Origin of the sequence: Streptomyces sp. NPDC052109, assembly GCF_040680195.1 — a bacterium.
GTDB lineage: Bacteria > Actinomycetota > Actinomycetes > Streptomycetales > Streptomycetaceae > Streptomyces.
On the sequence record NZ_JBFAWF010000024.1, the window covers coordinates 1 to 57,516 of the forward strand.

Here is a 57,516-nt window from a genome sequence, read left to right on the forward strand (position 1 = left end):
CGTCAACGTCGTCTACGCCATGCTCCGCGATCGCAAGCCCTACGAAGGACGTCCCCAACTCCGCCTCATCGCTTGACATCAGCATTAGGCAGCCTGTCCCTTCTGGGTGTCGGGGTCGGCGGCCCAGTAGGTGCCGCCGGGGTAGGTGTACCGCGCGATGGACTCCGGGCGCAGGGCGGCGGAGAAGCCGGGCGCGGCGGGTGCCGTGTAGTGGCCGTCGCGGATGACGACCGGGGTGACGAAGTGCTCGTGGAGGTGGTCGACGTACTCGATGACCCGGTCCTCGGTGGTGCCCGAGACGGCCAGGTAGTCGAACATCGACAGATGCTGGACGAGTTCGCACAGGCCGACTCCACCCGCGTGCGGGCAGACCGGGACGCCGAACTGCGCGGCGAGCAGCACGATGGCGAGGTTCTCGTTGACACCGGCGACGCGGGCCGCGTCGATCTGGACGATGTCGAGGGCGCCCGCCTGGAGCAGCTGCTTGAACATGATCCGGTTGTGCACGTGTTCGCCGGTGGCGACCTTCACCGGGGCCACCGCGCGGCGGATGGCGGCATGGCCGAGGACGTCGTCGGGGCTGGTGGGCTCCTCGATCCAGTACGGGGCGAACTCGGCCAGGGCCCTGGTCCAGCGGATCGCCTCGTCCACGTTCCAGCGCTGGTTGGCGTCGACGGCGAGCCGGATGTCAGGTCCGACGACCGCGCGGGCGACCCGGCAGCGCCGTACGTCGTCGTCGAGGTCGGCGCCCACCTTCAGCTTGATCTGCGTGAAACCGTCGGCGACGGCCTGTGCGGCGAGCCGGGTCAGCTTGTCGTCGTCGTAGCCGAGCCAGCCCGGTGACGTGGTGTAGGCGGGGTAGCCGCGCTCCAGCAGACGCGCCCGGCGCTCCGCGGCGCCCGCTCTGCCGCGCCGCAGCAGTTCGAGGGCCGCCTCCGGGGTGAGCGCGTCCGCGATGTACCGGAAGTCGATCTGGCCGACCAGCCACTCGGGTTCGGCGTCGGCGAGCAGCTGCCACAGCGGCTTGCCCGCCCGCCGGGCGGCGAGGTCCCAGACGGCGTTGACGACGGCCCCGATGGCCATGTGCATCACGCCCTTCTCGGGGCCGAGCCAGCGCAGCTGACTGTCCCCGATCATCTCCCGGAACAGGGACCCCGGGTCGGCGCAGAGGTCGGCCACGTCCCGGCCGAGCACATGGTCCCTGAGCGCGTCGATCGCGGCGACCTGGACGTCGTTGCCCCGCCCGATGGTGAACACGAAACCGTGTCCCTCGTGCCCGTCGGCGGCGTCGGTGCGCAGCACGACGTAGGCCGCCGAGTAGTCGGGGTCCGGGTTCATCGCGTCGGAACCGTCCAGCTCGCGCGAGGTGGGGAAACGGATGTCGTGGGTGTCGACCGCGGTGACGCGGGCGGGAGCCTGGGACACTTAAGTCCTTTCCGTCGGCGGGTGGTTGGGGGGACGTCAGTCCTGGGCACGGCCCGTCGTCACGCGCGCGATCACGAGGGCGACGAGGATGATCCCGCCGTAGATGGCCTGGATCCAGAAGGACGGGACCTGGGCGAGGGTGAGCAGGTTCTGTACGACGCCCAGGAGCAGGACGCCGGTCAGGGCGCCGAACATGGTGCCCTTGCCACCGTCCAGACTGATGCCTCCGATCACCGCTGCCGCGAACACGGTGAAGATCATGTTCTGGCCCTGGTTGGCACTGATCGCGCCGACGTACCCGGTCTGCAGCAGGCCGCCGACCGAGGCGAGGACGCCCGCGACGACGTACACGCCGAGCATGACCCGGTCCACGCGGACGCCCGCCGCGCGGGCGGCGTCCGCGTTGCCGCCGATGGCGTACAGGGCGCGGCCTGTGCGGTGGTACTTCAGGACGAACCCGGTGACCGCGAAGGCGACCGCGGCGAGCCACACCGACATGGGCACGTTGAGGAAGGTGGTGGTGGCCAGGGAGTAGAAGCTGTCGGGCATGCCGAACAGGGTCTTGCCCTTGGTGGCACCGACCAGCAGGCCGCGCAGCACGATCAGCATGGCGAGCGTGACGATGAAGGCGTTGAGCCGGAACTTCACGACGAGGACGCCGTTGAAGGCGCCGAGGACCGCGCCGACCACGGGAATGGCGAACAGGGCGAGCCCGGTCGGGAAGCCCGTGCCCCAGCCCGACTCGCCGGCGGGCAGCACCAGCAGGGCGCCGACGGCCGGTGCGATGCCGACCACCGACTCCAGGGACAGGTCGAACTTGCCGGTGATCAGCACGAGGGACTCGGCGAGAACCACCATCGCGAGCGCGGCGGAGGCGCCGAGGATCGAGATCAGGTTCCGCTCGGTGAGGAACGAGTCGTTGACCACCGCGCCGAGCACCATGAGCAGCAACAGGGCGGGGACCAGGGCGAGTTCGCGGGCCCGGCGGAGCAGGACGGTCCTGGAACCACCGGTGCCTTGCCGGTCCAGGGTGGGCGACGTGGCGGCGGGCGCCGAGGCCTTCATCTCAGTCACCCCGGCCCCCTGCGGGTCGGCCGGGGGTCCGGGGGCTGCCCCCGGGAGATGCTGGGGCCATGGTCAACTCCTTCGATGGAGGCGATCAGCTCGTGGTCGCGCCAGCCGGCCGGGTGCTCGGCGACGACACGGCCGTGGAAGAGGACGAGGACGCGGTCGCAGCGGCGCAGATCGTCGAGTTCGTCGGAGACGACGAGGACGGCGGTGCCGTCGTCCCGGGCGCTGTCCACGCGGGCGAGCAGCGACTCCTTGGACTTCACGTCGACACCGGCGGTGGGGTTGATCAGCACCAGCAGGCGGGGGTCCGAGGCGAGGGCGCGGGCCATGACGACCTTCTGCGCGTTGCCGCCGGACAGGTCCGACACGGGCTGGTCGGGGCCCTCGGCGTGGATGTCGAGGCGTGCGATCAGCTCGGCGGCGAAGCGGCGCCTGGCGTCGGTGGCGACGAAACCGGCCCGTCCGAGCCGGTCCAGCACGCTCAGCGTGGCGTTGTCGCCGATGCTCATGCCGGACACCAGCCCCTGCTCGTGCCGGTCGCGCGGGACACAGCCGATCCCGGCCCGCAGTGCGGCCCGTACGTCCCCGAACGGCAGCTGCGTGCCGTCGAGTCGGGCGGTCCCACCGGTCGGTGTGTGCAGTCCGGCGAAGGACTCGGCCAGCTCGGTCTTGCCGCTCCCGCTGGAGCCGGCCAGTCCGACGACCTCACCGCGGCGGACGGTGAGGTCGACGCCCTCGTACGCGGGCGAGGTGAGCCCCCGCGCCTCCAGCAGGACGGGTGCGCCGTCGCCGGCCTGCCTGGTGGGTACGGCCTGTTCGGCGATGGACTCCCCCGCCATGGCCTCCACCAGCGCCGCCTTCGGCAGGTCGGCGACGGGTGCGGTGGTGATCCAGCGGGCGTCGCGCAGCACGGTGACCGTCTGGCAGACCTCGTACACCTCCTGGAGGTGGTGGGAGATGAACAGGAAGGTGACACCGGAGTCCTGCAGCGCGCGCATGCGGGTGAAGAGCCGCTCGATCTCCCGGTTGTCGAGCTGGGCGGTGGGTTCGTCCAGCACGATGAACCGGGCGCCGAAGCTCAACGCCCTTGCGATCTCCACCATTTGGCGGTCCTCGACCCTGAGGTCGGCGGTGCGCGCCTCGGGGTCGACGCGCACGTCCCAGGTGTCGAGGAGGTCGCCGGCCTCGCGGCGCAGCCGGCGCCAGCTGATGACACCGCGGCCGGCCGGCTGCCGGTTGAGGAACAGGTTCTCGGCGACGGTCAGCTCCGGGACGACCGTCGGCTTCTGGTAGACGCAGGCGACCTTGCGGCGCCAGGCGTCCCGGTCGGCGAGCGCGGGCGCGGGCTCGCCGTCGAAGCGTACGGTGCCCGCGTCCGGGGCCTGCAGGCCGGTGAGGACGTTGACCAGGGTGGACTTGCCGGCGCCGTTGCGGCCGACCAGGGCGTGGGACTCGCCGGACAGCACGGTGAGCCGGCCGTCGGCGAGGGCGAGGGTGGGGCCGTACCGTTTGACGATGCCCTCGGCTTCAACAAGCGGGGTACTCATCCGACCGTGTTGCCCCACAGCTTGGGGTCGTCGACGTTGCTCTTGGTGACCAGCGGCGCGGGCAGCTGGTCCTCCAGGATGCCGTTGGGCAGCTTCACGATCGTGGAGCCGTGGTCCGTCGGGCCCGGCTTGAACGTCTTCCCGGCCATCGCCGCCTTGATGTAATACAGGCCGTACTTGGCGTAGGCGTCTGCCGGCTGGGAGACGGTGGCGTCGATCTGGCCCTTGCGGATGGCGTCGAACTCCTGCGGGATGCCGTCGTTGGAGACGATCGTGATGTGGCCCGTCTGCCCGGCCGGTTTCAGCATGTTCTTGGACTTCAGGGTCTGCAGGGTCGGCGCGAGGTAGACACCGCCGGCCTGCAGGTAGATGCCCTTGATGTCGGGGTTGGCGTTGAGGAGCGTGTCGAGCTTGGCGGCGGCCGTGTCGGACTCCCACTTGGCGGGGATCTCCAGCACCTTGAGCTTCGGGTACCTCTTCTTCACGCAGGACCGGAAGGCCTCGGAGCGGTCGCGGCCGTTGACCGAGGCCAGGTCCCCCATGATCTGCACGACTTTGCCGCTGCTGACGTGCCGGCCGAGGTAGTCGCAGGCCTTCTCCCCGTAGGCCACGTTGTCGGCGCGCACCACCATGGCGACCTTGCCCTTGTCGGGCGCGACGTCCACCGCGACCACCGGGACGCCCTTGCGCTCGGCCTGGTCGAGTCCGGCCTGGATGGCGGCGCTGTCCAGCGGTGCGACCACCAACCCCTTGACGCCCTGGGTGAGTTCGTTGTCGATGTCGGTGATCTGCTGCGAGGGGTCGCTGTTGGAGTTGACCGTCTTCAGCACCTCGACGCCCTCGGACTTGGCCATCCTGGGCACGTAGTCGTTGTACGACTGCCAGAACGGCGAGGTCAGCAGCGGCAGGATCACGCCGACCTTGCCGGTGCCGCCGCTGCCCGCACTCGCGGTGTCCTTGGTGCTGCCGCAGGCGGCGAGCATGAGCGAGGCACAGGCGGCCAGGGCCGCCGCGCCGATGATCCGGGACCTGCTGCGCTTCCTGACAGTGCTGGCGGGCATCTCGCGGCTCCTCGTCGAGGGTGTTCGAGCAGACGCCGCATACTTATCAGACCAATAAGCCGAGTCAACACCCTCGTGCAGGGAAAATTCCGAGACACTGGCCGTAGTGGTCGGACCACTTGGCCGGTTAGACTGCGGCGCACCGGGAGAGGGAGGAGTGGCGTGGACGAGGAGGAAGTGCCACAGAAAGGCACGGTGACCCAGCGCGCCATCGAGGAGATCAAGGCGATGATCGCCGGGGGCCGGCTGGAGCCCGGCGAACGGCTGCCCACCGAGCGCGACCTGGCGGCCCGGCTGGGCATCTCCCGCAGCTCGATGCGCGAGGCGATCCGCGCCCTGACCGTGATGGGCGTCCTGGAGGCCCGGCACGGCTCCGGGATCTATGTCACCGCGCTGGAGGCCGGCGACCTGCTGGAGACCTTCGGGGTGGTCGCGGACCTGTCCCGGGGCCCGCGGCTGGTCGAGCTGCTCGAGGTGCGCCGGATCCTGGAGTCGACGGCCACCGCGCTGGCCGCGGCGCGCATCACCCAGGAGCAACTCGCCGCGGTCGAGAAGCACCTGGCGGCGATGAATGCCACCGACGACCCCGAGGAGATCCTCGCCCACGACCTCGCCTTCCACCGCGAGATCGCCGCCGCCGCGGGCAACGAGACCATGGCCGCCATCCTGGAGGGGCTGTCCTCCCGCACCTTCCGCGCCCGTGTCTGGCGCGGCTACCAGGAGGAGGGCGCCTTCGCCCGCACCCGCCGCGAGCACGCCGCGATCCACCGGGCCCTCACCGCCCGCGACCCGGAGGCGGCACGGGCGGCGGCAGCGGCCCATGTGGGCGAGGTGGAGGAGTGGCTGCGGGCGCAGCTCGGCGGCTAGGTCCTGTCGTGGCCGGACGCAGGACGGGTGCGGCCCGCCAGGGTCACTCCCCGCGCGGTCGGCGGTCCGCCCAACAGGTCGACCGGTTGCGGGCGTTCGCCCAGCCGGAGATCCGTCGCCGCCCGTGCCACCCCGGCTCACCGGCGCGAGCCCGGCCGGTCAGCGCCGAAGTCGCAGCGTCGTCAGCTCGAACGGCCGCAGCCGTACGGTGATCCGGTCGCCGTCGCGTTCCGGGGCGCCCGCGTCGGACAGGGGGCGTTCCAGCAGATCCGTCGCGGTCACCTCCGTGACCTCGAAGCCGGCGGTGAGGGTGGCCCGGGCCCGGCCGCCGTGGGCCTCGTGGAAGCGGACCACCACGTCACCGCTGCCGTCGTCGGCGAGTTTGACGGCGGTGATCACGATCGCGTCGTTGTCCACCGTGACCAGCGGCGCGACCTCACGGGCGCCGGTCAGGCGCCGTTCCGGCAGGTTGATCCGCCAGCCCTCGCGGACCGCGTCGGCGATCGAGGCGCCCGGGACCAGCGCGTGCCGGAAGCGGTGGACGCCCTGGTCGGTCTCGGGGTCGGGGAAGCGCGGGGCGCGCAGGAGGGAGACGCGCACCGTGGTCGTCGTACCGCGGTCGCCGTGAGAGCGCACGGTACGGGTCACGTCGTGGCCGTACGTCGAGTCGTTGACGACCGCCACGCCCCAGCCGGGCTCCGCCAGGTGGACGAAGCGGTGGTTGCAGGCCTCGAACTTGGCCGCCTCCCAGGACGTGTTGGTGTGAGTCGGGCGGAAGGCGTGCCCGAACTGGGTCTCGGAGGCGTACCTCTCGGCGTGCAGGTCGAGCGGGAAGGCCAGCTTCAGGAACTTCTCCGTCTCGTGCCAGTCGACCTCGGTGTCGATGAGCAGCCGCCGCTCGCCGGACGGCAGCGACAGCACCTGGGTGACCCGGGAGGCACCGAAGCTCCGTACGATCCGCACCGAAGCGCCGTCCTCGCCGGCCTCCACCGACTCGGCGTCCGTGAGGTCGGTGACGGTGTTGCGGTAGAAGGAGTCGACGTCCCAGGCGTCCCACATGTTCGGGAAGTCCGGGTGGAGCTGCAGCAGGTTGGCGGCCCGGCCGGGGGCGATGGTCTCGCGGTCGGCGTCGAGGTCGTGGGCGGAGACGACGAGGCCTCGGGCGTCGATCTCGACGCGGAGCAGGCCGTTGTCCAGGACGTGCCCGCCCGCGGCGCGCGGCGCGAGCCGCGTCCCCTGAGGCCGGCGCGCCGCTCCGGCCCCGCCGGCGGGAACACCGTTACGGCCGTGCGGTGCCGAGTTGAAGACGAGGTGCCGGTGCCCCTCCCCCGCCAGGGCCCGCTGAGCGGCTGCGATGATCTCGTCCAGCTCCCCGGCGATCCGCTCGTACGTCGCCCTTGCCTCCCGGTGCACCCAGGCGATGGACGAGCCGGGCAGGATGTCGTGGAACTGGTGCAGCAGGACCGTCTTCCAGATCCGGTCCAACTCCTCGTAGGGGTAGGGGAATCCGGCGCGTACGGCCGCGGTGGCCGACCACAGCTCGGCCTCCCGCAGCAGGTGTTCGCTGCGGCGGTTGCCCTGCTTGGTCTTCGCCTGGCTGGTGAGGGTGGCGCGGTGCAGCTCCAGGTACAGCTCGCCGACCCACACGGGCGGCTCGGGGTACTCGGCCTCGGCCTTCTCGAAGAAGGCGCGGGGTGTCTCCCAGGCGACGGTGGCCGAGCCTTCGAGGTCGCGCAGCCGGGCCGCCTTGGCGACCATCTCGCGAGTGGTGCCGCCGCCTCCGTCGCCCCAGCCGGTGGGCGCGAGGGAGTGCCGGGCCCGGCCCTTGTCCTTGAAGTTCCGGGCCGCATGGGCGATCTCGCTGCCCTTCATGGAGCAGTTGTAGGTGTCGACGGGCGGGAAGTGGGTGAAGATCCGGGTGCCGTCGATGCCCTCCCAGTGGAAGGTGTGGTGCGGGAACTTGTTCGTCTGCGACCAGGAGATCTTCTGTGTGAGCAGCCACTTGGACCCGGCAGCCCTGATGATCTGCGGGAGCCCGGCGGCGAAGCCGAAGGTGTCGGGCAGCCAGGCCTCCTGGTTCTCGACGCCGAACTCGTCGAGGAAGAACCGCTTGCCGTGCACGAACTGCCGGGCCATGGCCTCCGAGCCGGGCATGTTGGTGTCCGACTCCACCCACATCCCGCCGGCCGGCACGAACCGTCCCTCCGCCACGGCCTTCTTCACCCGCGCCCACACCTCGGGCCGGTGCTCCTTCACCCAGGCCCACTGCTGTGCCTGGGACATGGCGAAGACGAACTCCGGCTCGTCCTCGATCAGCGCGGTCATGTTGGAGGTCGTACGGGCCACCTTGCGGACCGTCTCCCGCAGCGGCCACAGCCAGGCCGAGTCGATGTGCGCGTGCCCGACCGCGCTGATCCGGTGCGCGGACGGTACGGCCGGAGCCGCCAGCACACCGGTGAGCTCGGCGCGGGCCCGCTCGGCGGTGCCGTTCACGTCCTGGAGATCGACGGCGTCCAGGGCCCGCTCGACGGCGCGCAGGATGTCGTGCCGGCGCGCGGAGTCCACGGGCAGCTCCGCCATCAGCTCGCCCAGCACCTCCAGGTCCACGACCAGCTGCCACACCGGCTCGTCGAAGACGGCGAGGTCCATGCGGGTGAGGATGTACTGCGGCTCGTGCCCGGCGGTGTCCTTGTCGCCGAGTCGGGTGGGCTGGAAGGGGTGGTAGTCGAGGATGACCGGGTTGGAAGCGGCCTCGATGTGCAGGGCCACCTCGTCGCCGCCCGCCACCGGGGCGCCGATGCGCACCCACTGGTTGCGCGGGTTGAGGCCCTTCACCGGGGTGCCGTCGGGCCGGTAGACCAGGCCCTCGCACTGGAAGCCGGGCATGTTCTCGTCGAAGCCCAGGTCGAGCAGGGCCTCGACGGTCTTCCCGGCCCACGCCTCGGGCACGGTCCCGGTCACCCGGAACCAGCTCGTGCCCCAGGGAGCGCCCCAGCGTGCGCCGATCTCGATCGGCTGGGCCTCGGCCGCGAGTCCCTCCTCGACGGGCACGGGCTCGCCGGGCGCGTGCCACACCGCGACCTGCAGCGGCACGGACTCGGGGTACACGGCGGGGCGGATGCGTTCGTCGAGGACGCGCCTGAGGCGGGCTTCCACCAGCGTGCGGTCGTCATGCATGCGGGGTGCTCCCTGCGGGTTCCGGGTGATTGCGGTGGTCACCAGGGGTGGGTGACGGTGACGGGGGTCGAGGCGTTGTAGAGCTCCCCCACGGCACGCAGTTCGAATCGTGCGGCTGTCTCGCCCTGCTCGGGCTGCAGTCCGGTGAGGAAGTAGGCGCGCTGGCAGGTGCCGCCGAGGAAGCGGCGGGTGCCGTCGGGCAGGAGGCGGTGGAGTTCGTAGTGGCGGACGGCGCCGGGGGCGGCGTTCCAGGCGAGCCGGAGGTCGCCGCCGGTCGCGGCGGTGACACGGGCGCCCGTGGGGGCTGCGGGGGCGGTACCGGTGTCCCGGACGGCCAGGCCGCCGAGGCGCCAGCGCACCGGGCCCTCCGCGGCGGTGAGCCGGATGCCGAGGGCGTGGACGGTGCCGGAAAACCCGGTGAGCGGCAGTGCCAGGGTCTGCCAGCCGTTGACCGACTTCACGCGCATGCTGTTGTTGACCGGGTTCACGGCCAGATAGGTGTACGGCGGAGTCTCCCCCGCCCCGCTCGGCTCGGCCGTCGCCACCGCCAGCTCGACGTTCACAGCGCCGGCGTCGGTCTTATGCGTGAGCTCGACAACCGTGTTCACACCGACCGGCAGCCGGGTCGCGTACAGATCCACCACGACCGGTTGATCGAGTGCACCGTCCACCAGCACACTGCTCCCGCCCCGCCAGGCATCGGCGAAGTCGAAGGAGACCGCCGGCCGCGCCCCCGCCGTGCGCACGACCCACCGCCGCGCCGGCAGCCGGTCCTGGAGCCCGAGGTGGTTCCAGGCGGCGTCCGAGGTGACGGCCCCGTCCTCGTACCAGCGCAGCCCGTGCCCCGTGTTGAACACGGTCGCGAACGGCAGCGAGGTCACGGTCGACCGGTCGGCGACCGACACCGCCGGTGCCCGCCATGGATCGCTCGGGTCCGGACGGGACGGGTCCGGCGACCGCCCCGTCCAGAACCGGTCGTCGGCGGCGTGGAAGGCCTCCGGGGCGCGCTGGTCGGCGGGCAGGTGGTTGCGGGTCCACTCCGGCCGGTAGAGGCCGATCGAGGTGATGTGCGGCTCGCCGGTCGGCACGATCGCGTCCCAGTCCACCGACGTGTCGGACCCGTTCGACTCGACGTCGATCCCAGCCCACAACTCGTAGCGGCTCCGCCCCGGTTGTTCGGCCTTCGTGCCCGAGGAGGCGAGCGTGGCCGCGCTCCACCGGAAGTCCACGAACATGTCGTCGGCGGCCTGGAAGAAGGCCTGGTTCTGGCTGTCCAGCGCGCCCTGCCAGCTGACCGTGCCGTTCACGGTCATCGCGTCGTACCAGGTCACCCGCTGTCCGCGTGCGGCCGCGAGCCCCTTCAGCTCCTTGACGAAGCCGAGCATGGCCTGGCCGAGCGCGGTGTTCCCGCCGCCGGTCTCGGCGTTCACGAACCAGCCGTCGAAGCCGTAGGCGGCCGCGACCGCGACGAGCTGCGCGGCGATCGGACAGTGCCCGGTGGCGTCCTTCTGTACGAGGTCCCGGGTCCACTGGAGCTGTCCGCCGTACGCCACCGGCGGCAGGAAGATGTTTCCGAGCACCGGGACGCCGTGCCGGTGGGCCGCGTCCACGATCGGAGCGTTGGGCGCCAGGATCAGGCCCTCGCCGGCCGAACCGCCCCAGAAGACCAGTTCGTCGAGGTAGGCCCAGTGGGTGAGGGCGTAGTAGTCGGCGGTGGCCGAGCCCTGGGAGGGGTTGCTCGACGTCGGCCCGAAGGACACCAGGGCCTGGATGCGGGCCTGGCCGGAGCGGGCGGTGGTGTTCGCCGGGGTCGGGGCGAAGCGGGCGGCGAGCGGCACGGACGCGGCGTTGAAGGCGAGGTCGGGATCGTCGGCCGCGCGCCAGCCCTTCAGGCTGCGCCAGGTGATGCCGGGGCCCGGGCTGCCGGAGGGGAGCGAGTCCGGGTACCAGTAGGAGGCGTACGGCGGTGTGGCGCCGGCCTTGGGGCGGGCGGCCGCGACGGCCGGCAGGGACGGGGTGAGGGCGGCCGCGGTGGCGGCGACCAGGACCGTGCGTCTGGTGGGGTTCACGAGCGGGTGCCTCCGTGTGGGGTGGGGAGTACCTGATCGGGACTGACGACCTCGGTGATGCCGCGCGCGTCGAGGTGGACCTTGTCGTCCGCGCGGGTGTCGAGGACGGTGGTGGGGCGGGCGCCGTCGGCGACGAGCCGGAAGAAGGCGTCGAAGACGGCTCCGCCGGGGGCGCAGCGCGAGCGGTGGGCCGGATCGTCGGGTACGACGAGGGCCGTGGAGCGCACAACGGGGGCCGCGTACGGCCGGCGTGCCGCCTCGGCCAGCGCGCGGGCGATGTCCTTCGGCCGCCGGTCGTTGCGGAACAGCCCGAGCCCGTACTCGAGTTCGGGGAAGTCGGCGAGGTCGCGCGAGACGTCGTGGGAGCACCACCAGGTGACGCCCCACAGGTCGGGACAGTCGAGGACATGGGTGACGGTCGCCTCGGCGAAGGCGGCGGCGTGCTCGGCGGGCACGAGCGGCGCGGGCGCGCCGACCTCCTGCAGCCAGACCGGCCGGTGCGGTTCGTCCGCCCAGGCCTTGCTCAGCTCGACCAGGTAGGCGGCGTGGTGCTCGGCCGGCACCGAGGCACGGCCGTGGCGTTGGGCGGTGCCGTTGAACACCCAGGAGTGCACGGCGGTGACCTCACCGAGGCGGGCGGAGTGGCCGGGGGTGAAGGGCTGGTCGTCCTGGTACCAGGCGGCGTCGTAGGAGGCGTGCAGATGGAGCCGGCCGGGGGCGCCTTCGGCGCAGGCGGCCAGCATCCGTACGAGCCACCGCTCGGCCTGCTCGGGTGTGATGCGGTCGGGGTCGGGGTGGGGGCCGGCCGCGAACTGGTTGACCTCGTTGCCGACGGTCATGCCGATGAAGTTCGGCCGGTCGGCGAGAGCGGCGGCGAGGGTGCGCAGATACGCGGCCTGGCCCTCGACCACGTCCGGGTCGGTGAAAAGATTGCGCCGGTGCCAGGTGCGGGTCCAGGCCGGCAGGAAGTCGAAGCTGCTCAAGTGTCCTTGCAGGCCGTCGACGTTGACGTCGAGGCCGCGTGCGGCGGCCGCGTCGGCGAGGGCCACGAGCTGTTCGACGGCGCGCGGGCGGATCAGCGTCCGGTTGGGCTGGAAGCAGGGCCACAGCGGGAAGACGCGGACATGGTCGAGGCCGAGCGCGGCGATCGCGTCGAGGTCGGCGCGTACCGCGTCGAGGTCGAAGTCGAGCCAGTGGTGGAACCACCCTTCACTGGGCGTGTAGTTGACGCCGAAGCGCACGACAGGGGGCATGGAGTGTCCTTGTGGCGTACGGGTGTTCAGCCCTTGACGGCGCCCTCGCCGACCCCCCGGAAGAAGTACCGCTGGAGGCAGGCGAAGAGGGCGATGAGCGGGGCCACGGCGATCACGGTGCCGGCGGCGACGAGCCGTTCGTCGTTGGCGAAGGTGCCGTGCAGATAGTTGAGGCCGATGGTGAGGGTGAACTTGGACGGGTCGCTGAGCACGATCAGCGGCCACAGGAAGTCGTCCCAAGCCCCCATGAACGCGAAGATCGCGACCACGGCCAGTGTCCCCTTCACCGAGGGCAGGGCGACGCGCAGGAACCGCTGCCGGACGTTGGCGCCGTCGACGTAGGCCGCCTCCTCGATCTCGTACGGCAGGTTGCGGAAGGCGTTGCGCATCAGCAGCACGTTCATCGCGCCGACGGCGCCGGGCAGCACGACGCCGACGAGCGTGTTGTTCAGGCCGAGCTCGCGCATGGTGGTGAACTGGGCGATGACGATGCCCTCGACGGGCACGAGCATGGCCAGCACGAACACCAGCGTGGTCGCGCGCCGACCGCGGAAACGCAGCCGGGCCAGGGCGTACCCGGCGAGGGCCGAGCCGACGCAGTTGGTGACGACGTTGGCGGTGGCGACCTTCAGGGAGTTCAGTGCGTAGTCCCAGACGGGGATGGTGTCGGCGACCCGCGTGTAGTTGTGCAGGGTGGGATGGGCGGGCAGGAAGCTCGGCGGCGAGCCGTAGATGTCCTCGGTGGGGCCCTTGAGCGAGGTGGACAGCTGCCAGAGGAACGGGCCGACGGTCAGGGCGAGGACGGCGAGCAGCAGCAGATAGCGCCAGACCAGCTCGCCGACGCGGATACGGCGGCCGTGTTCGTCGGTGACGCGCGGCTCCTTGCGCACGGTGACCGGCGGCTCGGGCCGCACCTTCTCCAGGACGCTCATGACTCCTCCCGGCGGTCGGCGCGCAGCACCAGCAGCATGAGCGCGACGGTGACGACGAACACGACGACCGAGAGCGCGGAGGCGTAGCCGACGCGGCCGGTCAGGCCGGTGCCGGTGCGCTGGACGAGCATGACGAGCGTGGTGTCCTCGCCGGCCGGGCCGCCGCTCGGGCCGGCCATCAGATACACCTCGGAGAACACCTTGAAGGCGGCGACCGAGGAGAGCGCGGCGACCAGCACCATGGTGGAGCGGACGGCTGGGACGGTGACCGAGAGGAAGCGGCGCACCGGGCCCGCGCCGTCCACGGCGGCGGCCTCGTGCAGTTCGCGCGGCACGTTCGCCAGCGCTGCCAGGTAGATGATCATGTAGTAGCCGAGGCCCTTCCACACCGTGACGGCCATCGCGCTCAGCAGGAGCAGCCACTGGTCGCTGAGGAACCCGACCTGGCCGATCCCGACCGTCTCCAGCAGCGAGTTGACCAGGCCGCGTTCGTCCAGCAGCCACACCCAGATCAGCCCGACCACCACGATCGAGGCGACGACCGGGGTGTAGAAGGCGGAGCGGAAGAAGGTGATACCGGGGATGTTCTTCTGCACCAGCAGCGCGAGCAGCAACGGCAGGACGACCAGGGCGGGTACGACCCCGAGGATGTACAGCGTGCTGTTGCGCAGTCCGGTCCAGAACATGTCGTCGTGGAGCAGTTCACGGAAGTTGGCGAGGCCCACGAAGTGGCCCGGCAGCAGGGTCCGGCGGTCGGTGAAGGAGTTCACCAGGGTGGAGACGAACGGGTAGAGCACGAAGGCGCCGGTGACGAGCAGCCCCGGTGCGGCGAACAGCCAGGGGCTGAGAGGTAGTTGGCGCCGGATACGGACCGGGGTCGCCATGGCCGTCAGCCCTGCCGGAGCAGCCGGTTGGCGGCGTTGACAGCGTTATCAAGAGCCTGCTTGGGGCTCTCCTTGCCCTGGAGCGCCTTGGCCACCTCGTTGCGGAGCGCGGTCTTCATCTGGTCGCTGAACAGCACCGGCGTGTAATTGACCGCACTCTTCAGGGACTTGGCGGCGGCGATGCGCACCCGGGTCTCGTCGGTGCCGTCCTCCTTGTTGAAGTAGGGGTCGTTGAGGGAGCCGGCGGTGCTGGGGAAGATGGCGACCTTCTTGGCGAAGGACATCTGGTTCCGGGCGTCGGTCACGTAGTGGGCGAAGGCGACGGCGGCCGGGGTGTGCCTGGTGCGGGAGTTGACCATCACGCCCATCACGTACATGTTGACGTGCCCGGTGCTGGTGATCTGGTCAGTGATGCCGATGTTCCTGTAGAGGCTGGGCGCGTTCTTCTTGAAGTTGTCGAGGTCGAGGGCGCTGCCGGGGTTCATGGCGACGGCGCCGGTGAGGAACTTCTTGCCGGAGGACTCCGGGGTGGCGGTCAGGGCCTGCGGGTCCAGGGCCTTGGCGTCGTACAACTCCTTGTACTTGGTGAGGAGTTCGACTCCCTTGGCATCGTTGAAGGCGAACGCGGTGCCCTGCTCGTTCATCAGGGTGACGCCGTAGCGGCCGAAGTCCTCGACGGTGGGCACGTTGGCGAGGGTGGCGACCTTGCCGCCGCTCTTCTTCGCCATCTGGAGGGCGTCGGCGAAGAGTGCGTCGTACGTCCTGGGCGGCTGGTCGGGGTTGAGTCCGGCCTTGGTGAACAGGGCCTTGTTGTAGAAGAGCGGGCCGGTGTTCAGATACCAGGGGAAGGCGTACGTGCCGCTCATGCCCGGCACCTGGTGGCTGGCCCAGGCACCGTCCAGATACTCGTGCTTGTACTTTCCGGCCGCCTTGTCGAGGTCGAGCGCGAGGCCCGCCTTGGCGAGCGGGGCGACCAGGTCCGGGGAGACGTTGACGACGTCGGGCAGGGTGCCGCCGCCGGCGTCGGCGCTGAGCTTGTCGGGGTAGCCCTCGGCGGGCTGGTCGATCCACTTCACATGCGTACCGGGGTACTTCTTCTCGAAGCCGGCTATGAGGCCTTCGAAGTACGACTTGAAGTTCGCGCGCAGATTCCAGGTCTGGAAGGTGATGTCGCCCTCGATCTTGCCGGAGGCGTCGGTCGAGCCTCCGTCGTCGCCGCCCGAGCCGCAGGCGCTCAGCGGCAGGACGAGGGCGACGGCAGCGGCGGCGAGGGCTCTGCGGGGCATGGGCACGGTGACACGGCTCCCTTGCTGTGGCGGGGGTCGGGTGGCGCCAGAGACCTTGCCCGCGCCGTTCGGAGAAAGTCAATGCATTCCGCCCAACTAAAGAATTGGGCCGTTCATTAGTGCAGGTCAAACACGTTTGGCCGAGACCTTGCGGTCAATTGCTAATGCGCTTTAGGGTCTTGACACTCAAGCGCATTAGCGAGCACTGTCAGGAAGGGGGAGAAGCATGGCGACCAAGCGGTCCCCCGCACGCCGGCCCACGATGAAGGACATCGCGCGGCGGGCCGGAGTCTCCGAGAGCGCCGTCTCCTTCGCGCTCAACGGCCGCCCCGGCGTCTCCGAGGCCACCCGGGCACGGGTCCGCCGGGTCGCCGAGCAGCTCGGCTGGCGACCCAGCACGGCCGCCCGGGCCCTGTCCGGCGAGGGCGTGGCCACGGTCGGCTTCGTCCTGGCCCGCCCCGCGCACACCCTGGGCGTCGACTCCTTCTTCCTCCAGCTCGTCTCCGGCATCCAGGAGGTACTGGCCGAGCGGCACTTGGGCCTGCTCTTCCAGGTCGCGGAGGATGTCACCGAGGAGTGCGCGGTGTACCGGCGCTGGTGGGCCGAGCACCGGGTCGACGGCGTCCTGGTGGCCGACCCGCGCGCCGACGACCCGCGCCCCGGCCTGCTGGACGAACTAGGGTTGCCCGCCGTGGTGATCGGCGGTGCGCCCGACGTGTGCCATCCGGGGCTGTCCACGGTCTGGGCGGACGACGCGGGCGCGATGGCCTCCGTGGTGGACGAGCTGACCGCGCTCGGCCATCGCCGCATCGTGCACATCGCCGGCCTGCCGGATCTGGCCCACACCCAGCGCCGTATCGCCACGCTGCGCGCGGAGGCGGAGCGGCGCGGGCTCACCGAGGTCCGCTCGGTGACCACCGACTACTCCGACACGGAGGGTGCCGCCGTGACCCGCCGGGTGCTCGGGGGCTCCCCCGCTCCCACCGCACTGATCTACGACAACGACGTGATGGCCGTGGCGGGCCTCGCGGTGGCGGGCGAACTCGGCTTCCGTGTCCCGCGGGACGTGTCGGTGGTCTCCTGGGAGGACTCGGCCCTGTGCCGCATGGTCACGCCCCGGCTGTCCGCGCTGTCCCGCGACAGCGCGGAGTTCGGCCGCACGGCGGCACGCGAACTGCTGGCCCTGCTGGACGAGAACCCGGCCCGCTCGGTGGGGGTGCCGGTGCCCCGGCTGACGGGTCGGGGCAGCACCGCGGAGGCAGCCGCCACGGGGACCGGCCTGCCCGAACAGCACACCTAGCTGGGCCTGCCCGGCGAGGGGATGCCTTCACGTCTCGGCGCGGCGGAACTCACGGTTTGTGGGTTACCCAGAGCAGTTCCGCCGGCCACCGGTGTGCCCAGTCGGGTGGGTCGGTTTCGTTGTAGCCGTTGGGTGTTCCGAGTTCGGGCCGCGGCTCGATGAGGTCGTCGATGACGAGACCCGCGCCGCGCAGGACCTTGACCCAGTCGCCGTAGGTGAGCTGATAGCTGGTCGCGCCGTCGTCTTCGGCGATGGTGTTCAGCCCGAAGTAGTCCTGCTGCAGCGTCGTGGTCACGCGGCCGGCGGCTTCGTCGTAGCAGGCTTCGAACCATGGGCTGGCGACGTTGAACACCAGGCGCCCGCCCCGGCCCAGGACGCGTGCGGCCTGCGGCACGGCCAGGTGCGGGGGCGCCCAGCTGAGCCCGCCGAAGTCGCAGAACACCAGGTCGAAGCTGTCGGCGGCGAAGGGGAGTTGTTCGGCGGCGCCTTGCACCAGCGAGTAGCGGGCCGCTCCCATCGCGCGGGCCGCTGAGGCGAGTTGGGCTTCGGACAGGTCGAGCCCGACCACGGTGGCGCCCTCGGCGGCGAGCGCCCTGGACCACTGGCCGGCGCCGCAGCCGAGTTCGAGGACGCGCTTGCCGGTGACGTCGCCCAGGGCGTGCAGGTGCGCGTCGGGGATGGAGTACATGCCCCACAGCCGGGGTGTGGCGCCGATTTGCGGGTCGTGCTTGTGCTGGTAGGCGCTGCTGATCTGGTTCCAGAGCCGCCGGTTGGCGGGGATGCTGTCCACGTGCCGACTCCAGCATTGCCTGCCGGGGGCGGTCAACACGATGAGGGCACCGGCCGGCCCTCGCCTCGGTCCGGCCCTGCCTCGGCCCGTGATCCGCCGGACGAGCCCTAGCCTGGCTAGGCCCTGTCGTCGAACTCCCGTCGTCCGCCCGGAGGGCGGCCCTCGCGGCGTCAGGTGCGTGCTCCCGGCGTGCCGGGCCCCGGCCCCCCCGGGGCCGTTCGGGGCGGGAGCGGAGCCGACGGACGGGGAGGCGGAGCCGCAGGCCGGGGGGAAGCGGGGCTCCACTCCCCGAGGCGGGCGGGCGCCGATCGAGGACGCGGCGGGAGGAGGTGCCCGCAGCCCCTTCGGCGCCGGCACCCCCCAGCCCGGCGACCGCTCAGGACCGCCACTCGATCTTGAACACCCACACGTACCGGCCCGCCTTCCGGGCCGCCTCGGGTACGTCGACGACCAGCGAGCCGCCCGAGACGGTCCAGGTCAGGGGGCGGTCGTAGCCGAGCATGGTCACCTTGTCCCCGGCCCGCACCGGCACCGGCGCCTCGACGGTCAGCTTCGAGCCGGGCCGGGCCAGCGAGTGGATGTAGAACGCCTCGTCGGGCCGGACGGTGAACCGCAGGTCCTCCCCCAGCTGGGCCATCCTCGACCAGTACGTCGTGTCGTACACCGCCTCGCCGTTGACCTTCAGCCACTGCCCCGTCTCACGCAGCCGGGTCTGCATGATCTCCGGGATGGTGCCGTCCGCGCGCGGGCCGATGTCCAGGAGGAAGTTGCCGTTCTTCGACACGATGTCGACGAGACTGTGCACGACCTCCTCGGCGGTCATGTAGGCGGCGTCCGGCGTGGCCCGGTTGTACCCGTAACTGCGCGGATCGAGGCCACGGCTGGCCTCCCACTTGGCGACGACCGTGTTGGCGTACGTCGTGTACTCGGGCGTCGTGAAGTCGTGGAAGGCGATGCCCGAGCGGTCGTTGACGGCGACGTCGACGGGGCGGGCGCGGTCCTTGGCGTGGTTGAAGTACTCGGCGAGGACATGGAGGCTGTCGTTCGCACCGCCGATGTCGCACCAGATGATCTCCGGGTCGTAGCCGTGGATCAGTTCGAGCATCTGCGGCGCCTGATAGTCCCGCACATAGTCCTTGCCCGCGGTGTATCCCGTGTACGGAACCGGCTGCAGGGTGTACGGGTTGCGCGGGGCGTGGCCCATCCAGGGGTTGTCGGGGTTGAACCACTCGGGCATCGAGAAGTACAGGCCACGGTGGAGCTCGGGGGCGTATCGCCGGGAGGCCTCGAACAGTTCCTTGACCAGGTCCCGCTTGGGGCCCTGTGCGACGGCGTTGCGGTCGGAGACGCGGGTGCCCCACAGCGCGAAGCCCTCGTGGTGCTTGGAGGTCAGTACGTGGTACTGGGCGCCGGCGTCCCGGAAGAGCTCGACCCAGGCACGCGGGTCGAACTTCTCGGCGGTGAAGCGCGGGATGAAGTCGTCGTAGGCGAAGTCCTCGCCGTAGGTGTTGCGGTGATACGTGTACGTGGGGTTGCCCGGGTCCTGCATCTGGTCCCAGTACCACTCGGCGTACTGCACACCCACCGGCGCCCAGGCGGGCACCGAGTAGACGCCCCAGTGGATGAAGATGCCGAACTTGGCGCCGTGGAACCAGTACGGCGCCTGGTGACCGGAGAGGGAGGCCTCGGTGGGCCGGTAGTCGGCGGTGCCGAGGCTCAACCTGCTCCGGCTGGAGGCGACGTGGGTACCGCGGCCGCGGACGGTCACCGTGCCGTCCCGCTGCGTTCCGGGAGCCGTAGTGGCGCGGTTGCGGATGCCGACGCGGACGCGGGCCTGTTCGCCGGGGTCCAGGCGGCGGATGCGGGCGGGCTCGACGGTGCGGGCGCCGGGTACCTCGACGCGCACGGAGACCTCGTCGCCGCTCAGGATCGCGACGATGCCCGCGTTGACGACGGTGGCCTCGACGCTCTGGGCGCCGCTGGAGTCCAGCAGCGAGGCGGTGGAGTGCGCGTCGCGCAGGACCAACGCCCGCCCCTGGGCGACCGGTTGGAGGGAGAGCGCGAAGACGTGCAGGGACGTCATGTTCGCCGTCGCCGGATTGGTGACCGGCAGGGTGATGGCGACTGCCTCGCGTTGCGGATCGGTCCACACCTCCGACGTCCCGATCCCGACGCTGTGGTCGTCCTTGGTGCCGTCCGGCCTGTAGCGGTACGGCGCCGAGAGCGCGCCACCCGCCGCGTACCAGTCGGCGCCGCCCAGGCCGGCGGCGGTGGTGGAGCCGTCGGCGTAGTGGACGGTGGCCGTGCCGGCGGCGTTCCCGTAGCTGCCGGCGGTCAGGAAGACGGCCGAGAGATAGCGGCCCGGGGGCAGTTCGATGCGCTGGCCGAGCGCGACGACGTTGTTCCGGGCGCCCGCCGTCGACGGGGGGAAGTCGAAGGGGATGCCGTCGACCTCGACCCGGCCCGCGGGGAGTTCCTCGCCCGGGAAGGTGTAGCCGGAGCCGTCGAAGTCGCCACCGCGTGCGGAGGCGGTGTCGATGCCGTCGTTGTCGTAGAGCGCGTCGAGCGGGACGGGCACCGGATCGGGGACGGCGGCCCACGGTCCATCTTGGCCCACTTCACCGGCTTGACCGGCTTGTTCGGCGGCGCGAGCGGGTGTCGTGGCGGTGAGCGGCAAGGCGCTCGCGGCGGTCACGCCCGCTGCCGCGCCCAGGAACAGACGTCTGGGATACGTGCTCATGAGCGGCTCCCACATACTCCGATTCATCGGACGTCTGATGATTGTGGTGGCGCTTCGCGCGTGTCAACGGGGCTGCAGAGGAACCCTGGACGACACATTGATCGGACCACCGGCACGTCACCGAAGGCGACCTCTCGACGTACCGCCTCCGACCAGGCACAGTTCTCCCCGCGCCTTGATTCGTACCAGCGAGGAGCCGACGACCGAGCGAGGAGTGCCCGTGGGTGACTGGGCCGGGCGGACCGCCGCCGAGATTGCCGCCGCCGTACGCGAGAAGCGGGTGACGCCACGGGAGGTGGCCGCCGAGCACCTCGCGCTGATCGAGCGGCTCGACGGACGTATCGGGGCCTTCCGCAAGGTGCGCACGGAGGCGGCGCTCGCCGAGGCCGACGAACTGGCTTCCCGTGCCGATCTGCCCGAACTCCCGCTCGCGGGCGTGCCGCTGGCCGTGAAGGACAACCTGGCGGTGCGCGGCGAGTCGCACCGCGACGGTACGGCCGCCACCCCCGACATCCCGGCCGGCGCGGATCATCCGACGGTGGCCCGGCTGCGGGCGGCCGGGGCGGTCGTCGTAGGTCTGACCAACGTTCCCGAGCTGTGCGTCTTCGGCACCACCGAGGGCGCGTACGGCACCGCCCGCAATCCCTGGGACCTCTCCCGCACGGCGGGCGGCTCCTCGGGCGGCAGCGCGGCCGCAGTGGCCGCGGGCCTGGTGCCGCTCGCACTGGGCAACGACGGGATGGGCTCGCTGCGCATCCCGGCCGCGAACTGCGGTCTGGTCACCCTCAAGCCGGGGCACGGGGTGGTGCCGGCCGGCATCGGCAACGGCGACTGGTTCGGCATGGCGGAGAACGGGCCGCTGGCCACGACCGTCGAGGACCTGCGGCTGATGCTGGGGGTACTCGCCGACACCGGTCCGTCCGCGGCACCGGAGCCCGCGTCGCTCAGGGTCGCCGTGGCCCTGCGCAGCCCGCTCGCCGGGGTGAGCGTCAGCAGGTCGTATACGACCGCGGTCCGCGAGGCGGCCGGAGTCCTGGCGCGGGGCGGGCACCAGGTGCGGCGGGCCGAGCCGCCGTATCCGCTCTCCCTCGGGGTGACCGCGCTGCGGCACTGGACGGCGGGGACGGCCGTGGACGCCGAGGGGCTGGACGTGGCGCGGCTGGCCCGGCGGACCCGGGTGCACGCGGCGGTGGGCCGGCGGTTCGTGGACTCGGTCCGAGCCGGTGACGGCCGCGAGCGGCTGCGCGCCCGGCTGACGCCCTTCTTCGCCGAGCACGACGTCCTGCTCACCCCGGCCCTGGCCCGGCGCTCCCCCGCGGCCGGACCGTGGCACGAACGCGGCTGGCTGCGGAACATCCTGGCCAACACCGCGTACTCCCCGTTCACCCCGCCCTGGAACCTGACCGGCTGGCCCGCGATGTCGGTCCCCTTCGGCTCCCTGCCCTCGGGCGCCCCCTGCGCCGTACAGCTGGTCGGGCGCCCTGGTACGGAGGCGGTCCTGCTGGGGCTGGCGGAGGAGCTGGAGAAGCGGCGCCCCTGGCAGCGGACGGCACGGGTGGCCGCCTCCTGAGCTACTCGAGCGACCTGTACATGATGTGCAGCCCGACTCTGCCGTGCCGGGGGTGGTCGTAGGCCTCCGGGACCGTGCCGAGGACGGTGAAGCCCAGAGAGGTCCACAGGCCGACCGCCGGATTCGTCTCGACCACGGCGTTGAAGACCATCGCGCGGTAGCCGTGGGCCCGGGCCTCGGCCAGGACGTGTTCGGCGAGGGCGCGGCCGATGCCCTCGCCGGTGCGGTCCGGGTCGACCATGAAGCCGGCGTTGGCCACGCGGGAGCCGGGGCCGCCGTAGTTCGGGGCGAGGTAGGCCGAGCCGACCACGCTTCCGGTCGCGTCCTCGGCGACGTAGACACGCTTGGCCGGGTTCATCCAGAGCGCGCGGGCGTCCTGCTCGGAGGTGGCGGGGTCCCAGGCGTAGGTCTCGGCGGCGGCGACGATGCGGTGCCAGAAGGGCCAGATCCGCGGCCAGTCCTCCGCCACGGCTTCTCTGATCAGCATGGGCGTGAGTCTGTCAGGTCACGCCCATGCGTGCGGCGATCGCGATGGGTACGACCCGGGGGTCAGTCCACGCTGGGCAGGATGTGGGGTTCGGCGAGGTCGTCCTCGTAGCCCGCCAGGCGGATCGGGGCGGACCGGGCCCAGACGTCGAGACTTCCGAGCTCTCCGGGTCGTCGGCCCAGGCGCTCCGTGCGTTCCTTGGGGCGGTCTTCGCGATTCGTCTTCTCCGGTGTCACCGCGCACTCCTTATGTGTCGGTCACCCTCGAGGGCGTGCCGGACAGTCTGCGCCCCGGCACTGAACGCCCGCTCAGGTCTGGATAAAAGGCCAGTTCGGACGCGGTGGCGCCGGTACCTCGTGCCGAGCAGACCCTCGTCGGCCGGCTCGCTCCGGGACGGACGATGGGTGTGGGTAGGACCCCGTACTGCTGTCCGTCCCTTCCAGGGTAACCAAATGAGCGGCCTCCCGCTCGATAGGGAATGCAAACAAGGTGTAACTATCGCCCACCCTGCCTCATCTCAATACCCCTCAATATGCAGCCATTTGAAACAAAGCGCATCACTTGGCAGTGCGGCACATCACCCACTCGACCTACGTCGGCGAACATCTCTTCGAGCCCGGGTGGGCGTCCGGACCGGCCCCGGTGCAGTTCAGGTCCCGTTGGCCGGGGCGCAAGGTCCCCATGATCTGCTGATGAGCGGCAACGGCTGTCTCGCGGAAGGACTGACGCATGGAGCTGCGCAGCGTCGAGGAGCTGATGGATCTGCTGTACACCGGCCGGCACCAGCACGCGCTGAGAACCGCCGCGCTGCTGCGCCGCAGCCGCCCCGCCGACAAGGAGCTCCAGGTCGCGGCGCTGGTCCGTGGCATAGGAGCGGTACTGTGCCCGGGCGACGAGGCGGGCCGGGCACTCAGCGCTGCCGAGGCGGTGCGCTCCCTGCTCGGGGAACGGGTCTTCCGGCTGGTCCGCGGGGACAGGGGCGCCACCGACGACGACATGGTGCGGCTGCGGCAGGCGGACGAGGAGAGCAGTGCGGCGGGCTTCGACGCGGGCGTCCTGGAGGACTGGCGCACCGTGCTGGAGCTGGTGGCGGCTCGCCATGCACGCCTCGGCGCCGTCGACTGACACCTCCGGCGCGGCCCCTCGGGCGACTCACGGCCCGCCCCGCGATGCCGCCCGCGCGGGTCGCCCGGCGGCCGGGCGGTCACCCGTCCGCCCGGAAGAGCCACTGCGCCGGCCGGGCTCTGCCATGGGCCACGAAGGACACGTGACCTGCGCACGGGCATCCCGGATGACCGCTCCACCCCGGACGGGGACGGTCGCCCGGTCACGAATCCGGCGCCCTCACCACTTGCCGGGGGCGTAGTCCTTCATGAAGACGCCGTACAGGTCGTCGCCCGCCTCGCCGCGGACGATCGGGTCGTAGACGCGGGCGGCGCCGTCGACCAGGTCGAGCGGTGCGTGGAAACCGGCCTCGGCGAGGCGCAGCTTCTCGTAGTGCGGGCGCTCGTCGGTGATCCAGCCGGTGTCGACGGAGGTCATGAGGATGCCGTCGGTGTCGAACATCTCCTGGGCACTGGTCCGCGTGACCATGTTCATGGCGGCCTTCGCGGCGTTGGTGTTCGGGTGCCCGGCGCCCTTGTAGCCGCGGCCGAAGACGCCTTCCATCGCGGAGACGTTGACGACGTAGGCGCGCCCGCTGACCGCCTTCTTCGCGGCGTCGGCCATGGCGGGGCGGAGCTTGCTGATCAGGATGAACGGCGCCGTGTAGTTGCACAGCTGGGTCTCCAGCAGCTCCACCGGGGAGATCTGCTCGATGGTCTGGACCCAGGTGTTGGAGTCCACGACGTCGGGGACGAGGCCGCCGGCGTCGATGGCGGTGCCCTCCAGGTGCCGGGCGACGCTGGCGTTGCCCGCGACGAGGGCCAGGTCGGCGACCTTCTGCGCGTCCAGGCCGCTGGTGCCGACGGGCAGCGCGGCGATGCCGTCGACAGCGCCGGAGTTGAAGGCGCCGATGACGTGATGGGCGGGGAGCTCACCGGCGGGCAGCGGGGCGGTCTCTCCCTCGACCAGGGCCGCGTACGCGGAGGGCAGGCGGCGCACCGTCTGGGTCGCGTTGTTGATCAGGATGTCGAGCGGGCCCGCCTCGGCGACCTGCTCGGCCAGCGCCACGGCCTGCGCCGGGTCGCGCAGGTCGATGCCGACGACCTCAAGGCGATGGATCCACTCCGCCGAGTCCTCCATCGCCTTGAACCGGCGGATGGCGTCCTTGGGGAAGCGCGTGGTGACGGTCGTGTGCGCACCGTCACGCAGCAGGCGCAGCGCGATGTACATGCCGATCTTGGCGCGGCCGCCGGTGAGCAGGGCGCGCTTGCCGGTGAGGTCGGCGCGGGCGTCGCGCTTGGCCCGGTTCGTGCGGGCACAGTCGGGACAGAGCTGGTGGTAGAAGTAGTCGACCTCGACGTAGCGGCCCTTGCACGTGTAGCACGAGCGCGGGCGCTGGAGTATGCCCGCGATCCTGCCCTCCTCGACCTTGGAGCTGGGCAGAATTCCCTCGGTCTCGTCGTCGATGCGCTCGGCGGAGCCGGTCGCGGTGGCCTCGGTGACCGCCTTGTCGTGCGCGGTCTTGGCGGCCCGGCGCTCCTGGCGACGGCGCTGCTTGACCGTGCGGTAGATGTGCGAGGTGGCCCGGCGGACCTTGATCGCGTCCGGGTGGTCGACTTCGAGCTGGTCGAGCTCTTCGAGCACGCTCAGGCAGACGGCCAGCCGCTCGGGGTCGATGCCCGGCCCGTAGACCACCTCGTCCGTGGTCATGGAGGCCATGGAGCCGTCCTCTGTCACCGTCATCGCGCTGCCGCTTCCCTGATCACCCGCGCAGCGCTCCGACTCGCGCCCGCCTTCGAACGGGGAATTTTACGGAGCGGACCGGCTCGCCGCCAAACCCGCTCGAACCAGCGCCCGAGCCCACGCCACCCCTAACCCGCGCCCTACGACGAAGGCCGCGCGGGCGGTGCGGGTGGAACACCCGCCCCCGCCGGCCCGCGACCGCCGACCGCGATCACCCCCGCTGGGGCCACCCGCACCCGGCACCGAAAGCCGGACGGGCGGTGCGAGTGGGAGGGCCCCCGGCGAGAGCCCGCTGTGGGAGCCCCCCCCCCCCCGGGTGGCAACGCCGGGGGAACCCTCGTCAGAGCCGGCAAGCCGCCAGCAGCGTCGACACCTCGGCCGACACCGCGTACGCGAACCGGTCCAGGTCCGGCACGGCCTGCGCGTCGGCGACCAGCCCGTAGTGCACACGGCCGCGATACGTCGAGATGGCCACCGCCAGTGACTGCCCCGGCGCGAGCGGGGCCAGCGGATAGACCTCCTTCAGTTCGTGCCCGCCGAGCCTGAGCCCCACCCCGGGCAGCGGCACGCTGGTGACCAGGATGTCGAACCACAGCCGGGCCGCCTGGCCGACCAGCGGCCCGCCGAGCCGATGGCCGAGGGCCGGGACGTGATCGGCGAGCAGCGCGACGGCACCGGCGCCCCGGTTGGGCCCCGCGTCCTTGTTGCGGACCATCGCGGTGCGCACGGTGGCGAGGCGGCCGAGCGGATCGGACTCGTCCACCGGGAGCCGTATCAGATAGCCGGAGAGCCGGTTGCCCTGTGGATGCGCGGTGCGCGGGCGGCGCCGCGAGACGGGGATGAGGGCGCGCGGCGCCACCCCTTTCGTGCGGTCGCCCCGCTCCTCCAGCCAGCTGCGCAGCGCACCGGCGACGACAGCGATGAGCACGTCGTTCACGGTGCCGCCGACGGTCTTGCGCACCCGGTGCACGTCATCGATGTCGAGGACGACTCCGGCCGTGCACCGCGTGCCGCTCGGCGCCGAGGTGAGCGCGGAGGTGGGCCGCATCCCGAGCGTGGACCGGGCGAGCGAGGCACCGATGTCCAGCGCCCGGCCCACGTCGGACAGCGCGCCCCTGACGAGTGCCGGAACGAGTCCCGGCAGCTTGCGCACGTCGGGCAGCAGCCCGCGCGGCGGCTCGACGGCGCGGGGCGCCCGCTCGGGCAGGTCCATCGGGTCGAGCACGCCCGCGGCGAGCTTGAGTGCGCGCAGCCCGTCGGCGAGGGCGTGGTGGAACTTGAACAGCACCGCGAAGGACACCCCGTCCTCGCCGGGCAGCACATGCGCCTCCCACGGCGGCCGGCCGCGCTCCAGCGGGCGTTCCATCAGACGCCCGGCGACCGAGTGGAAGTCGGCGGTCGGAGCGTGCAGCCGTACGTGGTTCAGCGGGTCGAAGTCCGGGTCGGGTTCCCGGGTGGCGCCACCGAAGGAGAGCGGCTGCCACACGTCGCGGATGCGCAGGCGCAGCCCGGGCACCGCGGCGGCGCGAGCGGCGAGCAGGTCGGCGGCATGGGCGCCGGCGGTCGGTGAGTGGGCACCGAAGACGCCGAGCGCGCCGAGGTGCATCGGGTGCCGCTCGGACTCGATGTTCCAGAACGCCAGGTCGAGTGGAGCCAGCAGGTCGGAAGTCAAGGGCTTGCCTCGCGCGCGTCGACGACGGGTGGATCTGCAGTCAAACTCCGACACCCGATTACGGTCAAGTATGATCAGGCTACGCTCAGTTAACAGCAGATTAAGTCCCGCCCCTCCGAAAGGGGCGGGACGCAGGTGACGCGTGAGGTCACTTCAGCACCGGTTGCGCCGACTCGGGTGACGTACCCCACTCGGACGGGCGCGGGCCGACCGTGAACGCCAGCGAGCGCATGGAGCGCAGCGCGCCCGTCGTCAGATAGGTCCGCCCGTGCGGCGTGCCGTCGGTACGGACGGTCTGGATGTAGCGGTCGGTCGCGGAGGTGCCGGGCGCGGCGATGGTCAGCCGGCCGCCGGGCCAGTACCGGTGGTCCAGGGTGAGGTCGACGCGGTCGAAGACGGGCGTGGACAGGCCCCAGGTGCCGTAGCCGGGCTGGATCGGGAACAGCCCGATGGACGACAGCACGTTCCAGGCGGACATCGTGCCAAGGTCGTCGTTGCCGGTGATGCCGGTGGGCCCGTCGGTGAAGAGCGTCAGGGCCGCGTGCACCACGTCGGTGGTCTTCCACGGCTGACCGGTGGCCAGATAGGTGTACGGCGCGATGAGGTCGGGCTCGTTCATCGGGTTGTACTTGTCGGCGTTGTAGTACGCGTACGCGTCGCCGTGCACCCACACCTCGCGGGCCGTCTTCGCGGGGTCGGCGAGCAGCCGGTCGTAGGCGAAGAAGGAGTCCAGGCGGTCGTTGGCCGAGCGCTCGCCGCCGATGAGCCGCACCATGCCTGGCACGTCCTGCGGCACCAGCCACTGGTACTGCCAGGCGGTGCCCTCGTGGAAGCCGGTGCCACCGGCCGGGTCGGCCGGGCCGGTGAAGGCTCCGGAGGCGTCACGGGCACGGAAGAAACCGGTGCCGGGGTCGAAGATGTTCCGGTAGTTCTGCGCGCGGGCGGCGTAGCGGGCGGCGTCGTCCTCGTGCCCCAGACCGCGGGCCATCTGGGCCAGCATGGCGTCGGCGAGGGCGTACTCCAGCGTGACGGAGGCGCCGTGGTGGTAGTCGGAGTCGCCCATCTTGGCGTAGGGGCGGCCCTTGTCGTACGGGGCGAAGCCGTGCGCGAGGTACTCGGCGTTGGCCTCCCGGCCGATGCCCGGGTAGTCGGTGGGCGGGACCCCGTCGGCGTTCTTCTTCAGCGCGCGGTAGGTCCGCTCCTCGAAGCCCTTGAGCAGCCCCATCTGATAGGCCGTGGTCAGGAACGGGGTCACCGGATCGCCGCTCATGATGTTCGTCTCGACCGGGCCGTAGCCCCATTTGGGCAGCCAGCCGCCGTCCTCGTCGATCGCGACGACCGAGCGGGCCATGTCCCGTGCCTCACGCGGCGCGAGCAGCGCGAGGAGCTGGGCCTGGGTGCGGTAGGTGTCCCACAGCGACCAGTTCTGGTAGTACGTGAAGCCCCGGGCGTGGTGGACCCGGCGGTCCCAGCCGAAGTACCGGCCGTCGGCGTCGCCGCCGACGTTCGGCGCGAGGAACGACCGGTAGAGCGAGGAGTAGAAGGTCCGGCGCAGCGTGTTCGTGCCGCCCTGGACCCGGACGGCGGCGAGCCGCCTCTCCCACTCCTCGCGGGCCCGTTCGCGTACCGCGTCGAAGGACCGGCCGCCCTCGGCGGCCAGGTTCCCGGCCGCGCCGCGGGCGTCGACGTACGACAGGGCGGTGGTCGCCTCCACCGTACGGTCCCTGGTGGTGTCGAAGCGGACGTAGGCGCCGCCGGGTCCGCTGCGGGAACCCGGGGTGACGGTCTGGCCGTCCCAGGTGCCGTAGGCGGTGAAGGGCCGGCTGAAGCGGGTGACCGTGTAGACCGTGTAGGGGCCGGTGTCCCGGCAGAAGCCGTGGCCGGTGATCTCGGTGCGCACGGTGTGGTCGTCGAGGATCTCGACGGTGCTGGAGACCGGCTTGTGCAGCGCCTGGGCGGCGTTCAGCAGGACGTTGGCCTTGTCGGTGGCGGGGAAGGTGTAGCGCTGCACGCCGGTGCGCTCGGTCGCGGTCAGCTCGGCACGGATGCCGGAGGACAGGCCGACGCGGTAGTAGCCGGGGCTCGCCGTCTCGTCCTCGTGCGAGAAGCCGGCCGCGTACCGGGTGTAGTCCGTCTGCGTGACGTCGCCGGTCGTGGGCAGCACGGGCAGGTCGCCGCCGATGCGGCAGCCGACGCCCGAGAGATGGACCAGCGAGAAGCCGCGGACGCGGTTCTGCGTGTAGTCGTAGCCGGTCATGTGCCCGGTGTCCGGCGAGAGCTGCACCATGCCGAAGGGCACGGCCGCGCCGGGGAAGGTGTTGCCCTCGTCCTGGCTCCCGATGAAGGGGTTGACCAGGTCGGTGAGGTGGCCGTCGGTCCGCTCGGCGGCCCGTGCGGTGGGGGTGGCGATCAGCGCGGACGCTGCCATCACCCCGGCCAGGCACAGCCGTGTGCGCCGGGTCCCTCTCATGTCGGATGACCTCCGCAGGTTCGACATCGGTGTCTGAATCCTGAAGGTCGAACGAGTCAGATCCGGGCAAGATACGAAGATCGTGCCGAACGCGTCGCGCCCGGCACGGTGCGGGCAGTGACGGTCCGTCAGAGGCGTGCAGAAGCGGCGCCCGTCCGCACGGCTCCTGTCGCCGGTGAGCTGAACCTGCACGCAGCCTCGCGCCCGCGCCCGCCGGACGGCCCGGTCCATGAGCGTCCGGCCGCCGGGTCCACCACCTTCTCCTCGTCGGCGAGCAGGGCGAGGACGGCGGGCGGGTCCCAGGGGTGTGGGGCGCGTCCGGCTCCCGCCGGTCGTACTCCGTGAGAAAGGGGAACGGGGCTCCGCGGTCGCAGCACGCCCGGCCGGGCCGCGTCGAAGGCCGGCCGCGCCCTGAACGGTCCCGGACCGCGGAACCCTCGGCCGCAGTCGCCGGGAGGACCGGTACTCCCCGGAGCTGAGCCCACCGACCGGGCTCAGCCGCATATCCCACATCGGTGCCGGGGCCGTGTCCCTAGGGCACCCGCTGCCCCTTCCCCAGGGCGATCACCCCGCCCTTGGACACGGTGTACAGCTCCGCGTCCCGTTCCGGGTTGACGCCGATCGTCGCACCGGGCGGGACCTCCACGTTCTTGTCCAGCACCGCGCCGCGGACCACCGCGCCCCGGCCGATGTGCACGTTGTCGTGCAGTACCGAGCCCTGCACCACCGCGCCCGGGTCGACCAGCACGCCCGGGGAGAGGACCGACCGGGTGACCTGACCGCGGATCAGGCAGCCCGCGCTGATGATGGACTCCCCCGCGATGCCGCCCCCGTTGAAGCGGGCCGGGGACAGCTGGCCCGAGTGGGTGTAGATGGGCCACTGGCGGTTGTAGAGGTTGAACGCGGGGCGCTCGGCGATCAGGTCCATGTGCGCCTCGTAGTAGGCGTCCAGGGTGCCCACGTCCCGCCAGTAACCCTGGTCGCGGGTGGTCTCGCCGGGCACGTGGTTGTCGTTGAAGTCGTACAGCTGGGCCTCGCCGCGCGCGGTGAGCTGGGGCAGGATCGAGCCGCCCATGTCATGCACGGACTGCTGGTCCTCGGCGTCCCGGTGCAGGGCCTCGATCAGGGCCTTGGTGGTGAAGATGTAGTTGCCCATCGAGGCGAAGACGGTCTCCGGGTCGTCCGGCAGGCCCGGCGGATCGGTGGGCTTCTCCCGGAAGCGTTCCACCGTACGGCCGTCCGAGCCGGGCGTGATCACCCCGAAGGACGAGGACTCCGCGCGCGGCACCCGGATGCCGGCCACCGTCACGCCGGCGCCGCCCTCGACGTGCTGGGCGAGCATCTGCCGCGGATCCATGCGGTAGACGTGGTCGGCGCCGAACACCGCCACGTACTCGGGCTGTTCGTCGTACACGAGGTTCAGGGACTGCAGGATCGCGTCGGCGCTGCCCAGGTACCAGCGCGGGCCGAGGCGCTGCTGGGCCGGGACCGGGGTGACGTAGTTGCCGAGCAGGCTGGACATCCGCCAGGTGGTGGTGATGTGCCGGTCCAGCGAGTGCGACTTGTACTGGGTCAGCACGCAGATCCGCAGCACGTCCGCGTTGACGAGGTTGGACAGGACGAAGTCGACGAGACGGTAGGTGCCGCCGAAGGTGACGGCTGGTTTGGCGCGGTCGGCGGTCAGCGGCATCAGACGCTTTCCCTCGCCGCCCGCCAGTACGATCCCGAGAACCGAAGGCCCACCACGACGCATGGCCGCTCCCCTCACCCTGGATGAACCATGGATGCCCCGAGCAGACGGGACTAAGCCTGCTTGAGGATCTGCTCGTACAGCGCGGCCGTGCGCCGGGCCACCGCGTCCCAGCCGAACTCCCGGGCCGCGCGCTCCCGTCCGGCCTCCCCCATCCGCCGGGCCGCCTCCGGATCGCCCAGGACGGCGTCCAGGGCCCGGGCGAGACCCGGTTCGAAATCGTCGTCCACATCGACGAGGAGGCCGGTGCGTCCGTCGTCCACGACCTCGGGTATCCCGCCGACCCGTGAGGCCACGACCGGCGTGCCGCAGGCCATCGCCTCCAGATTGACGATGCCGAGCGGTTCGTACACCGAGGGGCAGACGAACACCGCCGCGCGGGTGAGGAGTTGGACGACCTCCGGGCGCGGCAGCATCTGGGGGATCCAGAACACCCTCTCACGGACCCGGCCCAGCTCCTGGAACAGCTCCCGGAACTCCCGGTCGATCTCGGGGGTGTCGGGCGCGCCCGCGCACAGCACGACCTGGACGCCCGGGTCGATGTCCCGTACCGCGCGCAGCAGATGGGGTACGCCCTTCTGGCGGGTGATCCGGCCGACGAACAGGACGTACGGGCGGGCGGGGTCGATGCCGTGCCGGACGAGTGCGTCGGTGCCGTGGTCGGGCCGGTAGAGGTGGGTGTCGATGCCGTTGTGCACGATGTGCACGGCGGCCGGCTCGAGCGCCGGATAGCAGGCGAGAACGTCCTCGCGCATGGCTCCGGACACGGCGATCACCGCGTCCGCGGCCTCGATCGCGCTGCGTTCGGCCCAGCTCGACAACGCGTACCCGCCGCCCAGTTGCTCGGCCTTCCAGGGCCGCAGCGGCTCCAGCGAGTGGGCGGTGACCACGTGCGGGACGCCGTACAGGAGCTTGGCGAAGTGGCCGGCGAGATTCGCGTACCAGGTGTGGGAGTGGACGAGTTCGCGGCCTTCGAGGGCGGCGGCGATGGACAGGTCCACGGAGAAGGTGCGCAGCGCGTCGTTGGTGCCGTCCAGCGCGGGCCAGGGGCGGTGGCGTACGACGCCCACCCCGCGTCCCTCGCCCCAGCAGTGCACCTCCAGGTCGACCAGGGAGGCCAGCTCCCGGGCCAGGAACTCCACATGGACACCGGCGCCGCCGTACACGTCCGGGGGGTACTCCCGGGTCAGCAGTCCCACTCGCACCCGACAACCCCCTTGTACCGGCGGCAGGTTCCCTTTCATGGTCACCCAGATACGGCTCCCGGGGAAGAGCGCGGCGGCCGGGTGAAGCAGCAGTCGCCGCAGACCCCGCCGCCGGGCACCCGGTAGTACAGGCAGCAGCTGCGGCGCCGGAAGGCGGTGCCGGTGCGGGTGCCCGTGGTGCGCAGCAGGGGGTGGGCGAGGAGTTCGTCCGTCAGGGCGCGGGCGCGGCCGCCCACGTCGGTACGGCCGTGGGCACGGGCCCAGCGGTCCAGCTCCCGGTGCGCCCCGGCGAGCGCCGAGCCCGCGTTGCCCCACAGCAGTCCGGGCGCGCTGCCGTAGCGGACCCTCAGGGTCTCCCCCAGGGGTTCCAGGTGTCCGTGCAGCACGGTGCCGGCGAGGGTGGCCGCGTCCGCGGGAAGCGGGCGCAGCTCGGTCAGCCACAGGTCGTCAGGAGCGGAGGCCAGGTGGTCCCACCGCAGCAGGCGCGGGTCGAGGTCGGGCAACCGCCCGTACAGCGCGGCGCAGCCGAGGGCCGCCGACCAGAGCCGGGCGGCCAGTCCCTGCTGGGCGATGGAGGCGGCGACGCGCGGCTCGGCGGTGCGGAGCCGGTCCGCGACCACGGCCACCCGTGCCGTCAGGGCGTCGCGGTGCCTGTCCGGGGACACCCGTGCGTAGGTCTCGGCGAGGGTCGGCAGCCGCGCCGGGTCCGGTCCGCCGGCGGCTTCGGCCGGGCCCGGCACCGTACGCAGCACGAAGAAGCCGCCGAGCGGGCGGAGGGCGGCGAGAGCGGGATCGAGGTGCACGGCAAGTAGAGGTACCAGGCGCGTTCGCGGGCTCGTGCCCGGGGTGTCGTCCTTCCGTCACCCGTCCCGAGGATGATCGCGCAGCCGGTGTACTCCATCGGCAGTAGGAGTCATTGCGTGCTCAGGTACGACGACGGGAAGAGAGCGGGCGGGCAGAGTGTTGGCCATGGAATCCGACCGTACGCCGCGCCGGGCTCAGGGCCCCCGCCTCGCGCAAGGGAGACGCCGATGAGCGCCCTCGCGTTGTCCGTGGTCCTGTCGTTCGTGTCCGCCCTCGCCTACGCGGCCGGCGCGATCGTGCAGGAGCAGGTGGCGGTGTCCTACCCGGACAGCGCGTACCTGCCGCTGCGCCGGCCCGGCTGGTGGGGGGCGATGGCCCTCAACGGTCTCGGCGGCGTGCTGCACGTGGTGGCGCTGGCGTACGGTCCGCTCAGCCTGGTGCAGCCGCTCGGCGCGCTCACCATCGTCTTCGCGCTGCCCATGGCGGCGCTGTTCATCGGCCGCCGGGCCGGGGCGACCGCCTGGCGCGGCGCGGTCATGGCCACCGTGGGCCTCGCCGGTCTGCTGTCCCTGGTCGGTTCCTCCGACACCCGTTCCCTCGACGCGGCCCAGCGGGTGGCGGTCGCGCTGGTCACCGGCGGCGCGGTCGTGGCGCTGATGGGCGCGGGGCGGGCCGCGCACCGGCATCCGGCGGTGCGCAGTGTGCTGCTCGCCACCGCCTCCGGCATCGCGTTCGGCATGTCGTCGGTGTTCACCAAGACCGTCGCCGTCGACTGGACACACGGCGTCGCCCTGGCCGACCTGCCCGCCCTGGCCGCGATCGCCCTGTTCGCGGCCGGCGGTGTCCTGCTGTCCCAGGCCTCCTACCGGGGCGGCGGCCTCGCGGCCCCGCTGGCCACGCTGACCGTGGTGAATCCGGTGCTGGCGGCCGCCGTCGGCATCCTGATGTTCGGCGAGACGTTCCGCTACGGCGGCACGGGCGCGGTGCTCGCCGTGAGCTGCGGGGCGGTGGCGGCGGGCGGCCTGGTCATGCTGACGACCGAACGGATCGAGCGCGCGGACGCGCCCTCCCTGCCGGACGGCGGTCCGGAACCGGTGTCCGCGTCCGTCTCCGCCGCCGCGGAAGAACTGCTCGGCGTGCCGCCGCAGCGAAGGCCGGCGCCGGCCGAGGTGGAGCGGGCCGAGGGCGGCGGCACCCGCGGCGAGCCGATGCTGCGGGAGCTGATCGTGCCCGGGCCCGGCGGCGGGCAGCACGCCGGAGCCGACCGTGTGCTCCCGGCGTCGTTCACCGCGCTGCCCTCGGGCGTCCAGGTCCCGCCGCCGGTCCTGGACGACCTGCGGCGTCCGCCCGTCAGATTCTGACCCCGCCGGCCCGCAGATAGGCGAGCGGGTCGATGTCCGTACCGAAGCCGGGTCCGGTACGCACCTCGAAGTGCAGGTGCGGGCCGGTGACGTTTCCCGTGGCCCCGGAACGGCCGATGCGCTGGCCGGCGGTGACGTCCTGCCCGATCCGCACGGAGATCGCCGACAGGTGGCCGTACTGCGTGTAGCGGCCGTCGGCGTGCCGGATCACCACCTGGTAGCCGTACGATCCACCCCATCCCGCGGCCACCACCTGCCCGGCCTCGGCGGCCTGCACGGAGGTGCCGGTCGGCACGAGGAAGTCGACGCCGGTGTGGTAGCCCTTCGACCAGTGCGCTCCCGCGACGCGGTAGCCCGTGCCGATGGGCGCGTCGACCGGGGCGACGAGCGTGCGGCCGGTGGACTCGGTCCGGTGGGTCGCGGTCCGGTGCTCCGAAGGGGCCTTCCGCCTCTGGGACTTGGTGTCGGTCTTCTCGCGGGACGTGGTGTCGGCGGCCGTGCCGCGCAGGCTGAGCCGCTGGCCCGGCAGGATCAGGTCGGGATCGGCACCGATCGTCGCGCGGTTGCCGGCGTAGAGCCCGCGCCAGCCGCCCCGCACGTGGTGCTCGTCAGCGATCCCGGAGAGTGTGTCGCCGTGCACCACCGTGTACATCTCGGCCCGGCCGGCGCGGGACTGCGGGGTGGTCTGCGGCCGTACGTCCCGTACGGGGGTCTTCCTCCCGGCCTGCGCGGGCCGGGTCGCGGCACTGTCCGGGTGCGCACCGGGGCCGGCCTCCTCCCGGGTCAGCCCGGCCCGCACCGAGCAGACGGGCCAGGCGCCGGGCCCCTGCCCGTCGAGGACCCTCTCGGCGACGGCGATCTGCTGGTCCCGGGTCGCGAGATCGGCGCGCGGGGCGTACCGAGTGCCGCCGTACGCCTCCCAGGTGGACCGGGTGAACTGCAGCCCGCCGTAGTAACCGTTGCCGGTGTTGATGCTCCAGTTGCCGCTGGACTCGCAGGCGGCGACCTTGTTCCAGGTGGAGGCGTCGGCCGCGCCGGCCGCGCCGACGGCGACCAGCGGGATCGCGAGGCCGGCGCCGCCGGCCGTGACGGTGAGTGAGGCGCGGTTGATCCTGTTCGGCTGGTACCGGCGGTGCCGACCGCGTACGGCCATGTCCGATGTCCCCTCGGCATGCGTCAGGAGGGGCAAAAGTAAGCGCGGCGAACAGGCCATGACAAGACGGAAAACCGGCCTCACGCACCGCCCAAGTGGCCGGGAACGGACCCAGCTTGACGTGTATCACCGGAGACTGAGGCGGAAAGCGCCGCCGCCGCGTACACAAGCGTGGCGGGTCGGATGTGCGCTCGCCGTAGCGGCACGTCAGGATGGGCGAGGAGCCGTACTGACGGAGCCGTAGTCACGAGGCAGCTAGGGAGCAGGCGGTATGAGCACTTCAGCGCAGATCGGTGTCACGGGCCTGGCGGTCATGGGCAGCAACCTCGCCCGCAACTTCGCCCGCAACGGCTATACGGTCGCTGTGCACAACCGTACGGTCGCGCGGACGAAGGCGCTGGTCGAGGAGTTCGGGAACGAGGGTGACTTCGTCGCGGCCGAGACCGCGGAGGAGTTCGTCGCGGCCCTGGAGCGCCCGCGCCGCCTGATGATCATGGTGAAGGCGGGCGAGCCTACGGACGCGGTGATCCAGGAGTTCGCGCCGCTCCTCGAGCCCGGTGACATGATCATCGACGGTGGCAACGCGCACTTCGCGGACACCCGGCGGCGGGAGCGGGAGCTGCGCGAGCGGGGCATCCACTTCGTCGGCACGGGCATCTCCGGCGGCGAGGAGGGGGCGCTGCACGGGCCGAGCATCATGCCGGGCGGCTCGACGGAGTCGTACGCCTCCCTCGGCCCGATGCTGGAGAAGATCTCCGCGAAGGCGAAGGACGGAGCGCCCTGCGTCACGCACTGCGGTCCCGACGGCGCCGGGCACTTCGTGAAGATGGTCCACAACGGCATCGAGTACGCCGACATGCAGCTGATCGGCGAGGCCTACCAGCTGCTGCGCGACGTCGCCGGGTACGAGCCCGCGCAGATCGCGGACATCTTCCGCTCCTGGAACCAGGGCCGGCTGGACTCGTACCTGATCGAGATCACGGCCGAGGTGCTCTCGCACGTGGACGTGGCGACGGGCAAGCCGTTCGTGGACGTGGTGGTGGACCAGGCCGAGCAGAAGGGCACCGGGCGCTGGACGGTCCAGATCGCGCTGGACCTGGGCGTGCCGGTGTCCGGCATCGCCGAGGCGGTCTTCGCGCGGTCGCTGTCCGGTCACGCGGGGCTCCGCGAGGCGTCGCGGGGACTGGCGGGCCCGAAGGCCGTGCCGCTCGGCAAGGAGGAGGCGGCGGCCTTCGCCGACCGGGTCGAGCAGGCGCTGTACGCGTCCAAGATCGTGTCGTACACGCAGGGCTTCCACGAGATCGCCGCGGGCAGCGAGGAGTACGGCTGGGACGTCGACCTCGGCGCGGTGGCCTCGATCTGGCGGGGCGGCTGCATCATCCGGGCCGCCTTCCTGGACCGGATCCGCGCCGCGTACGACGCCCGCGCCGATCTGCCGAGCCTGCTGTCGGACGAGACGTTCGCCCGGGAGATCGCCGACGCGCAGGACGACTGGCGGGAGGTGCTGATCGCGGCGACGCGGCAGGGTGTGCCGACGCCGGGCTTCGCGGCGGCGCTGGCGTACTACGACGCGCTGCGGGCGAGTCGCCTGCCGGCGGCGCTGACCCAGGGACAGCGGGACTTCTTCGGGGCACACACGTATCGCCGGGTGGACCGGGAGGGCGCCTTCCACACGTTGTGGGGCGGGGACCGGTCGGAGGTGTCCGCGTAGTCCAGGTGCCGGAAGTTCGTCGGTCCTCCAGGGGTTGTCCACCTGCAGGGGTTCGCGCGCCTGACAGGGTGCGGGGGACTGCCCCGGTGCGGCCACGGGTCCGCCGTGGCGTGCCGCGCAGTTCCCCGCACCCCTTTTGTGCGACTCCCGGTGTTTTCAGGTCAGGGGTGGGCCCGGCTCGGGATTCGGTACGGGCTCCGGACCCGGCGGGATCGGAGACGGCGAGGGCTCCGGCGGACCGGGCGCCGGGGGTACCGGAGGCGGGGTCGGGTCGGGGCCCGGCGGCGGGGTGGGCTGAGGGCCCGGCTGGGGCGGTGGAGTTGGTTGCGGACCCGGCTCGGGCGGTGGAACGGGGCTCGGGTAGGGGTCCGGTGGTGTGGGACCCGGGCCCGGTGTCGGCCCCGGGGGGACCGGGTCGGGATGCGGATTCGTCATGGGGTGTCCTCCGGGCAGTCGCTGAACGTCGCCTCTGGACTACTCCCCCGCCTACCCGACCCCGGCGCGGCCACTCACCCGCCACTCACCCGACAGGAGGAGCCGGTGCCCGTCGGCAGCGGGCGGGATCGCGCCCGCAGCCGGTCCTTCGCGGACGCCGGCGGCGGGGGCTCGTCCGGCCGGGCGACCTGACGCCACATCGCCACGCCGCCAGGCGGCCCGCCGCCCGGTCGTCCTGGGTCCCGCTCCCGCTCTGGGCTCGGCATCGCCCGGACCCGCTGCGGGACTCTGCACGGTCCCGGTCCCGCACCTGGCCAGGCACCCGGCGGTCCGGCCCCGCCGTACGGCAACCTGCGGTCCCGTTCCGGGCCAGGCACCCTGCGGTGCAGCCCCGCCGTACGGCAACCTGCGGTCCCGTTCCGGGCCAGGCACCCGGCGGTGCAGCCCCGCCGGACAGCAACCTGCGGTCCCGTTCCGGGCCAGGCACCCGGCGGTCCGGCCCCGCCGTACGGCAACCTGCGGTCCCGCGCCCGGGGACCCGGAGACCCTTTGATCCGGCATCTACCACGGCACGCTCCCGTCCCACGCCCGACCCGGCACTGGCACCCCCGCCGTACAGCACACCCCCGGTCCCGCGCCCGGACCCGGCACACCCTCGATCCGGCATCGAGCACGGCACGCTCCCGGTCCCGCTCCGGGACTTTGCACGGTCCCGGTCCGGCTCGGGACTCAGAAGGCGCCGGTCCTGCCCCGAGCACGCCACACTCCCAGGCGCGGGGCGGGGCTCGGAACGCCCCGATCCAGCCCCGTGACTCAGGACGATGCGCGCCCCGTCCGGTGCGGTCCGACGGTCAGGCGCCGACGGCCTGTGGGCTGCGCTGCTGGTCCGATCCGGGTACCGGCTCGGACGGGTCGGCGCCGAGGGAGACGATCCGGTTGTCGCCGTCGACGTGCACGACCCGCGGCTTCAGCTCCCGGGCCTCGGCGTCGGTGACCTGGGCGTAGCTGATGATGATCACCAGGTCTCCGGGGTGCACGAGGTGCGCGGCCGCCCCGTTGATCCCGATCACCCCGGACCCGCGTTCGCCCTCGATGACGTACGTCTCCAGCCGGGCACCGTTGGTGATGTCGACGATGTGCACGAGCTCACCGGGCAGCAGGTCGGCGGCGTCGAGCAGATCGGCGTCGATGGTCACCGATCCCACGTAGTGCAGGTCGGCCTGGGTGACGGTGGCACGGTGGATCTTGGACTTGAACAGAGTACGCAGCACTTTGGACTCCTGGAAGACGGCTCCCTGCCTGCTTTGTGCAGGTCAAGGGCGGTCTTCACTGTACACCGGCACGCGTCGGAGTCGATGATTGTGCGGAACATCGCTTCACTCTGCGAGCAGGCTCCCTGCCTGCGCTTCCGTGCGAACCAGGCTGTTGTGACGCCGCCGATCAGACGTCTGCCAGGAAGACCCTCTGGGGACTGATGCTGACCAGACGCCGACTTACTTGACGATACGTCAGTTATGAGAAGTAGGGCGTGACGGTCAGGACGCCGATGCCCGCCGTGACCACGCGTATCGCGGGCACGAGCAGGGGAAACGCCGGGCCGGACGGGCCGAAAGCCGCCTTGCCGAGGATGAGCGACGCCACCAGCGTGACGGAGTGGGACTCGAATCCTCGGACGGCGTGGCGTCCGGCGGGAACTGATCCACGACGCTCTTGCGGCATTGCGCCGGGTTGAGATCCCCCACGGCCTCCAGTGCCTCCGGCAACTCGTCGGGCGCCTGGCGGATCAGGCCGGTCACTCCTTCGTTCAGCCGGGGCATGGCGGTGTCCGAGGATGGTGAGCTCCCCGGTTCGTGTCCCTCGTGGAAGTGAGCTCTCGGGTTCCCCCTTCGCTGCCTGAGATGTCCTGGTCCAGGTTGGCGCCGCACCGGAGGGGAACCGACGGAATGCGAGCGGTCCCGTCCATGCCACGTCATCCACGGCCGCCCTTCCGTTCCGGACAGAGCGTTTTGAACCCCTCACACTCCGACGGAAGAACCACGGAAATCCATCCCATAGGACTGTCAGACGATCATCACCCTCGTCAACCACCGCGCCTCACGGGCTCAGTCCGCGAGGTCGGCCTTGCCGAACAGGACCGCGTAGCTGGAGGGGAGCTGGCTGATTATCTGATTCAGCTCTCCGCCGGTGACAGCGTCGGCGACGGTGGTCAGGACCGCGCTGGCGTCCCACTGCGCCGTACGCGGCCGGGCATGGGTGCGCTCGGCGACCCGGCGGTAGAACTCTTCGATCCCGAAGCTTCGCGCCTGCTGCGGCGCGGCATCGTCCAGGACTTGTCGCAGCGGGCCGGGCATCTGGGATGCGAGGTCCTTGACCTCTCCCGGGCTGATCCGTTGGGCCAGCACTTCCAGCACGGAGTTGGTGACGTCCGCGGCTTCGTCCTGGTCGTTGTATTCGCCTCGCTCGCGCACACGGGCGAGGAATCCGTCGTATTTCATAGCTGACTTCCTTCTGCCTTGGTCACCGCTGGTCATGGGGATCGCCCGGTGCGCCGTCGGGCCGGCCGGGTCCGTCCGCCGGCGCGTAGCTGCCGTTCGCAAGGCCCTTGGCCCGAGACTCCCGCACGGACTCACGCAGGGCACGGCGGAAGCGCGCCGGGGCGGAGCGCGCGGGTTGTCTGTTCGATCTCGTCGTCGAGGCGTTGTTCGGCCATGGCGGACGTACGACTTGCCGTGCCCACGGTGCCGGCCGTCCTCGGCGAGTACAGGGTGCTGCCCGGTCCGGTGCCCGGGCGGTGACGGCGGGCTCCGGCGCGCTGCTACTCCCGGCGGCGGGCGGCGCGGCCGGCGATTTTCAGGACCTCGCACACCGTCAGACAGGCCGAGTTCGCTCCCGCGTACGCCACGAAGAACGTCAGCGAGACCAGCAGGAAGAACCAACCACCAACGGTGGGGAGACGCGTAGCGCGTCTCAGCCGCAGTGAGGGATGTCGAGCCCCACCGGCCCGGCCGCAGTCCCGGATGGGTGCCCGGAACCGCGGCGCTCGCGTCTCAGCCGTTGCTCTCGGTACTTTCACTCGTCTCGCTGATCTCGACGTGTCGCGGCTTTGCGACGTCGGCCTTGGGGACGGTGATGCTGAGCACTCCGTCCTGCATCTCAGCCTTGATCTTGTGGGTGTCCAACTCTCCGGGCAGCCGCAAACGGTACTCGAAGGCTCCGACGCGGCGGGTGCTGCGGCGCAGGACACCCTTGCGCTCCCGCTCCTTGATCTCTCCGGTGACCACGAGTTCGGGACCGTTGGCCTCTACGTCAATGTCCTTGCTCTTCACTCCGGGGAGTTCGATCTCTATGTGGAACGCGTCCTCGGACTCCGACACGTCCGCGAGAGGCGTCCACGCGGCCGCGGGTGCCGCGCCGACCGTCGACTCCAGCAGGCCACTCATCTGGCTGAGCAGTTCGTCGAACTCGACCAGGGGATTGAGAGGGGTGGGTGCCCAGACGGGCCTTTCCTGCAGGCCGCCACCGCGGTGGCGCCGGACGGGCATGGCCATCGCAATCGTCTCCTTCTTCCTTCTCGTGATCTCATCGTCCGCCATGCGTCATGCGAGCCATGCGGACTCCTTGTGACGTATGCGTGGGGAGACGTCCGAGTGGCCCGCGGCAGCTGACGTGCCCGTGGTGCCGGGCACGGCCGCGTGCCCCAGGTGCCGGTGCACGAAGTGGATGGCCATCGCGCCCTCACCGGCCGCGGAGGCCACCCGCTTCACCGAGCCGCTGCGGACGTCCCCTACCGCGAAGACCCCGGGCAGGCTGGTCTCCAGGGTCATGCACGAGCGCCCGCGGCCGTGCCACACCTCGGGGTAGGCGCAGGCTTCCTGGGCCTCCGGCCCGGTGAGGACGAAGCCGCGGGAGTCGAGGGCGATGATGCCGGCGAGCCACTCGGTGTGAGGTTCGGCGCCGGTGAAGACGAACAGGCTCCGTACCGCGAGCCGGCGGTGCCCGCCCGTGCGGTTGTCGACCACGTCGAGCGCCTCCAGCACCTCCTGGCCGATGACCTCGGTGACCTCGGTGTGCAGCATGACCTCCACCCGCGGATGGCGCTCGACCTGGTCGATCAGGTAGCGGGACATGTTGGCCTCGAGGCTGGCTCCTCGGACCAGCAGGTGCACCTTCGGCGCGTACCCGGCGAGGAACAGCACCGCCTGGCCCGCCGAGTTGCCTCCGCCGACGACGGCCACCGGGTCGGTGCGGCACTGCTGGGCCTCGTAGACGGTCGCCGAGTAGTGCACGCTCGTTCCCTCCAGGCGTTCGATGCCGGGCACCTGGAGCCGGCGGTAGCGGGCACCCATGGCCAGGACGACGCCGCGGGCGGCGATCTCGCTGCCATCGGCGAACGCCACGACGTAGTGGTCGTCGTCCTTGGGATGGAGACCGGTCGCCTCCAGCGGAAGGCTGATCCTGGCGCCGAACTTGTCGGCCTGGAGCACGGCGCGTTCGGTGAGTTCGGCGCCGGAGATGCCGGATGGGAAGCCGAGCAGATTCTCGATGCGGGACGACGTGCCGGCCTGGCCGCCGGTGGCCATCGCCTCCACCACCGTGGTGCTCAGGCCCTCGGAGGCGGCGTACACCGCGGCGGCGAGGCCGGCGGGTCCGGAGCCTACGATGAGGACGTCGCCGTGACGGTTTCCGGCGGGTAGTGACGGCAGGCCGATGCGCCGGGCCAGTTCGGCGTTGCTGGGGTTGCGCAACAGGGTGGTGTCCCGCCAGATGACGAGTGGTGTCTCCGCCGGGCCGACACCGAAGCGGCGCAGCAGCTCCTCGGCCTCCTCGTCGGTCTCGAGGTCGATCCAGCGGTGCGGCAGCCGGTTGCGGACGGCGAACTCGCGCAGCCGTCTGGTGTCGGGCGAGTAGCGCGAGCCGATGATGCGGAATCCGGCGCCCTGTCCGACGAGCAGCGCGCGACGGCACAGACAGGCGCGCAGCACGATGTCCCCGATGGTGGAGTCCTGGGACACCAGGTGGCGCAACTGGTCCAAGGAGACGACAAGGACCTCCCCCGGCTCCCTGGCGACAGCGGTGTAGAAGGCCACTTGTCCGTACAGCAGGCCGAGTTCGCCGATGAAGCGACCTGGGCCGTGCACGCGCAGCACGTGCTCCTCGGGAGTGCCGTAGTCCTCGACGACGGCGACGGTACCGCTGAGGACGACGAAGAACGTCTCGCAGCGCTCCCCCTCCCGGATCAGCACGTCGTTCGGAGCCATGGTCCGGCGTTGCCCGTGCTCCGCCAGACGTGCTATCTGGTCCTCCGTGAGGCGCGGATACGCGCCGTAGGTGTCCGGGGTCTCCCAGAAGGCGGCCTCGTCCGTTTTCTCCGGCACCGGTGCCTCGCCCGGCAGCGACTGGTCGCCGGACATCAGACGAACGCCTCGTGAACGTAGCACCAGCGCCATTCCTCGCCGGGCTGGAACGACTGCACGATCGGATGGGCGACGGCAGCTGCGTGCTTGCGCGCGTGCATGTTCGGCGAGGAGTCGCAGCAGCCGACGTGCCCGCAGGTCAGGCAGAGCCTCAGGTGGACCCACGGGGAGCCGAGCATCAGACACTCCTGACACCCTTCTGGGGTCAGCGGCTGGACCGGCCGGACAAGCGCGAGGTGGGGGTCTGCGTGCAGGGTCATCCGGATCACCCTTTCCGGGCGGTGATCGACTGTTCCACCCACCGGCGAAGAGCGGGGGCGGGCGCCGCCCCCGCCTGCCGGGCGACCGTCTCGCCCCGGTCGAGGATCAGCAGTGTCGGTACGGCCTGGACCTCGAAACGCTGCGACAGTCGCGGGTTCTTGTCGACGTCGACCTTGACGAGTTTGATCCGGCCGGCGAGATCGGTGGCGACCTTCTCCAGTGCGGGGCTGACCATGCGGCAGGGGCCGCACCAGGTGGCCCACAGGTCGACCACGACGGGGACGCCGGACCGCTCGGCGACCTCGGTGAAGTCGTCGTCGCCCGCGTCCACCATCCACGGTAGGGGCTGCTTGCAGTGGCCGCACTTGGGGCGGCCCTCCGCGGCCACGGGCACCCGGTTGGTGCGCCCGCAGTGGGGACAACTGACCGTCGTCGCCCGCATCGTGCTCATGCCGCCCGCGCTCCCTTAACGTCCTCGGGCTGGTCGTAGGTGACTACCAGCTCTCCGTGTTCGGCGTCGACGCGGACCGTCGCGCCGTCCTGGACGTCACCGCGCAGCAGGGCGCGCCCCACCATCGTCTCGACCTCGTGGGAGATGTAGCGGCGCAGCGGCCGGGCCCCGTACACCGGGTCGTAGCCCTGGTGGGCGATCAACTCCCGGGCCGCTTCGGTGAGTTCGACGGTGATGCGGCGTTCGGCGAGGCGGCGGCGCAGTTCGTCGAACTGCAGCTCCACGATCCGCTCGATCTGCCGCTCGCCGAGCGGCTTGAACAGCACGATGTCGTCGACGCGGTTGAGGAACTCCGGGCGGAAGTGGCCGCGCAGCTCGCCCATCACCAGGGCGCGGGCGTCCGGCTTGATCTCGCCCTCGGCGGTGGCGCCGTCGAGGAGGTGCTCGGAGCCGATGTTGGACGTCATGATGATCACGGTGTTGCGGAAGTCGACGGTGCGGCCCTGAGCATCGGTGATGCGGCCGTCGTCGAGGACCTGCAGCAGGGTGTTGAAGACATCGGTGTGCGCCTTCTCGATCTCGTCGAACAGCACGACCGAGTACGGCTTGCGGCGTACGGCCTCGGTGAGCTGGCCGCCTTCCTCGTAGCCGACGTATCCGGGTGGTGCGCCCATGAGCCGGCTGACGGTGTGCCGCTCCTGGTACTCACTCATGTCGAGGCGGACCATGTTCTCCTCGGAGTCGAACAGGGCCGCCGCGAGGGTCTTGGCCAGCTCGGTCTTCCCGACGCCTGTCGGGCCGAGGAAGATGAACGAGCCGATGGGGCGGCGCGGGTCGCGGATGCCGGAGCGGGCGCGGATGATGGCGTCGGCGACGAGTTTGACGGCCTCGTCCTGGCCGATGACGCGCTCGCGCAGGATCTCGTCGAGGCGCAGCAGTTTCTCGCGTTCGCCCTCCTGGAGGCGGGCGACGGGGATGCCGGTCCAGGCGGCGACGATCTCGGCGATCTCCTCCTCGGTGACGACCTCGCGCAGCAGCCGGTTCTCCCCTTGTTTGGCGACCAGTTGCTCCTCCTCGGCCTTCAGTCGGCGCTCCAGGTCCTGGAGGCGGCCGTAGCGGAGTTCGGCGGCGCGGTTGAGGTCGTAGGCGCGTTCGGCCTCCTCCGCCTCGTGGCGGACCTGCTCCAGTTCCTGGCGCAGTTCCTGCACGCGGCGGATGGCCTGCCGTTCGGCCTCCCACTGGGCGTGTTTGGCGTCGGCCTCGCCGCGCAGGTCGGCCAGCTCCTTGCGCAGTTCCTCCAGGCGAGTTTTGCTGGCGGGGTCGGTCTCCTTGGACAGGGCCGCCTCCTCGATCTCCAGGCGGGTGACGCGGCGGGTGATCTCGTCGAGTTCGGCGGGCATGGAGTCGATCTCGGTACGCAGCCGGGCGCATGCCTCGTCGACGAGGTCGATGGCCTTGTCGGGCAGGAACCGGTCGGTGATGTAGCGGTGGCTGAGGGTGGCCGCGGAGACCAGCGCGGTGTCCTGGATCTTCACGCCGTGGAAGACCTCCAGGCGTTCGCGCAGTCCGCGCAGGATGGAGATGGTGTCCTCCACGCTCGGCTCGTCGACCAGCACCTGCTGGAAGCGGCGTTCGAGGGCGGCGTCCTTCTCGATGTGCTTGCGGTACTCGTCGAGGGTGGTGGCGCCGATCATGTGGAGTTCGCCGCGGGCGAGCATCGGCTTGAGCATGTTGCCCGCGTCCATGGCCCCTTCGGCGGCACCCGCGCCTACGACGGTGTGGAGTTCGTCGACGAAGAGCAGGATGCGCCCCTGGGCGGCCTTCACCTCGGACAGCACGGCCTTGAGGCGTTCCTCGAACTCGCCGCGGTACTTGGCGCCGGCGACCAGGGAGCCCATGTCGAGAGCGAACACCGTCTTGTCGCGCAGGCCCTCGGGGACGTCGCCGCGAACGATGCGCTGGGCCAGGCCCTCGACGATGGCGGTCTTGCCGACGCCGGGATCGCCGATGAGGACGGGGTTGTTCTTGGTCTTGCGGCTGAGGATCTGGGTGACACGGCGGATCTCCGCATCACGGCCGATGACCGGGTCCAGCCGCCCGGACCGAGCCTCGAGGACCAGGTCGCGGCCGTACTTCTCCAGAGCCTCGTAGGCCACTTCGGGGTTGGCGGAGGTGACGCGCTGGTTGCCGCGGACCTGGGTGAGCGCGCTCAGGAACGAATCCCGGGTCACGCCGTGCTTCTTGAGCAGGCGTCCGGCGGCGGTCGCCGAGCCCTCCTCGGCCAGGGCGAGCAGGAGGTGCTCCACGGACACGTACTCGTCCTTGAGGCGTTTGGCCTCTCTCTCGGCGGCATCGAGCAGGCGGGACAGGCGCTGGGTGACGAAGACCTGGCCGGGTGCCGCGCCGGGACCGGTGACCTTCGGGCGGCGGGAGAGTTCCTCGCGCACGGCCGCGCGCAGCTCCTTCGGCTCGGTGCCGGCCTGTTGCAGCAACCGTGGGATCAGACCGCCCTCCTGATCGAGAAGCGCGAGCAGCAGGTGTTCCCCGTCGACCTCGGTCTGCCCCATGCCGACGGCCGCGCTCTGGGCCTCCTGGAGGGCTTCCTGGGACTTCTGGGTGAGACGGTTCATGTCCATGGGGGTGTTTCACTCCTCGTGCCGCGGCCGCGCAGGGCGGCTTCGAGCAGGCTGATGCGGTCGAGCAGGTCGAGCACCAGGCCGATGGATGCGTAGTTGAGGCAGAGTCCGGTGCGCAGCCGCTGGATACGGGCGAGAACCGCCGGGGCCGTGGGGTCGAACACCAGTCGCCCCGCGGAGTCGTGTTCGGCGTCGACCAGGCCGAGGGCGACGAACCGGCGGATCAGATCGGGGTGGAGGCCCGAGCGAAGGGCCACGGCGGCCAGGGAGAGCCTGGGGACGGGGACGAGCGCGTACCGGACGGCCGTCGAGGCGGTGATGTCGGTGTCCGTTCGTACCGGACGGGCGCCCACGCCGGCCCGGCCGATGCCTCCCGCTCCCGCGGGTCGGTCGTTCATCGCGTCCTCCTGGGGTCGAACGAGGAAGTGGCGGCGAGCTCCTCGAACAGTTCGCGCTCCCGGTCACCGAGGGAGGGAGGCACCATGACGCGAAGTTCGGCGTACAGGTCGCCGTTCGCGCCCCGAGGGTTCGGCATGCCCTCGCCGCGCAGCCGCAGCCGCCGGCCGCTGGACGAGCCCGCAGGCACCGTGACCTTCGCCGTGCCGCCGCCGGGCGTGGGCACCGGCACGGTCGCACCCAGGGCCGCCTCCCACGGGGTGACCGGGACCTGGACGTGCACGTCACGGCCGTCCAGCCGGAACCGGGGGTGGGGCTGGATACGCACCCGCAGGTACAGGTCGCCCGCGGCGGCGTCACCACTGCCCTGGCCACCCTCACCCGCCAGCCGGATGCGCTGCCCGTCGGTGACGCCCGGTGGCACGTCGACCTCGTACCGCCGCGGCTGCCCGGTCGGACCGGCGAGTGTGACGGTGCGACGGCCGCCTCGGTACGCCTCCTCGACAGTGAGCGGCAGTTCCGCCTCCTGGTCCGCTCCGGGGACGCCGCCTCGGACGGCGCCGGCTCCGAACATGGAGCCGAGCAGGTCCTCGATGTCGATGCCCTCCGCGCCGAAGTCGTCGCCGAAGCCGGTGGCGTACCGGACGCGAGGACCGGCACCGCCTGCGGTCCTCCGACCGCGGAAGCCGCCGCCCGCTCCTGCCGCGACCCGTTCGTCGAAGTCCTCCGGGATCTTCCGGAAATCCTCGCCGAAGCGGTCGTAGCGGGCCCGGGTCCTGGGATCGGACAGGACGCTGTATGCCTCGTTGAGGTCCTTGAAACGCTCCTCCGCCTCGGGGTCCTTGTTGACGTCTGGGTGGTACCTGCGGGCGAGTTTGCGATATGCCTGCTGGATCTCGTCCTGGCTCGCGGCCCGCGACACGCCCAGCACCTCGTAGAAGTCCCGTGCCATGACCGGTCACTCCCGCTTCGCGACCGTCACGGCGGCGGGCCTGAGCTGCCGTTCGCCGTCCCCGTAGCCGGGGCGCAGCACCTCGACGACGGTGCCCGGTGGGGCGTCGGGGTCCTGGACGACGCCGACCACCTCGTGCCGGGCCGGGTCGAAGGCGACGCCGGTCTCCGCATGCCGCGGGTAGCCGAGCAGTTCGAGGACGTTCACCGCCTGGTCGCGTACGGCCCGGATGCCCTCCACGATCGCGCCCGGATCGGCGCCGGCGTGGGTCAGGGCGAGTTCGAGGTTGTCGAGGACGGGTAGGAAGGCGGCCGCCGTGCGGGACCGCTCGACCGCCCGTTCGCGCTCCAGTTCCCTGGCGTGACGCTTGCGAAGGTTGTCGAGGTCGGCGAGTGCGCGCCGCCAGCGGTCCTCCAGTTCCTGGATCGCGGTCGTGTATTCGTCCTCGGCAGGCGCGGGGCCGGCGGCATCGGGTCCCGGTTCGCGGTTCGCCGCTTCGGGCCGGGGCGGGCCGGGTTGGGGCAAATCCCCGCGAGGAGGAGGTCCGGCGCCTTCCGGGACCCGTACGCCCGGATCCGACGCGGCCCGGTCGGGTTCCTGGGGGTGGGTGGGCATGGCGCGCCTCAGCTCTTGTCGAACTCGGCGTCGATGACATCATCGTCACTGCCACCGCCACTCGCGGGACCGCCGGTGGCGGCGTCCTGGCCGGGACCGCCCCCTGTGGCGGCGGCGCCCTGATGGGCCGCCAGCCCGGCGAGTACCTGCTGGAGTTCGGAGGTCAGAGGCCGCACGCGCTCCACACCCGCCTCTTCCTTGACCGCCGCCCGGGCGTCGGACACGAGCATTTCGGCGCGTGCCTTCTCGTGCGCGGGCGCTGCGTCACCCAGTTCGGCGAGGCGCTTCTCGACCTGGTACGCGACGGCATCGAGTTCGTTGCGGGCGTCGACGGCCTCGCGGAGTACCTGGTCCTGGCCCCGGTTGCGCTCGGCCTCCTGGACCATACGTTCGACCTCACTGCGGTCCAGGTTGGAGCTCTCGCTGATGGTGATGCCCTGTTCCTTGCCGGTGTCCCGGTCGCGGGCCTTGACGTTGAGGATGCCGTTGGCGTCGATGTCGAAGGTGACCTCGATCTGTGGTTCGCCCCGCGGCGCCGGCCGGATGTCGGTGAGCTGGAACCGGCCCAGCACCCGGTTGTCGGCGGCCCGCTCGCGCTCGCCCTGGAGGACCACCACATCGACGGCCGGCTGGTTGTCCTCGGCGGTGGAGAAGGTCTCGCTGCGGCGCACGGGGATGGTGGTGTTTCGCTCGATGATCTTCGTCATCACTCCGCCGCGCGTCTCCACGCCCAGCGACAAGGGTGTGACGTCGAGCAGCAGGACGTCCTTGACCTCGCCCTTGAGCACCCCGGCCTGGATCGCGGCGCCCAGGGCCACGACCTCGTCGGGGTTGACGCTCATGTTGGGTTCCTTGCCGCCGGTCAGCCGGCGGACCAGAGCCTGGACGGCGGGGATGCGGGTGGAGCCGCCGACGAGGATGACCTCGTCGATGTCGCTCTCGCCGACCTTGGCGTCGGCCATGGCCTGCTGGACCGGTCCCAGGCAACGCTCCACCAGGTCGCCGGTGATCTGCTCGAACGTGGACCGCATGATCGAGTCGGTGAGGTGCTTGGGGCCCGAGGCGTCAGCGGTGATGAACGGCAGGCTGACCTGCGTCTGCGTCACCGAACTGAGCTCGGTCTTGGCCTTCTCCGCCGCCTCGAACAGTCGTTGCAGCGCCTGCGGGTCCTTGCGCAGGTCGATGCCGTTCTCCTTCTGGAAGTCGTCCGCCAGGTAGTCCACCAGACGCCGGTCGAAGTCGTCGCCGCCCAGGTGGCTGTCACCGGCGGTGGAGCGCACCTCCACCACGCCGTCGCCGACGTCGAGGATGCTCACGTCGAAGGTGCCGCCGCCCAGGTCGAAGACGAGGACGGTCTCGTGCTCCTTCTTGTCCATGCCGTACGCGAGGGCGGCCGCCGTCGGCTCGTTGATGATCCGCAGCACCTCCAGTCCGGCGATCCGTCCGGCGTCCTTGGTGGCGGTGCGCTGAGCGTCGTTGAAGTAGGCGGGCACCGTGATGACCGCCTCCGTGACCCGCTCCCCCAGCTGCTTGGACGCGTCGTCGGCGAGTTTGCGCAGCACCTGTGCGCTGATCTCCTCAGGCGCGTACAGCTTGTCGCGCACCTTGAAGCGGGCCGCCCCGCCGTCGCCCTCGACGACGTCGTACGCCACCGCCCTGGCCTCGTCGGAGATCTCGTCGAAGTGCCGGCCGATGAACCGCTTGGCCGAGTAGATGGTGCCCTTGGGGTTGAGGATCGCCTGGCGCCGGGCCAGCTGGCCCACCAGACGTTCCCCGGTGTCGGTGAAGGCCACCACGGACGGTGTCGTGCGGTTGCCCTCGCTGTTGGGCACGACGGACGGCTCGCCGCCCTCCCACACGGCGATCACCGAGTTGGTGGTGCCCAGGTCGATGCCCACTGCCTTGGCCATGAGGAACTCCTCCCGGTGCAGCGCCTGCGTCGACTCTCCGGATCACGTTCGCTCAGGTAGAGGTGGGACTCCGCCTGTTTCCCACAGGTGCGCACGGAGGGTCTCGAGCACTCCCCAGGGTGACGAACCGGGTGGCTCCACGCCTGCGCCTGGCGAGTCAGGAATGCACGGGTCCGGTCGCCCCACGAGGACGAGACAAAGCACCCACACGTCTCGGGTAGCCGGTCCGGGAGCGGGTACGCGAAAGCCGCTCACCTCCGAAGGACGGAGTGATCCCATGGCCGGCAGACGGGCATCCAGCCCGTACCACCGCTACTCCGATCGAAAGGGCAGCCTTCCGCGGGGCAGCGTCGGGCGACACCCCACGGCCGCACGCAGGGGGCCCCGCCCACCCGCTCGCACCCCAGCCGACCGTGACCCCCGCGGCCTGATGGCGCTCTCCCGCTCCCTGTTCGACGCCCCGGACGAAGACGAGATCCTGCGCCTGGCCATGGACCACGTAGTGGCCGCGGGGCCGTACCGCGCCGAGGCCGGATACCTCAATGTGGGCGGCGACCTGGTCCCCAGCCCGAGGAACAGGCAGCCGCATGCCTTGGCCGTGGGCCGGAGGGTGCGGGAGCTGGCCGGGCAGGACGGCAACGTGATCGTAGCCGGCAGGCCCTGGGGCCGGGCCCTGGGGCTACGGGGACCTGGGGGACTCCACGGCTACCTCGTGGTCACGTCCCGCTCCCGGCCCACCGGGGCCGAGCGATCCCTGCTCGCCCTGCTCGTCCGGCACACCACTGCTGCACTGTCGGTCGCCTTCGCACACCGCCGCCAACGCGAGGACGCGCTGGAGCTGCGCCGGCTCAGGGAGGAACGCACAGCCCTCCAGCGGCAGCTGATCTCTGTGGTGGCTGAGCTGGGCTACGAGCGAGCCGTTCACGCTCTCATGGCCGACGTCGCTGCCTCGGGTGGCGGCGACGAAGCTGTCACCCGCGCACTGCACGGGCTCACGGGACTTCCCGCGCTGGTCGAGGACCGCTTCGGTCGGCTGAGGTCCTGGACCGGCCCCAGCCGCCCCATCCCTTATCCCGAACCGGACCCTGTGCGCCAGGACGAAATGCTGCACGCCGTCGCCAAAGAGACCGGGCCGGTGCGGATAAGGGACCGGCTGATCACCCTGATCCGCCCGCACGGCGAGATCCTGGGCGTGCTGGCCCTGGTCGATGCCCGGGACGAGGCCGACGAGCACACCGTGCTCGCGCTGGAACAAGCCGCCGCGTCGCTCGCCCTGGAAATGACGCACCTGCGCAATCTGGCCGAAACGGAGCTGAGGCTGCACCGCGAGCTGGCCGACGACCTCCTGGCAGGGACGGACGAACCGAGCGCCTACGCCCGGTCCGAGGCAGTCGGACACGACCTGCACCGCAGCCACTACATCGTCGTGGTGCGGTGGTCGAACCGGACCGCCGACGATTCCTTCGCACGGACCGTGGAGCGGGCGGCCTCTGCCGTGGGCATGCGCTCGCTGCTGACCCGCCGCTCCGACCACGTCGTCCTCATCGCCGACGAGAGGCCGCACGCCCGCGCGCTGTACGAGGCGCTCGCCCGGGAGACCGGAACACGGTCCGGGGCGATCGGCGTGAGCGCCCCTTCCGACTCCCTGAACGACATCCCCCACCACTACCAGGAGGCGCAGCGCGCCCTGGTCGTGCGCCGCCACTCCCGCGAGCGCTACGGCACGACGTTCTTCGACGAGCTCGGCCTCTACCGCATCCTGGGACCCGGCAACGACTACCGGGAACTGGAGACGTTCGTCGACGAGTGGCTCGGGCAGCTCATCGACTACGACTCCCGGCACCACACGGCCATGGTGGAGACCCTGTCCCGGTACTTCGACTGCGGCGGCAACTACGACGAGACCGCCGACTCCCTCGCGATCCACCGCAGCACCCTGCGCTATCGGCTCCAGCGCATCCGCGACATCAGCGGCCACGACCTCGCGAACGTCGAGGACCGGCTGAACCTCCAGGTGGCGACCCGAGTGTGGAAGATCGTGCTGGGCGGACCGGGCTGACGCCTCACTGGAGCTTTTGCGCCGAGCGGTGTCAGTGGCAGTGGGGCGGGCTGCCCCGCTACAGCGCTGCAGTGGGTGGGTGGCCCTTCCTCGGATTGATCCAGCGAGGTCGCGTCGCGCCAGAAGATGGGGGCCTTGGTTCCTCACCGCCCTCCCTATGACCGGCGGGCCCTTCGGCACCGGCCTCGGAGGGGCCGGTGAGGATCGGGCCGCGGCCCGGGCGTCACAGGGCGATGACGTGGAGGTCGACCAGGTCGAGCAGCGCCCGCAGAGCCGAGCTGGGCCGCCGGGTCGACGACGTGCCGAGATGCATGCTCCAGCGGAGCATGGTGTCGTGGGCGTCCAGGACGTGCAGGCCGGGGGTGCGGGCAACGGCGAACGCGGGCAGGAAGGCGACGCCCAGACCGTGCCGGACCAGTGCCGCCCCCATGCCGATGTCGGGCACTTCCAGTGCCACCCGGCGTACGACGCCCGCCGCCGCGAACGCCCGGTCGACCACCTCGCGGTTGCCGTAGCCCGGCGGGAAGTCCACGAAGGGTTCCCCCGCGAGGTCCGCAAGTGCCACCTTCCCCCGCTGCGCGAGCGGATGGGCGGCGCTCACCACCAGGACGAGCGGCACGGTGGCCAGCTCCCGTGCGTCGATCCCGGCGGGCTTGCGTTCGGGCAGCGACAGGAAGGCCACGTCCAGGTCGCCGCTGAGCAGCGCGTGCGCCAGTCCCGCCGATCCGGTCGTCGCCAGCCGCAGCCGGACGTCGATCGCCGGATGCCGCGCGTGCAGCTGCCCGAGAAGCGCAGGCAGGTCCACCACCTCGACCGAGGCCATGGCGCCCACGTTCACCGTGCCGCGCAGCGTGTCCTGTGCGGCGCGCACGGCGTCCTGGGCCGCCTGGGCGGCGTGCAGGGTGGCCCGAGCCTCCGGCAGCAGCGCCGCGCCCGCCCCGGTGAGCCGGACCTGCTGCGACGTGCGCTCGAACAGCGCGCAGCCGAGCTCGCGCTCCAGGGAGCGGATCGCGGCGGACACCCCGGACTGCACCACGTGCAGCCGACGGGCGGCACGGGTGAAACTCAGCTCCTCGGCGACCGCGATGAAGTGCTCCAGCTGACGTAGCTCCACACGAGAAGTATCACCTTCATTGCTCGAGCTCAGCAAAAACATTCGTTGGCACTGATCCCGGCTGGTGAGGAGGATGGAAAGCGCCATCCACTTCCGCCCGAGGAGGGGTACCCCTGCCTGCCGTTCCGACGCCGCTGAGCCGTCCCACAGCCGACGCTCCCGACGACCCGACCCACCGGATCCCAGCACCCGCTCCCGCCGGCCTGCCGCCCCGCGCCCGCGCCCGGCGCCGTGCCTCGCACACGACCGGCTTCTGGTTCGTGGCGGTGGCCTTCACCGTGCTGATGGCCTTCGGCACCGCGCCGACCCCGCTGTGGCCGCTGTACGAGGCCCGGGACCACTTCGGCGCGACCACGGTCACGGTGGCGTACGCCTCGATGGTCGTGGGCGCAGCGGCCGCCTTCCTCGGACTGGGCCACCTGTCGGACCGGCTCGGCCGGCGACGCATCATCGTCCCGGCGCTGCTGGTCGGCATCGTCGCGTCGGTCGTACTGATCGTGTGGCGGGATCTGCCGGGGCTGATAGCGGGCAGGATCCTGAACGGTGTCGGACTGGGGCTGATGGCCTCGACCGCGACGACGTACCTGCACGACCTCCACCACGAGGCCCGCCCGGACCGGAGGGGTTCGGTGCTGCCCGGCATCGTGGCCACCGCCGCCAACCTCGGCGGCCTGGCCTCAGGGCCCCTGGTCGCCGGAGCCGCCGCCGAGTGGCTTCCCAGGCCCCTGATCACCACCCAGGCGATCTTCACGCTCGCCATGGCAGTGTGCCTGGTGCTGGTCTTGTCCACCCCGGAGACCGTGGACCGGGAGCTGCCCGCGGCCGAACCGCCCAGCAGGTTCGTCCTACGCCCCGGCGGCCGGCGGACATTCGGCGCGGCCGGCGCGCTGGGCGCCTTCGCCTTCGCGATCCTCGGCCTGATCTCCTCTCTCGGGGCGAGCGTGCTCCACGGCACCCTGCACACCGACTCGCACCTCGTGGTCGGCCTGGCGGCCTTCCTCATGTTCGGTTCCGCGGCGGCCGCCCAGCTGGTGCTCGGCCGCCTCCAGCTGCCCCGGCTCCTGACCGTGGGGGCGGTGGCCTTCCCGGTCGGCCTGGTCCTGTGCGCCGTCGCCCTCTACCACCCGGCGCTCTGGCTCTACCTGGTCGCCGTGTCCCTGTCGGGAGCCGGCTCCGGGCTGCTGTTCAAGGGAGGCGTCGAACGTGCCGTTTCAGTGGCCGAGCCCGCCTCACGCGCGGGGGTCCTCGCCGTGTTCTTCGTCGTCGCGTACCTGGGAATGGGCCTGCCCTCCGTCCTGTTCAGCATCGCCCTGCGGCACTTCGCCGTGCAGACCGCGATGATCGGCTTCGCGGCGGTCCTCTCCTGCGGCGCGGTTGTGTCGGTCGCCGTCGCGTTGCGCGACCGCGCACCCGGTCCGGGCGAGCTCTCGGCGCCGTCCGCCCGCCCCTCCTGACCTCCCTGCGGCGCATGCGACACCGGTTGTCTGGGAGGCGCGGACCCGGGCACCCGGTGCGGGCGCGCGTGACGCGGATCCGTGGCAGACGGGAGGCCCGAGATGTCTGCGGAATCGGCCAGAACGATCGCGCTCCCCTCCGGTGAGGAGATCGCGGCGCTCGGGCAGGGCACCTGGTACCTGGGCGAGGACCCGGCCCGGCGTGGACAGGAGATCGCCGCGCTGCGGCTGGGCGTGGACCTGGGCATGACCGTCGTCGACACGGCGGAGATGTACGGCGACGGCGCAGCCGAGGAACTCGTCGGGGAGGCCCTCCGGGGACGCCGGGAAGAGGTCTTCCTCGTCAGCAAGGTGCTGCCCGGCCACGCAACCCGGAAAGGCACCGTCGCCGCCTGCGAGGGCAGCCTGCGGCGGCTCCGTACGGAACGGCTGGACCTCTATCTGCTGCACTGGCGGGGACGGTGGCCACTCGAGGAGACCCTCGCGGGATTCACCGACCTGATGGAGGCGGAGAAGATCCGTTACTGGGGCGTGAGCAATCTGGACGTCGCCGGCATGGTCGAGCTGACCACCCTCCCCGGCGGCGACGCCGTGGCCGTCGACCAGGTGTTGTACAACTTCTCCCGGCGCGGCATCGAGTGGGATCTGCTCCCCTGGTGCCGCGAGGCCGGGGTGACGGTCATGGCCTACTCCCCGATCGAGCAGGGGCGGCTGCTGAAGGTCGCGGCCTTGGGTGCCGTGGCCCGGGCCCTCGGAGCCACGCCGGCCCAGGTGGCACTCGCCTGGGTGCTGGAACAGGGGGTGGCCGCGATCCCGCGTTCCGGATCACCCGACCACGTCCGGGAGAACCGCGGCGCTGTGGACCTCCACCTTCCTACCGAGGCGCTCGACGCTCTCGACGAGGCGTTCCCGCCGCCCAGCGGGCCCACGCCCCTGGAGATGCTCTGAAGGAGTTGACAGGGTGGCGCTCTGTGCGGGGCGGTGTCGCAACGCCGTGCAGCCTCGCGCGGACGGCCGGCCGAGGGATGCCCACGCGCTTCATGCTGCTCTGCCAGGGGAAGAGGGGGTGTCCCTTTTCGGCCTGGAGTGCGGAGGCGCTCGGCAGGGGGCTCTGCGAATCTCGTCCGGGTAGCAGCCGATGGCGGCGCGGGCGGGAGCGGACGAGGCCGTCCGTTTCCGGTAAGGAGGCGAGAGGCATGAGCGTAATGGGTGTGTCGAAGTTCGAGAGGTTCTTCCGCGCCGCGGCGAGCCTCGACGTGGACAGGAACGACCTGAAGCGGTACGGCGACTTCGTCGACGCCAAGCTCTACGACCTCCTGGTCGTCGGCCAGGCGGAGGCCAAGGCCAACGGCAGGGATACCGTCGAACCCTGGGATCTCCCGATCACCAAGGGCCTCCAGGAGAGCATCCACCGGTTCCGGCGGCTCGACGAGGAGGTCGAGCTGAAGCCGATCCTGGAGCAGCTCGCCGCGCACCCTCCCCTCGACAGGACACCCACCCAGGAGGCCGAAGATCGTTACCCCGAGATCATCGGCGGTCTCAGCGTCGCCCTCGCCGAGACGTTCAGAATCATGTATCCGGATGTCAAGAACCCGCAGACCAGCCACTGGGACGGCGTGATCGCGGTGTTCGACCGGCTGCTGTAGCGGTCTCGCCCCGGCGCGTGTCGCCGGACTCGACTGACCGCGGCTGATCTCCTGGCCAGGAAAACAACCCCACTTGCCCTCACGCGGCGGCGTCCGACTCCGACCTGCGACTCGCGAAGGGAGCCACACCATGACACAGGAACTCCAGGGGATGCGGGTGGGGATCCTGGCCACCGACGGCGTCGAGCGCGTGGAACTCGACCAGCCGCGCGGTGCGTTGCAGGGCGCAGGGGCGAAGACCGAGATCCTCTCGCTCCACCCCGGCGAGATCCAGGCCCGCCAGTTCGACCTCAACGCGGCCGGAACCTTCCCCGTGGACCGCCTGGTCGCCGACGCCTCCGTCGACGACTACCACGCCCTGCTCCTGCCCGGCGGCACCATGAACCCCGACCAACTGCGCATGGACCGCGACGCGGTGCAGTTCGTCAAGGACTTCATGGCCGGCGGGAAACCGGTCGCGTCGATCTGCCACGGCCCGTGGACCCTGGCGGAAGCCGACGCCGTGCGCGGCCGTCGCCTGACGTCCTGGCCCAGCATCCGCACCGACCTGCGCAACGCCGGCGCGGACGTCGTCGACCAGGAGGTGGTCGTCGACGGGCAGCTGGTCACCAGCCGCGGCCCGGCCGACCTGCCCGCCTTCTGCGCCGCCGTCGTGGAGCAGTTCGGCCGGGCGCACCAACCCATACCCAGCTGACCCGGCGGAATGGGCCCACAAGGGCACCTCGCGAGCCATATCCGCCA

Annotated in this window: 45 protein-coding genes; 11 read left to right on the top strand and 34 right to left on the bottom strand. The window is 71.4% G+C overall.

The window, feature by feature from the left end; translation table 11 throughout:
* Positions 1-84: 84 nt before the first annotated feature.
* Genes AB0L59_RS34210 through AB0L59_RS34225 form a run of 4 tightly spaced genes read right to left on the bottom strand, consistent with a single transcriptional unit; the run spans position 85 to position 5,104 of the window.
* Complete coding sequence (locus tag AB0L59_RS34210) at positions 85-1,425, bottom strand: enolase C-terminal domain-like protein (protein ID WP_365590555.1); 1,341 nt, start codon at positions 1,423-1,425, stop codon at positions 85-87.
* A gap of 36 nt (positions 1,426-1,461) precedes the next feature.
* Positions 1,462-2,490 (bottom strand): ABC transporter permease, encoded by a 1,029-nt coding sequence (locus AB0L59_RS34215; protein WP_365590653.1) that lies wholly within the window; start codon positions 2,488-2,490, stop codon positions 1,462-1,464.
* Between the two features lie 5 nt (positions 2,491-2,495).
* Positions 2,496-4,043, bottom strand: coding sequence for a sugar ABC transporter ATP-binding protein (locus tag AB0L59_RS34220; RefSeq protein ID WP_365590556.1), 1,548 nt, complete (start codon positions 4,041-4,043; stop codon positions 2,496-2,498).
* Positions 4,040-5,104, bottom strand: a complete 1,065-nt coding sequence (locus AB0L59_RS34225; RefSeq protein ID WP_365590557.1) for a sugar ABC transporter substrate-binding protein — start codon at positions 5,102-5,104, stop codon at positions 4,040-4,042. The genes AB0L59_RS34220 and AB0L59_RS34225 overlap by 4 nt, the downstream gene beginning before the upstream one ends.
* Positions 5,105-5,266: 162 nt before the next feature.
* On the opposite strand from AB0L59_RS34225, the gene AB0L59_RS34230 reads away from it, so the two are divergent.
* Positions 5,267-5,971 (top strand): FadR/GntR family transcriptional regulator, encoded by a 705-nt coding sequence (locus tag AB0L59_RS34230; protein WP_365590558.1) that lies wholly within the window; start codon positions 5,267-5,269, stop codon positions 5,969-5,971.
* A gap of 159 nt (positions 5,972-6,130) precedes the next feature.
* Here AB0L59_RS34230 and AB0L59_RS34235 read toward each other — a convergent pair whose 3' ends face one another.
* The 6 genes from AB0L59_RS34235 to AB0L59_RS34260 are packed head-to-tail and all read right to left on the bottom strand — an operon-like array spanning position 6,131 to position 15,578.
* Positions 6,131-9,148: a glycoside hydrolase family 38 C-terminal domain-containing protein gene (locus AB0L59_RS34235; protein ID WP_365590559.1), complete on the bottom strand. Its 3,018-nt coding sequence runs from the start codon at positions 9,146-9,148 to the stop codon at positions 6,131-6,133.
* Positions 9,149-9,186: 38 nt separating this feature from the next.
* The gene (locus tag AB0L59_RS34240; protein ID WP_365590560.1) at positions 9,187-11,217 is read right to left on the bottom strand and encodes an endo-beta-N-acetylglucosaminidase; all 2,031 of its coding nucleotides are present in this window, start codon (positions 11,215-11,217) and stop codon (positions 9,187-9,189) included.
* Positions 11,214-12,470, bottom strand: a complete 1,257-nt coding sequence (locus tag AB0L59_RS34245; protein ID WP_365590561.1) for a glycosyl hydrolase — start codon at positions 12,468-12,470, stop codon at positions 11,214-11,216. The genes AB0L59_RS34240 and AB0L59_RS34245 overlap by 4 nt, the downstream gene beginning before the upstream one ends.
* A gap of 26 nt (positions 12,471-12,496) precedes the next feature.
* On the bottom strand, positions 12,497-13,402 hold the full coding sequence (locus AB0L59_RS34250) for a carbohydrate ABC transporter permease (RefSeq protein WP_365590562.1): 906 nt from the start codon (positions 13,400-13,402) through the stop codon (positions 12,497-12,499).
* Positions 13,399-14,286, bottom strand: coding sequence for a sugar ABC transporter permease (locus tag AB0L59_RS34255; protein WP_365590563.1), 888 nt, complete (start codon positions 14,284-14,286; stop codon positions 13,399-13,401). The genes AB0L59_RS34250 and AB0L59_RS34255 overlap by 4 nt, the downstream gene beginning before the upstream one ends.
* Positions 14,287-14,291: 5 nt before the next feature.
* Positions 14,292-15,578 (bottom strand): extracellular solute-binding protein, encoded by a 1,287-nt coding sequence (locus AB0L59_RS34260; protein ID WP_365590564.1) that lies wholly within the window; start codon positions 15,576-15,578, stop codon positions 14,292-14,294.
* A 220-nt stretch (positions 15,579-15,798) separates the two neighbouring features.
* Between AB0L59_RS34260 and AB0L59_RS34265 the strand changes: the two genes are divergently transcribed.
* On the top strand, positions 15,799-16,872 hold the full coding sequence (locus AB0L59_RS34265; protein ID WP_365590565.1) for a LacI family DNA-binding transcriptional regulator: 1,074 nt from the start codon (positions 15,799-15,801) through the stop codon (positions 16,870-16,872).
* Between the two features lie 49 nt (positions 16,873-16,921).
* On the opposite strand, the gene AB0L59_RS34270 is transcribed toward AB0L59_RS34265, so the two are convergent.
* Entirely contained in the window at positions 16,922-17,662 is a 741-nt protein-coding gene (locus tag AB0L59_RS34270) for a class I SAM-dependent methyltransferase (protein WP_365590566.1), read from the bottom strand.
* Between the two features lie 376 nt (positions 17,663-18,038).
* Complete coding sequence (locus tag AB0L59_RS34275; RefSeq protein ID WP_365590567.1) at positions 18,039-20,402, bottom strand: alpha-L-fucosidase; 2,364 nt, start codon at positions 20,400-20,402, stop codon at positions 18,039-18,041.
* A gap of 220 nt (positions 20,403-20,622) precedes the next feature.
* Here AB0L59_RS34275 and AB0L59_RS34280 point away from each other — a divergent pair, with 220 nt between their 5' ends.
* Positions 20,623-21,972, top strand: coding sequence for an amidase family protein (locus tag AB0L59_RS34280; RefSeq protein ID WP_365590568.1), 1,350 nt, complete (start codon positions 20,623-20,625; stop codon positions 21,970-21,972).
* 1 nt (position 21,973) lies between these two features.
* On the opposite strand, the gene AB0L59_RS34285 is transcribed toward AB0L59_RS34280, so the two are convergent.
* Positions 21,974-22,459, bottom strand: coding sequence for a GNAT family N-acetyltransferase (locus AB0L59_RS34285; RefSeq protein WP_365590569.1), 486 nt, complete (start codon positions 22,457-22,459; stop codon positions 21,974-21,976).
* Between the two features lie 62 nt (positions 22,460-22,521).
* Positions 22,522-22,695, bottom strand: coding sequence for a hypothetical protein (locus tag AB0L59_RS34290; RefSeq protein WP_365590570.1), 174 nt, complete (start codon positions 22,693-22,695; stop codon positions 22,522-22,524).
* Positions 22,696-23,188: 493 nt separating this feature from the next.
* Between AB0L59_RS34290 and AB0L59_RS34295 the strand changes: the two genes are divergently transcribed.
* Complete coding sequence (locus tag AB0L59_RS34295; RefSeq protein WP_365590571.1) at positions 23,189-23,584, top strand: hypothetical protein; 396 nt, start codon at positions 23,189-23,191, stop codon at positions 23,582-23,584.
* A 219-nt stretch (positions 23,585-23,803) separates the two neighbouring features.
* Here AB0L59_RS34295 and AB0L59_RS34300 read toward each other — a convergent pair whose 3' ends face one another.
* From AB0L59_RS34300 to AB0L59_RS34325, 6 genes are all read right to left on the bottom strand, one after another.
* Positions 23,804-25,306, bottom strand: coding sequence for an SDR family NAD(P)-dependent oxidoreductase (locus tag AB0L59_RS34300; RefSeq protein ID WP_365590572.1), 1,503 nt, complete (start codon positions 25,304-25,306; stop codon positions 23,804-23,806).
* A 340-nt stretch (positions 25,307-25,646) separates the two neighbouring features.
* Entirely contained in the window at positions 25,647-26,978 is a 1,332-nt protein-coding gene (locus AB0L59_RS34305; protein WP_365590573.1) for a wax ester/triacylglycerol synthase family O-acyltransferase, read from the bottom strand.
* A gap of 148 nt (positions 26,979-27,126) precedes the next feature.
* Positions 27,127-29,448, bottom strand: a complete 2,322-nt coding sequence (locus AB0L59_RS34310) for a GH92 family glycosyl hydrolase (protein ID WP_365590574.1) — start codon at positions 29,446-29,448, stop codon at positions 27,127-27,129.
* Between the two features lie 532 nt (positions 29,449-29,980).
* Entirely contained in the window at positions 29,981-31,201 is a 1,221-nt protein-coding gene (gene glgC, locus AB0L59_RS34315) for a glucose-1-phosphate adenylyltransferase (protein ID WP_365590575.1), read from the bottom strand.
* 50 nt (positions 31,202-31,251) lie between these two features.
* Positions 31,252-32,403: a glycogen synthase gene (glgA, locus tag AB0L59_RS34320; protein WP_365590576.1), complete on the bottom strand. Its 1,152-nt coding sequence runs from the start codon at positions 32,401-32,403 to the stop codon at positions 31,252-31,254.
* A 41-nt stretch (positions 32,404-32,444) separates the two neighbouring features.
* On the bottom strand, positions 32,445-33,206 hold the full coding sequence (locus AB0L59_RS34325) for a (2Fe-2S)-binding protein (protein ID WP_365590577.1): 762 nt from the start codon (positions 33,204-33,206) through the stop codon (positions 32,445-32,447).
* Positions 33,207-33,434: 228 nt separating this feature from the next.
* Between AB0L59_RS34325 and AB0L59_RS34330 the strand changes: the two genes are divergently transcribed.
* Positions 33,435-34,568 (top strand): DMT family transporter, encoded by a 1,134-nt coding sequence (locus AB0L59_RS34330; protein ID WP_365590578.1) that lies wholly within the window; start codon positions 33,435-33,437, stop codon positions 34,566-34,568.
* On the opposite strand, the gene AB0L59_RS34335 is transcribed toward AB0L59_RS34330, so the two are convergent.
* Positions 34,558-35,721 carry a transglycosylase family protein gene (locus tag AB0L59_RS34335; protein WP_365590579.1) on the bottom strand — a complete coding sequence of 388 codons (1,164 nt, stop codon included), beginning with the start codon at positions 35,719-35,721 and terminating at the stop codon, positions 34,558-34,560. The two genes, AB0L59_RS34330 and AB0L59_RS34335, sit on opposite strands and share 11 nt — an antisense overlap.
* Before the next feature lie 271 nt (positions 35,722-35,992).
* Here AB0L59_RS34335 and gndA point away from each other — a divergent pair, with 271 nt between their 5' ends.
* Positions 35,993-37,432: an NADP-dependent phosphogluconate dehydrogenase gene (gndA, locus tag AB0L59_RS34340; protein ID WP_365590580.1), complete on the top strand. Its 1,440-nt coding sequence runs from the start codon at positions 35,993-35,995 to the stop codon at positions 37,430-37,432.
* A 1,286-nt stretch (positions 37,433-38,718) separates the two neighbouring features.
* On the opposite strand, the gene panD is transcribed toward gndA, so the two are convergent.
* The 12 genes from panD to dnaK all read right to left on the bottom strand — a co-directional run bounded on the left by panD (position 38,719) and on the right by dnaK (position 50,502).
* Positions 38,719-39,138, bottom strand: coding sequence for an aspartate 1-decarboxylase (gene panD, locus AB0L59_RS34345; RefSeq protein WP_365590581.1), 420 nt, complete (start codon positions 39,136-39,138; stop codon positions 38,719-38,721).
* A gap of 241 nt (positions 39,139-39,379) precedes the next feature.
* The gene (locus tag AB0L59_RS34350) at positions 39,380-39,508 is read right to left on the bottom strand and encodes a hypothetical protein (protein WP_365590660.1); all 129 of its coding nucleotides are present in this window, start codon (positions 39,506-39,508) and stop codon (positions 39,380-39,382) included.
* A 461-nt stretch (positions 39,509-39,969) separates the two neighbouring features.
* Positions 39,970-40,362 carry a DUF2267 domain-containing protein gene (locus AB0L59_RS34355; protein WP_365590582.1) on the bottom strand — a complete coding sequence of 131 codons (393 nt, stop codon included), beginning with the start codon at positions 40,360-40,362 and terminating at the stop codon, positions 39,970-39,972.
* Between the two features lie 552 nt (positions 40,363-40,914).
* The gene (locus AB0L59_RS34360) at positions 40,915-41,415 is read right to left on the bottom strand and encodes an Hsp20/alpha crystallin family protein (protein WP_365590583.1); all 501 of its coding nucleotides are present in this window, start codon (positions 41,413-41,415) and stop codon (positions 40,915-40,917) included.
* A gap of 48 nt (positions 41,416-41,463) precedes the next feature.
* A complete protein-coding gene (locus tag AB0L59_RS34365; protein WP_365590584.1) occupies positions 41,464-43,278 on the bottom strand; it encodes an FAD-dependent oxidoreductase in 1,815 nt (604 codons plus the stop codon).
* On the bottom strand, positions 43,278-43,541 hold the full coding sequence (locus AB0L59_RS34370; protein ID WP_365590585.1) for a UBP-type zinc finger domain-containing protein: 264 nt from the start codon (positions 43,539-43,541) through the stop codon (positions 43,278-43,280). Before AB0L59_RS34370 ends, AB0L59_RS34365 begins: the two co-directional genes overlap by 1 nt.
* Positions 43,542-43,546: 5 nt before the next feature.
* On the bottom strand, positions 43,547-43,993 hold the full coding sequence (gene trxA / locus AB0L59_RS34375) for a thioredoxin (protein ID WP_365590586.1): 447 nt from the start codon (positions 43,991-43,993) through the stop codon (positions 43,547-43,549).
* Positions 43,990-46,629 carry an ATP-dependent chaperone ClpB gene (gene clpB / locus AB0L59_RS34380; RefSeq protein ID WP_365590587.1) on the bottom strand — a complete coding sequence of 880 codons (2,640 nt, stop codon included), beginning with the start codon at positions 46,627-46,629 and terminating at the stop codon, positions 43,990-43,992. Before clpB ends, trxA begins: the two co-directional genes overlap by 4 nt.
* Positions 46,620-47,027: a chaperone modulator CbpM gene (locus AB0L59_RS34385; RefSeq protein ID WP_365590588.1), complete on the bottom strand. Its 408-nt coding sequence runs from the start codon at positions 47,025-47,027 to the stop codon at positions 46,620-46,622. The genes clpB and AB0L59_RS34385 overlap by 10 nt, the downstream gene beginning before the upstream one ends.
* Complete coding sequence (locus tag AB0L59_RS34390) at positions 47,024-47,977, bottom strand: J domain-containing protein (RefSeq protein WP_365590589.1); 954 nt, start codon at positions 47,975-47,977, stop codon at positions 47,024-47,026. Before AB0L59_RS34390 ends, AB0L59_RS34385 begins: the two co-directional genes overlap by 4 nt.
* A 6-nt stretch (positions 47,978-47,983) precedes the next feature.
* Positions 47,984-48,592, bottom strand: coding sequence for a nucleotide exchange factor GrpE (grpE, locus tag AB0L59_RS34395; protein WP_365590590.1), 609 nt, complete (start codon positions 48,590-48,592; stop codon positions 47,984-47,986).
* Between the two features lie 8 nt (positions 48,593-48,600).
* A complete protein-coding gene (gene dnaK, locus AB0L59_RS34400; RefSeq protein WP_365590591.1) occupies positions 48,601-50,502 on the bottom strand; it encodes a molecular chaperone DnaK in 1,902 nt (633 codons plus the stop codon).
* A 430-nt stretch (positions 50,503-50,932) separates the two neighbouring features.
* Here dnaK and AB0L59_RS34405 point away from each other — a divergent pair, with 430 nt between their 5' ends.
* The gene (locus tag AB0L59_RS34405; RefSeq protein WP_365590592.1) at positions 50,933-52,561 is read left to right on the top strand and encodes a helix-turn-helix domain-containing protein; all 1,629 of its coding nucleotides are present in this window, start codon (positions 50,933-50,935) and stop codon (positions 52,559-52,561) included.
* A 223-nt stretch (positions 52,562-52,784) separates the two neighbouring features.
* Here the strand turns inward: AB0L59_RS34405 and AB0L59_RS34410 are convergent, their stop codons facing one another.
* Positions 52,785-53,675 (bottom strand): LysR family transcriptional regulator, encoded by an 891-nt coding sequence (locus AB0L59_RS34410; protein ID WP_365590593.1) that lies wholly within the window; start codon positions 53,673-53,675, stop codon positions 52,785-52,787.
* A gap of 260 nt (positions 53,676-53,935) precedes the next feature.
* Here AB0L59_RS34410 and AB0L59_RS34415 point away from each other — a divergent pair, with 260 nt between their 5' ends.
* From AB0L59_RS34415 to AB0L59_RS34430, 4 genes are all read left to right on the top strand, one after another.
* The gene (locus tag AB0L59_RS34415; protein ID WP_365590594.1) at positions 53,936-55,129 is read left to right on the top strand and encodes an MFS transporter; all 1,194 of its coding nucleotides are present in this window, start codon (positions 53,936-53,938) and stop codon (positions 55,127-55,129) included.
* A gap of 102 nt (positions 55,130-55,231) precedes the next feature.
* The gene (locus AB0L59_RS34420; protein WP_365590595.1) at positions 55,232-56,077 is read left to right on the top strand and encodes an aldo/keto reductase; all 846 of its coding nucleotides are present in this window, start codon (positions 55,232-55,234) and stop codon (positions 56,075-56,077) included.
* 248 nt (positions 56,078-56,325) lie between these two features.
* The gene (locus AB0L59_RS34425) at positions 56,326-56,775 is read left to right on the top strand and encodes a DUF1931 family protein (protein ID WP_365590596.1); all 450 of its coding nucleotides are present in this window, start codon (positions 56,326-56,328) and stop codon (positions 56,773-56,775) included.
* A 130-nt stretch (positions 56,776-56,905) separates the two neighbouring features.
* A complete protein-coding gene (locus tag AB0L59_RS34430; protein ID WP_365590597.1) occupies positions 56,906-57,469 on the top strand; it encodes a type 1 glutamine amidotransferase domain-containing protein in 564 nt (187 codons plus the stop codon).
* The last annotated feature ends 47 nt before the right edge of the window (positions 57,470-57,516 follow it).

What these genes read in the sequence shown, in the direction of transcription:
- AB0L59_RS34215 (WP_365590653.1), bottom strand. Translation starts at nt 2,490, where the DNA reads ATGAAGGCCTCGGCGCCCGCCGCCACGTCGCCCACCCTGGACCGGCAA.
- AB0L59_RS34220 (WP_365590556.1), bottom strand. Translation starts at nt 4,043, where the DNA reads ATGAGTACCCCGCTTGTTGAAGCCGAGGGCATCGTCAAACGGTACGGC.
- AB0L59_RS34225 (WP_365590557.1), bottom strand. Translation starts at nt 5,104, where the DNA reads ATGCCCGCCAGCACTGTCAGGAAGCGCAGCAGGTCCCGGATCATCGGC.
- AB0L59_RS34235 (WP_365590559.1), bottom strand. Translation starts at nt 9,148, where the DNA reads ATGCATGACGACCGCACGCTGGTGGAAGCCCGCCTCAGGCGCGTCCTC.
- AB0L59_RS34245 (WP_365590561.1), bottom strand. Translation starts at nt 12,470, where the DNA reads ATGCCCCCTGTCGTGCGCTTCGGCGTCAACTACACGCCCAGTGAAGGG.
- AB0L59_RS34250 (WP_365590562.1), bottom strand. Translation starts at nt 13,402, where the DNA reads ATGAGCGTCCTGGAGAAGGTGCGGCCCGAGCCGCCGGTCACCGTGCGC.
- AB0L59_RS34255 (WP_365590563.1), bottom strand. Translation starts at nt 14,286, where the DNA reads ATGGCGACCCCGGTCCGTATCCGGCGCCAACTACCTCTCAGCCCCTGG.
- AB0L59_RS34265 (WP_365590565.1), top strand. Translation starts at nt 15,799, where the DNA reads ATGGCGACCAAGCGGTCCCCCGCACGCCGGCCCACGATGAAGGACATC.
- AB0L59_RS34275 (WP_365590567.1), bottom strand. Translation starts at nt 20,402, where the DNA reads ATGAGCACGTATCCCAGACGTCTGTTCCTGGGCGCGGCAGCGGGCGTG.
- AB0L59_RS34285 (WP_365590569.1), bottom strand. Translation starts at nt 22,459, where the DNA reads ATGCTGATCAGAGAAGCCGTGGCGGAGGACTGGCCGCGGATCTGGCCC.
- AB0L59_RS34295 (WP_365590571.1), top strand. Translation starts at nt 23,189, where the DNA reads ATGGAGCTGCGCAGCGTCGAGGAGCTGATGGATCTGCTGTACACCGGC.
- AB0L59_RS34300 (WP_365590572.1), bottom strand. Translation starts at nt 25,306, where the DNA reads ATGACGGTGACAGAGGACGGCTCCATGGCCTCCATGACCACGGACGAG.
- AB0L59_RS34310 (WP_365590574.1), bottom strand. Translation starts at nt 29,448, where the DNA reads ATGAGAGGGACCCGGCGCACACGGCTGTGCCTGGCCGGGGTGATGGCA.
- glgC (WP_365590575.1), bottom strand. Translation starts at nt 31,201, where the DNA reads ATGCGTCGTGGTGGGCCTTCGGTTCTCGGGATCGTACTGGCGGGCGGC.
- AB0L59_RS34330 (WP_365590578.1), top strand. Translation starts at nt 33,435, where the DNA reads ATGAGCGCCCTCGCGTTGTCCGTGGTCCTGTCGTTCGTGTCCGCCCTC.
- AB0L59_RS34335 (WP_365590579.1), bottom strand. Translation starts at nt 35,721, where the DNA reads ATGGCCGTACGCGGTCGGCACCGCCGGTACCAGCCGAACAGGATCAAC.
- gndA (WP_365590580.1), top strand. Translation starts at nt 35,993, where the DNA reads ATGAGCACTTCAGCGCAGATCGGTGTCACGGGCCTGGCGGTCATGGGC.
- AB0L59_RS34355 (WP_365590582.1), bottom strand. Translation starts at nt 40,362, where the DNA reads ATGAAATACGACGGATTCCTCGCCCGTGTGCGCGAGCGAGGCGAATAC.
- AB0L59_RS34360 (WP_365590583.1), bottom strand. Translation starts at nt 41,415, where the DNA reads ATGGCCATGCCCGTCCGGCGCCACCGCGGTGGCGGCCTGCAGGAAAGG.
- AB0L59_RS34365 (WP_365590584.1), bottom strand. Translation starts at nt 43,278, where the DNA reads ATGTCCGGCGACCAGTCGCTGCCGGGCGAGGCACCGGTGCCGGAGAAA.
- AB0L59_RS34370 (WP_365590585.1), bottom strand. Translation starts at nt 43,541, where the DNA reads ATGACCCTGCACGCAGACCCCCACCTCGCGCTTGTCCGGCCGGTCCAG.
- trxA (WP_365590586.1), bottom strand. Translation starts at nt 43,993, where the DNA reads ATGAGCACGATGCGGGCGACGACGGTCAGTTGTCCCCACTGCGGGCGC.
- clpB (WP_365590587.1), bottom strand. Translation starts at nt 46,629, where the DNA reads ATGGACATGAACCGTCTCACCCAGAAGTCCCAGGAAGCCCTCCAGGAG.
- AB0L59_RS34385 (WP_365590588.1), bottom strand. Translation starts at nt 47,027, where the DNA reads ATGAACGACCGACCCGCGGGAGCGGGAGGCATCGGCCGGGCCGGCGTG.
- AB0L59_RS34390 (WP_365590589.1), bottom strand. Translation starts at nt 47,977, where the DNA reads ATGGCACGGGACTTCTACGAGGTGCTGGGCGTGTCGCGGGCCGCGAGC.
- grpE (WP_365590590.1), bottom strand. Translation starts at nt 48,592, where the DNA reads ATGCCCACCCACCCCCAGGAACCCGACCGGGCCGCGTCGGATCCGGGC.
- dnaK (WP_365590591.1), bottom strand. Translation starts at nt 50,502, where the DNA reads ATGGCCAAGGCAGTGGGCATCGACCTGGGCACCACCAACTCGGTGATC.
- AB0L59_RS34405 (WP_365590592.1), top strand. Translation starts at nt 50,933, where the DNA reads ATGGCGCTCTCCCGCTCCCTGTTCGACGCCCCGGACGAAGACGAGATC.
- AB0L59_RS34420 (WP_365590595.1), top strand. Translation starts at nt 55,232, where the DNA reads ATGTCTGCGGAATCGGCCAGAACGATCGCGCTCCCCTCCGGTGAGGAG.
- AB0L59_RS34425 (WP_365590596.1), top strand. Translation starts at nt 56,326, where the DNA reads ATGAGCGTAATGGGTGTGTCGAAGTTCGAGAGGTTCTTCCGCGCCGCG.
- AB0L59_RS34430 (WP_365590597.1), top strand. Translation starts at nt 56,906, where the DNA reads ATGACACAGGAACTCCAGGGGATGCGGGTGGGGATCCTGGCCACCGAC.